The organism is Gemmobacter lutimaris (assembly GCF_003570715.1).
Classification (GTDB): domain Bacteria; phylum Pseudomonadota; class Alphaproteobacteria; order Rhodobacterales; family Rhodobacteraceae; genus Gemmobacter; species Gemmobacter lutimaris.
The window spans coordinates 1-54,095 of sequence record NZ_QXXQ01000007.1 but is presented as its reverse complement, the minus strand read 5'-3'; the positions used below and the strand labels follow the sequence as shown (position 1 = coordinate 54,095).

Below are 54,095 nucleotides of genomic sequence, written 5' to 3'. Positions count from 1 at the left end.
AGATAACTGCGGATGCGGGTCACGAAATCCGTCACATCCGCATCTTCAAAGGCGTTTTCAAGGCTCAGCATCCGCACTTCATGCCGGACTTTGCCAAAGCCTTCGGCCAGCGTCGCCCCGACCTGATCCGAGGGGCTGTCGGCACGCTTCAGCGTCGGGAACCGCGCCTCGATCTCAAGATTGCGGCGCTTCAGTGCATCGTAATCCGCATCGCTGATTTCCGGTGCGTCCTGACGGTGATAGGCGTCATTCGCGCGGGCAATCGCCTCGGCGAGGCGGGCCAGTTCTGCCTGTGCTTCCGCTTCGGTCATGCGATCGACGGGCTGATTTTCGGCCATGCTTTCCTCCGGCTTTGCGCCAGATTTAGGACGCCAGCCCCTCAAGGTAAAGCACGCGCCTCAGGCCCCCATCGCCAACCGCCGGTCCAGATCATCCGGCAGCGGATCGCGCAGCACATAGCCGCGGCCCCAGACGGTTTCGATATGGTTCTGCCCCCCCGTCGCCTCGGCCAGTTTCTTGCGCAGCTTGCAGATGAAGACGTCGATGATCTTCAGTTCCGGTTCATCCATGCCGCCATAAAGGTGATTGAGAAACATTTCCTTGGTCAGTGTCGTGCCCTTGCGCAGGCTCAGCAGTTCCAGCATCTGATATTCCTTGCCGGTCAGATGCACGGTCTTGCCATCCACATCCACGGTCTTGGCGTCCAGATTGACGCAGATCCGCCCCGTGCGGATCACCGATTGCGAATGGCCCTTGGAGCGTCGGATAATCGCATGGATGCGCGCCACCAGTTCCTCACGATGGAAAGGTTTGGTCATGTAGTCATCTGCACCGAAGCCAAAGCCCTTCAGCTTGCTTTCGGTATCGTCCGCACCGGAGAGAATCAGGATCGGCGTATCGACCCGCGCAAGACGCAACTGACGCAACACCTCGTGCCCGCTCATGTCCGGCAGATTGATGTCCAGCAGGATCAGATCATAGTCATAGAGCTTGGCCAGGTCGATGCCATCCTCACCCAGATCCGTGCAGTAGACGTTGAGATTCGCATGTGTCAGCATCAGTTCGATACTGCGCGACGTCGTCGGGTCATCCTCCACCAGCAAAATGCGCATCTCTGTCATCTCCGCTTCAGCGCCAAGGTTATTAACGATACTGGGGGGGCAATGGTTAACTAGCGGTTACTGTGACATAGGCCGCACGGAAAACAATCTAAAGTTGTCTACATTTCTGTATTGCCGTGACTTTCAGGGCTTTTTCGCCATGACGCTCCACCGCTTCGCGCCAAAGCGCGAATTCCTCTTCCGACAGGGCATAGCGTTCCAACGCCTCGGCCAGTGGCAAAAGCCCGTAAATCACGGCCTTGACCACGACAGCCTTGCGCGAGGCAACCCAGCGCCGCGTTTCGGCCGGGGGCAGATCGGCGCGGGTCAGGATCGAGCCGTCCGGCAGGGTAACCTGCCGCGGCCCATCGACACGTTTCAGATACATGGCACCTTCCTCTTCCATCACGGGAAGTTTCAGGCGGCAGGCTTAAGCCTTGGTGAAGCGACGGGTTGAGAGTGTCGCGCATTTTCCTATATTGCGCATAACTTTCCCCGATCCTGCCAGAGTTCCGTCATGCTGGACCATCCGCTGAATTCCCTGGGCTTCGCCAAGCCCCCTTCCGAAACCCGCGTCGTCGTCGCCATGTCCGGCGGCGTTGACAGTTCGGTGGTGGCCGCGCAGCTGAAGGAGGAGGGTTATGACGTGGTCGGCGTGACGCTGCAACTTTACGACCACGGGGCAGCGCTGGCAAAAAAGGGCGCCTGCTGTGCCGGACGTGACATCCATGATGCCCGCCGCGTGGCCGAGACCATGGGCTTTCCGCACTACGTTCTGGATTACGAGAACACCTTCCGCGAGGCGGTGATCGAGGAATTCGCCGATGCCTATCTGGCCGGCGCGACGCCTGTGCCCTGCATCCGCTGCAACGAGCGGGTGAAGTTCAAGGATCTGCTGGCCACAGCGAAGGATCTGGAGGCCGATTGCATGGCGACCGGCCATTACATCCAGCGCATGCAGGGCGCAGCGGGGCCGGAACTGCATTGCGCCGCCGATGCCAACCGCGACCAGAGCTATTTCCTGTTCTCCACCACGCCGGAACAGCTGGATTACCTGCGTTTCCCGCTGGGACATCTGGCATCAAAGGCGGAAACACGGGCACTGGCGGCGAAATACGGGCTGCCGGTGGCCGACAAGCCCGACAGTCAGGACATCTGCTTTGTCCCGAACGGCAATTATGCCGCCGTCATCGAAAAGCTGCGCCCCGGCGCGGCCGAGCCGGGCGAGATCGTCGATCTGGAGGGCCGTGTGCTGGGCACCCATCGCGGCGTGATCCATTACACCATCGGGCAGCGCAAGGGGCTGGGCATCGGTGGTCTGGGCGATCCGGTCTATGTCGTGCGGCTGGACCCTGACAGCCGCCGCGTGATCGTCGGCCCGAAAGAGGCGCTGTCCACCCGCATCATCCCGGTGCGCGACGTCAACTGGCTGGGCGATGCGCCCTTTGACAGCCGGGCGGAATGGCATGTGAACGTCAAGGTCCGCTCCACCCGCCAGCCGCGGCCTGCGGTGATCCGCCCGGTGTCCGCCACCGAAGCAGAGGTGGAACTGCTGAACCCCGAGGATGGCGTCAGCGCCGGACAAGCCTGCGTGTTCTATGCGCCGGAAGGCAGCCGCATCCTTGGCGGCGGCTGGATCTGGCGCGGGCGCTAAAGCACCGACAGCACAGACCGCGCCGCCCGCAGGCCCGGCGGCTCACCGCCCTTGCCCAGACGCTCCATCGTGAGGCGCATTGCGGCCTCCTGCGCTGCGCGCTCCGACCCTTGTACCAGAAGGGCCAGCACGGCGGGCGCAATATTTTCCGCCTGACAGGCGGGGCCGAGGAATTCCGGCACCGCCCGCGTGTCGGACACCAGATTGACCAGCGTCACCGTATCAATCAGCGCCGCGCGCTTCATCAGCCAGAAGCTGACGGGATGCAGGCGATAGGCAATGACCATGGGGCAGCCGTTGGCCGCCAGTTCCAGCGACACGGTGCCCGAGGCTGCCAGCGCCACATCTGCCGCCGCAAAAGCGCCGCGCTTGCGGGCCGGGTCCAGCACGATTTCCGGCGCGACCGGCCATTCGGCGGTGACCTCGCGCACCAGCGGTTCCAGCGTCGGCAGGGTTGGCAGCACCACGCGCAAACCCGGATGACGCGCCCGTAACAGGCCCAGCACCGCCCCCAGCACAGGGGCCAGCCGCCGCACCTCGCCCTGCCGCGAACCGGGCAAGGCCAGCAGCAGCGGGCCGCCACCTGCGAAGGCCGCGCGCTCGGCCTCACTTGCCAGCGGTTCGGCCACCACCGGATGCCCCACGAAGTCGCAGGTCATCCCCGCCGCCGTCATATAAGGCGGTTCGAAGGGCAGCAGCGCCAGAACGTGATCGACCGCCGTCGCCATCTTCGCCGCCCGGCCGGGCCGCCACGCCCAGACCGAGGGCGCGACATAGTGGATCGTCCGCAGATCGGGCCGGGCCGCCTTCACCAGCCGCGCCACGCGCAGGCAGAAATCGGGGCTGTCGATGGTGATCAACGCCCGCGCCCCGCTGGCCAGAACGGCCTCGGCGGTTTCGCGGATACGGCGCTTCAGGTGGCGGTATTTCGGCAGCACCTCGGCAATGCCCATCACCGAAAGCTCAGCCATCGGGAACAGGCTTTGCATCCCTTCGGCCTGCATCAGAGGGCCGCCCACACCGTCAAAAACGACATCCGGCGCCAGCTCCTTCAGCCCCGCCATCAACGCGGCCCCCAGACGGTCGCCGGAAGGCTCGCCCGCGACGAGGAACAGCTTCATGGCTCACGCGCCCAGAGGAACAGGCCAAGCCGATCCGCCTCGGCCACCATCGCGGCACGGTCAAGCAGGATCACCCCACCCGCCTCGAAGGCAATGCCCGCCAGCCCGGCGGCATGGGCGCGTTTCAGCGTCTCCAACCCCAGCGCCGGAAGGTCGATGCGCCGGTCCTGCGCCGGTTTCGGCGCCTTGTAAAACACGCCTTTCGCGCCATTCGGTTCAGGACGGCGGGCGGTTTGCGCCACCCAGTCCAGCATGGCATCGGTGCCCGGCAGCGCCTCGACCGCAAGGCACAGCCCCTGCGCCACCACCGCACCCTGCCCCACATCCACCGCGCCAAGTGCCGCGACAATCGCGGCGGCGCGGGCGGCATCGCGTTCATCGGCCGCCGTCGGCGCCCCGGCCAAAACCCCCGGCCCCGGCACCAGATCGGGCGCGACGTCCTGCGCGCCGACCACGGCGAAACCGGCTTCCTCGAAAATCGCAACCACATCGCGCAGCGTGGCATCGTCGCCCGCCTGCATCGCCGCCAGCAGCCGCGGCACCATCTGCGCGGTGGCCGGATCGAACAGCGAGGGGTCCAGCCGCGGCCGCTGCACCGCGCCGGCAAAGACCACGCGGCTCACGCCCGCATCCTCCAGCGCGCGCAAGAAGGGCATCAGCCGTTCCACCCGGAACACCAGATCCGCCGTCAGCCCCGAAGGCGCGAAACCGTCCAGCGCACAGACCAGAGGCGCCTGAAGCGCAGTGGCAAGGGTCGCGGGCAGATGCCCCGCACCCGCAATGATGGCAGTGCGGCTCATTTCGGGGTCAGGAAACTGCGGTCGGTCTGCGACAGGATGAAATCGGTCATCTCGCGCACATGCTGGCTGTCGGTTTCATCCGCCAGTCGGCGCGCGCGGTCGAGGAAAGACCCCTCGCCCTGCGCCAGCATCTGATAGGCGGCGCGCAGGGCAGTGATTTCCGACCGTTCGACCCCGCGCCGCTTCAGCCCCACGAGGTTCAGCCCGTCCAGCACACCACGCGGCCCTTGCACGAGACCATGCGGCAACACGTCATTCGTCACCATCGTCACCGCGCCGATGATGGCACCGCGCCCGACGCGCACCCATTGATGCACACCCGAAAGCCCGCCAATGATGACGTCATCCCCGATATGGCAATGCCCGGCGATGGCGGCCTGATTGGCCATGACAACGCGGTCACCGATGATGGCGTCGTGGCCGACATGGCTGCCGGTCATCATCAGAACATCATCGCCTACGCGCGTCACGCCGCCACCGCCCTCGGTGCCGGTATTCAATGTGGCGCCCTCGCGGATGCGGCAGCGCTTGCCGACGATCAGCCGCGTGCGCTCGCCCCGGTATTTCAGATCCTGTGGCACCTCGCCGACCACGGCGCCCGGAAAGATCACGGTGCCCTCGCCCACCTCGGTCCAGCCGGTGACCACGCCATGCGGCTTCACCACCACGCCGGGGCCAAGCGTGACCTCCGGCCCGATCACCGCGAAGGGACCGATGTCGCAGCCGGGGCCGATGACCGCGCCCGGTTCGACCACCGCCATGGGATGAATGCGCGCGTCAGCCATCCGCTCAGGCCTTCGGCACGTCGAACATGGCCATGAACTCGGCCTCGCAGGCCAGTTCGTCGCCGACCATCGCCCGGCCCTCGAATTTCCAGACCCGGCCGCCGCCGCGCACCGCCTTCACATGCAGTTCCAGCACGTCGCCGGGGCCAACCTTGCGGCGAAACTTCACCTTGTCGACGCCCATGAAGAACACCTTGGCATTCTTGTCGACCAGATCCATCGACAGACCGACGAGAATGCCCGAAGTCTGCGCCATCGCCTCGATGATCAGCACGCCCGGAAACACCGGCATCTCCGGGAAATGCCCGGTGAATTGCGGCTCGTTCATCGTGACATTCTTGATGCCGACGCAGCTTTCGTTGACATAGATGTCGCGCACCTTGTCCACCAGCAGGAACGGATAGCGGTGCGGCAGGATACGCTGGATCAGCGCAATATCGGCGGTCTGCGGCGCGGTCTCGGCGGTCATCAATCACTCCTCTCTGCGGCCGCCGTTCGGGCGGCGGCACATGTCATTGCTCGGGCTGTCCCGGAGCGGCGGGCGCCTCGGGGGCCGGGCTCTCCGCCGGGGCCTCGGTGGCAGAGCCATCCCCCAGCGCACTGTCAATCCGCGCCACCGCGCGGTCGGTCACATCGATCGCCTCAAGCGAGATGATGATATCGGATTTGTCCATCAAGGCCACCGCGCCGATCTCTGCCATCAGCCGCGCCAGCACCGGATAGGCGGTCTGGAAGAACCGCTGCCGGTCTTCCTCGGCCTGACGTGCCACCGCGCGGCCCTTGGCCTCCTGCGCCGTGCGAATCCCTTCGACCTTGCTGTCGAAGGCATCGGCCAGCTTGCGGAAATCGGCAGGCGTCATGGTCGGACGGCGCAGGGTCAGCGCGCGCTCCTCTTCCTCCAGCCCCGCCTCGATGCGCTGGTTTTCGGACTGAAGCGACTGGCGCGCGGCCTCGATGCGGGCCTGAACCGCCTTGCCGTAAAGCGTGCGGGCAAAAAGCTGATCCTGCTGGACCACCGCAATCTGGCTGCGGAAAGCTGGACCTTCCGGCGTGTCCTGCGCAAGCAGGGGCACCGCCACAGCGGGCGACAGGCCCACAATCAGCGCAGAAAGCGCCTGTCGCAGGCCCCGCTGCATGGTCAGAACTTCGTCGAGATCGTCAGGTCGAAGACCTGTTCCTTGTCGTAGCTCTGCTTCGACACGGCCTTGGCGAAGTTGAAGCGCAGCGGCCCGATCGGCGTGTTCCAGAACAACGACACCCCGATGGCCGAGCGCAGATGGAACCCGTCATCCACCGTGCCACTTGCCCCGGCCACATCGTCGAGGCTCCAGACCGAACCGAAATCGGCGAACAGGCCGCCGCTGATTCCGTATTCTTCCGGCAGGCCCAGCGGGAAATCGGCCTCGAACCGCGCCACGGCAAACAGGTTGCCCCCCAGCGCATCGTCAGTCGCAAGGTCACGCGGACCCAGACCGCCCCGTTCAAAGCCACGGATCTTGCCGCCACCGAAGTAACGGTCCGTCACCCGGCTGTCGCCGTCGATCATATGCAGCGCACCGCCCTCAAAGATGGCACGCAGGGTGACTTCCTCGTTCCAGACCTTCTGCTCTGCCACGGCCAGCGCACTGGCGGTCACGCTTTTCACGTCACCGCCCAGACCCGCGTAATCCAGCCCGAAGCGCAGCAACACGCCACCATTCGGGTTCAGGCCGCCGACGCGGCTGTCATAGCTGTAGCTCAGCCCGACCCCAGAGGACATCAGGTTGCCCCGTGCGGCATCGCGCTGGATGATCGGCGTGGTGGCCACGACGGTTTCGTCCACATCCGGGGTCGCCGGATCGTCAGCCACCGCCTGCCGCAGGTCCAGCAGCTTGGAATTCTTCAGCGTATAGCGCAGCTCCAGCCGTCCAAGCTCGCTGATCGGGAACTCGATGGCCGGGGAAATCCCGATCAGGCGCGTGTCGTAGGTTGCGTCCTGATTGTCCGTCTCGTTGTAGAAGGCGTTGAACTTCAGCTTCAGATCGCGGCCCAGGAAAGCCGGTTCCACGAAAGTAATGGAGCTGTTGGCGTTGTCGGTGCCAGTGCTGAGGTTCAGGCCCAGAGTCTGCCCGCGACCCAGAAAGTTGTTCTCGGTCAGACCGATGCTGAAACCCACGCCGGTCTGCACCCCGTAGGACACGCCGAAGGACAGAGAGCCGGTGGGCTGTTCTTCCACATCGACGTTCACCACGACCTGATCGGCCGCCGAACCGGGCTCGGCATTCACCTTGGCATCGGCAAAATAGCCAAGTGCACGGATACGCTCGGCCGATTGACGGATTTCGCGCGGATTGAAGGGGTCACCTTCGACCGTGCGGAACTGCCGGCGCACCACCTGGTCCAGTGTCGTCGTATTGCCCTCGATGTCGATGCGTTCGACGAACACCTTTTGACCGCGGACCAGCGTAAAGGCGATGTCCAGCGTGCCATCCCGGTCGTTGCGGGTGATGCGCGGCTCGATGGTGACGAAATTCAGCCCCTGCTTCAGCGCAAGGTTTTCCAGACGGGCGATATTGGTATCGACCACGCCGGGCGAATAGACCGAGCCGGATTTCACTTTCAGCGCGGCGTCATAGGGCGCCGCATCCAGCCCCTCGATCTCGCTGACCGTGGTGATCTTGCCGAACTTGAACTGCTGGCCCTCGCGCACCGAGAAAGTGACGAACACGCCATCGCGTTCGCGCGCCACCTCGGCCGATGCATCCAGCACCTCGAAATCGACGAACCCCCGCGACAGGTAGAAATCGCGCAGCAACTGCTTGTCCACGTCCAGCCGTTCCGGCTGTAGCGAATCGCGGCGGATGAAGGTGCGCAGCAGCCCCGCCTGTTTGGTTTCCAGCACCTGACGCAGGCGGCGGTCGCTATAGGCGCGGTTGCCGACAAAGGCCAGACGCTCGATCTCGACCGATTTGCCCTCGGTGATCTCGAACACCAGATCGACGCGATTGTCGGAGCGGCGGATGATCTTGGGTGTCACGGTCGCGGCCAGACGGCCCTGAACCTCGTAGCCTTCCGCGATCGAGGCGGCATCGGCTTCGGCCAGCGCGGGCGAATAGGCACGGCGGGCCTTGGATTGCACCGCCTCGGATAGCACCTCGTCCTTCAGGCGCTTGTTGCCTTCAAAGGAAATGGCGTTGATCATCGGGTATTCCTTGACCCGGATCACCAGCCGCGAGCCTTGCGGCGCGACAGAAACTTCCTCGAACAGGCCGGAATTTTGCAGACCCTGATAGGCATCATTCAACTGGGCTGCGGTCACCGGCCCGCGGCCGATTCCGGCCAGTTTCAGGATGGTAGTATTATCGACGCGCTGGTTCCCCTCGATCACCACCTGCGACAGGCTGACGCCCTGTGCAAAGGCGGGCGTCAAAACCGGCTGCGAAGCAATTGCGCCAACAAGGAAAACCGATACGGCGACACTGCGCATCAGAACAGACTTGCCCCGGTTCCGGGCTTTCGTTGCGCGCTGTGCCTGATCCATGTCCGGTCCCACACCTGAATGAAATTCCTGGACCTGACTAGCGGGATTGACGGGACTTGTCAAAAGACTCGGCGCTAACTCTAGGGGTAATCTGCCGGGTGGGCACCAGCCCTGTCGCACCGCCCCCTGTCGCACCCGCCATGGGCGCGACCGCGATGTCAGAAGGCAGGCAGAAGCTGGGTGCCCAGAAAGGCCCCCGCCAGAAGGCCCACCAGAATGGTTCCCAGCGTGAAGAGCCAGTCCCAGTTGAGACCGACAAGATAGGACAAGCCGCGATAGCCGTTCATGACAGTTTGCATGTCACACCTCACTTCAACACGAGGATGTGATAGCAAGGCATTGTGGCATGATTTGGGCAGGTCGCGGCCCGGAAATCAGCGACAAAGCAGATCGTTGGTCAGCCCGAAGACCATGGTGCCCAGCACGACGATCAGCCCCAGCGACATCAGGCGCTGCAACACCGCATCCGGCGGCGGACGACGCATGATGGCTTCCCACGCGTGAAACACCAGATGGCCGCCATCCAGAACCGGCACCGGCAGCAGGTTCATCAACCCCACCGCCGCCGAGAGCAGCGCCACCAGCCAGATGAAACTGTCGATTCCCTGCGAAGCGGCGGAGCCCGTCGCCTCGGCAATCCCCAGCGGGCCTTGCAGGTTGCACGAGGAAATCGCGCCGGTCACCATATGCCACAGACCCGAAAGGCTGGTGCGGGCGACAAAGCCCACCTGCTGCACCCCCATCCACAGCCCTTCCGTCACGCCGGGGGTGCGGGTTTCCGGTGCGAAGACCAGCCCGCCGTTCAGCCCGATCAGCCAGCGCGTCTCGAACCCGCCCTCGCGCAACGGCAGATCCACCCGGCGCGGCGTCAGCGACAGATCCAGGAGATCGCTGCCGCGTTGCACGGTCAGCACCATCGTCTGCCCGTCTGACGCCCCGACCATTTCGCGCATCTGACCGAAGCTTTGAACCGGCGTTCCGTCGATGGCGCGCACCAGATCGCCGGGCAGAATGCCGCTTTCTGCTGCCGCCGAGTTCGGCTGCACGCCATCCACCAGCGCGGGATAGGGATAGGGGCCCGTCAGATCCTGTTCCGCCCCGTCGCGCAGGATGCGGTAATCGGCATTGGGCGCAGGCGGCAGGGCATTGCCCTGTGTCATGAAGTCTTCCAGCGTCGTAACCGGCGTGCCTTCCAGCGCGACGATGCGGTCGCCCGGCAGAAGCGGCTGGCCATCATAGGGGAAACTTTTCGCCTCGCCGACCACCGGCGCATCGGTTGCGATCCCGCTGACCCAGAAGAACCCCGCGAACACCAGCGCCGAGAAAATGAAGTTGAACACCGGCCCCGCCGCCACGGTGGCGGCCCGCGCCCAAAGCGGTGCGCCGTGCATGGTATGGCGCCGCTCCGCAGGTGACAGCCTGCCGATCGCCTCTCCATCCTTGCCCGAAGCCGCATCGGCATCACCGAGGAATTTCACATAGCCGCCGAAGGGCAGCGCCGCCAGTTGCCAGCGCGTGCCGCGACGATCCACCCGGCTCAGCAGCACCGGACCGAAACCAAGGCTGAACACCTCGGCATGGATGCCCGACCAGCGGCCGACGATGTAATGGCCATATTCATGCACCGCCACAATGATCGACAACGCCAGCACGAAGGCCAGCACCGTCAGGGCCAGATTTCCGAAACCGGGAATCAGTGCAAGAATGTCCAAACCTTCGTCCTTTCCTTCAGTCGTCCGGCGCCGGAATCAGCCCGCGCGGCGGGCCGCGACGGCCGTCGCGATGCCAGTCGCAAGCGCACGGGCACGGGCATCCGCCGCCAGAACCTCCTGAAGGCTCTTCGGGGCATTTCCAAGGCCGGTCTCGCGCGAAAGCGCGGCAAGCGTGTCTTCCACGATTCCCGCCATATCGGCAAACCCCACCTCACCGCCAATGAAATGGTCGAGAGCGATCTCTTTCGCGGCATTGAACGTCGCGCCCGCCTGCCCGCGCACCGCCATTACCTCGCGCGCAAGCCGCAGCGCCGGATAGCGCGCCTCGTCCGGCGCGCGGAAACTAAGCCGGCCGAGGGCTGCGAAATCCAGCCGCGCCACCGGCAGTTCGCCACGCTCGGGCCAGTTCAGCGCGTAACCGATGGCATGGCGCATGTCAGCCACGCCCAGATGCGCCATGATGGCACCGTCGCGGTAGCCCACCATGGAATGAATGATGCTTTCGGGGTGGATGATGACCTCGATCTGTTCCGGCGCAACACCGAAATATTCACGGGTCTCGATCACCTCCAGCGCCTTGTTGAACATCGAGGCGCTGTCGATGGTGATGCGCGGCCCCATTGACCAGTTGGGATGCGCCAGCGCCTCGGCCACTGTGGCTTTCGCAAGCTTGTCCAGCGGCCAGTCGCGCAGCGCGCCCCCCGAGGCAGTCAGCACGATGCGTTCCACCGCCGCCATGTCCTCGCCCACCAGCGCCTGAAAGATGGCGCTGTGCTCGCTGTCCACCGGCAGGATACGCGCACCATGACGCGCCGCCTCGGCCATCAGCAGCGGCCCGGCGGTGACAAGGCTTTCCTTGTTCGCAAGCGCCAGCGTCGTGCCATGGCGCAGCGCCCGGAAGCCCGGCGCCAGCCCTGCCGCACCGACGATGGCCGACATCACCCAGTCCGCCGGGCGGTCTGCGGCTTCCAGCAGCGCCTCAGGCCCCGCTGCCGCGGTAATGCCACTGCCGTCCAGCGCCGCGCGCAAGGCGGGCAGGCAATCGTCATGCGCGGTGACCGCCACCTCGGCCCGCAGCGTGCGCGCCATCTCCGCCAACCGCGAGACATTGCGCCCGCCAGTCAGTGCGACGGTATGAAAGGCTTCGGCCCCGCCCGCCCGCATCATCAGATCGAAGGTGGACTCACCGATCGAGCCGGTCGCGCCGAAAACCGAAACGCGCCGCATGTCAGTGCCCCGCACCGAAAAGGAAAAGCCCTGCCGCACCGACGACAATCGCCGCGAAGATCAGCGCATCGAACCGATCCAGCACACCGCCATGGCCGGGGATGAGGTGAGAGCTGTCCTTGACACCCGCCCGCCGCTTGATCGCGCTTTCCGCGATGTCGCCCATCTGCCCGGCGAAGGCCACAACCGGCGACAGCAGAACAAGGCCACTGCCCGTCCCCCGGTCCAGTGCGGCAAAAATTGCACCGACCAGCGCCGCGCCGATCCAGCCCGCGACGGTGCCGCTCCATGTCTTTTTCGGGCTGATGCGTGGCCAGAACTTCGGCCCGCCCAAAGCACGGCCCGCGAAATAGCCCATCACATCGGACGCGATAACCACCGCCAGCAGCCAGCAGATCAGCAGAAAGCCATTCGGCAGGCCGCGCAACCAGATCAGCGCCGCGCCAGCCAGCAGGATGACCAGCCCGTAACCAGCCCAAAGTGCGGCATCCCGGCCCTGCCCCAGCGTCATCCGCCACAGCTCCCACTGCATCGCACCGACGGTGGCGAGGACAAGCAGCAGATAGACCGGCCCGCCCAGCCAGATCGCCACGGCGCCCACCGCCAGCATCACCAATGCCGACAGCGTGCGCGCCCGCAGGTCCGACCAGTTCGCCCCGCTCATGCCCCGACGACCCCGCCGAAGCGGCGCTCGCGCACCCCGAAGCGGCCAAGGATGCGCGCCAGTTCCTCGGGCGAAAAATCGGGCCAGAGCGTCTGGGTGAACTCATATTCCGCATAGGCCGCCTGCCAGGGCAGGAAATTCGAGGTCCGCGTCTCGCCGCTGGTGCGGATCACCAGATCGGGGTCGGGCAGATCGGCGGTATCCAGATGCTGCGTCAGATGCGCCTCGGTGATCTGCGCCGGATCGACCAGCCCCGCCGCCACCGCCTTTGCAAGATCGCGGGCGGCACGGGTGATCTCGTCCCGGCCGCCATAATTGATGGCAACCGTCAGGTTCAGCCGGTCATAGACCGCAGTCCGCGCCTCGATCCCCGCCATCAGCTTTTGCAGCTTCGGGTCCAGCCGTGACCGATCGCCGATGAACCGCATGCGCACCGATTCCGCCGCCAGCCGGTCGGCCTCGCGCTCGATATAGCGCGCGAAGATCGACATCAGGCCCAGCACCTCTTCGGTCGAACGCTTCCAGTTCTCGGTGGAAAAGGCGTAGATCGTCAGCCACTTGATGCCCAGATCCGGGGCGCAGCGCACGATTTCCTTCACCCGTTCGGCGCCCTTGCGATGGCCCACCAGACGCGGCCAGCCGCGATTGGTGGCCCAGCGGCCGTTGCCGTCCATGATGATGGCCACATGACGCGGGCCCGAAGCAGATGCGGATGTGTCGCTGGCGGCCAAGAGCAGCCCCTTCGCTGGCGCGGATGCAGGTCGTCAGACCTGCATGATTTCCTGTTGCTTCGACTCGAGCGCCTTGTCCACCTGCGCGATGGCCTTGTCGGTCAGCTCCTGCACCTCGTCGGCATACATCTTCTGGTCATCCTCGGACATGCCCGAGCCCTTGGCCTTCTTGATCTGGTCCATGCCGTCGCGGCGCACGTTGCGGATGGCCACCTTGGCGCTTTCGGCATATTGCGCGGCGACGCGGGTCAGTTCGCGGCGGCGCTCTTCGTTCAGTTCGGGGATCGGCAGGCGGATCAGCGGCCCGTCGGTCACCGGGTTGATGCCCAGACCGGATTCGCGGATCGCCTTTTCCACCTTGTTGATCATGCCCTTGTCCCAGACATTGATCACGACCATGCGCGGCTCGGGCACGTTCACGGTGCCAAGCTGGTTGATCGGCGTCATCTGGCCATAGGCCTCCACCTGGATCGGGTCGAGGATCTGGGCCGAGGCGCGGCCGGTGCGCAGCGAGGCGAATTCCATCTTCAGGGCGGTCATGGCACCGTCCATGCGGCGGCTCAGGTCGTCGAGGTCGATTTCGATTTCGTCGTGCGACATGGGGTCCTCATCTTTCGGCTCGGGCGCCGTTTCGCGCCTCTATAGCAGCAGGCGGCGCCGTTGGATATAGGGGGATGCGCCCCGTCGGGGCGCGATGGGCGACGCCTTGCCGCCCGGAAGCCGGATCAGCCCTGCACCGTCGTATAGGTGCCCTGCCCGGCCAGAATGCCGCGGAAGCCGCCCGGTTCATCCAGCGAGAATACGATGATCGGCAGGTTGTTGTCGCGGGCCAGCGCAATCGCCGAGGCATCCATGACGCCCAGATGTTTCGCCAGGCATTCGTCATAGCTGACATGCTCGTAGCGTTTCGCATCGGCGTGTTTCTTGGGGTCCTTATCGTAAACCCCGTCAACCTTGGTGCCCTTGAAGATCGCCTGACAGGCCATTTCATTGGCGCGCAGCGTGGCAGCCGTGTCAGTGGTGAAATAGGGGTTGCCGGTGCCTGCGGCGAAGATGCAGACCCGCTTCTTTTCAAGGTGCCGCACGGCACGGCGGCGGATATAGGGCTCGCAGACCTGATCCATCGGAATGGCGCTGATGACGCGGGTAAAGACGCCCATTTGCTCCAGCGCCGATTGCATGGCCAGCGCGTTCATCACGGTGGCCAGCATCCCCATGTAATCGGCGGTGGTGCGTTCCATCCCCTGCGCCGAGCCGGCAAGTCCGCGGAAGATATTGCCGCCGCCGATCACCATGCAGACCTCGACCCCCAGATCGCGCACCGATTTCACCTCGGCCGCAATGCGCGCCACGGTCGGCGGATGCAGGCCGAAGCCCTGATCGCCCATCAGCGCCTCCCCCGAGATCTTCAGCATGACGCGGCTGTATTTCACGGGCGGATGGGCGGTGTCGGCGGTCATCGGGTTGATCCCTGTCGTTGTTTCGGGTGGCGGCGAAATTGTCGTGGCGCAAAATGTCGGAAAACGCGGGCAGGTTCAACCGGGCAGAGCCGGGCGAAGCGCCGGGCGACCGCGACAGATCGCCGGAGGCTATCAGCCCGCCATGCGGCCGATGCGGCCGCCACGTCGGCGCGGCGCCTCAGGCGCAGTCCGCGCGGCCTCAAGGATCGCCGTCATCGGATGACCCGCCGCGCCATAGCGCGCCAGCAGCACGGTCAGCGCCTCGGGCGTTTCGGTGCCGGCGCGCAGGCTCAGCGCCCAATCGATGAAGATCGACCGGCATTCGCCATCGGTGATCCCCTCGATGTTATAGCTTTCGCGTATCAGCCCCTTGGGGTCCGCTTCTTCAAGCTGCATCTGTCGTCTCTCCCAGCCGCGCGTCGATCACTGCCGTCGCCGCGGCAACCGCCGCCTCCAGCCGCGCCGACAGATCCGCGCCGTCTGCCGCCCCGGTCTCGCGCACCAGAAAGGCGCGCCCGCCTTCGCCCACGGTGTCGAGGTCCAGCGTCCGGTCGGTCAGAAGCCGCGTTCCCGCCTGCAACCGCCACAGAAGCCTGTAGGCATCCAGCAAGACCTGCTCGTCGGAAACCGACAGGAAACCGCGCTTTACGCCCGCACGCAGTTGCTGTTCCACGCGCCGCGCCGGATCGGCCACGCGCAGGCAGGCGGTCTGGGCCAGCAGTTCGATATCCATCAACCGGCCCGCGCCGTTCTTCGCCTCCCACGAGCCGGAGGGCGGTTTGGCGCTTTGCAGGCGCTTGCGCATCTCGGCCACGTCGGCCAGCACACCGTCGCCGCCCGCCTTGGCCGCCAGCACCTCGCGCCGCACGGCCTCAAGATCGGCGGCGAGGTTCGGATCACCCGCAAGCACCCGCGCGCGGGTCAGGGCCAGATGCTCCCATGTCCAGGCCTCGTCCATCTGGTAGTTGCGGAAACTGGTGAGCGACGTGGCCACCGGCCCCTGCCGCCCCGAGGGGCGCAGCCGCATATCGACTTCGTAAAGCCGCCCTTCCGGCATCTGGGCGGTCAGCGCCGTCACCATGGCCTGCGTCAGCCGCGCAAAGTAGGGCCGGGTTGCCAGCGGCTTCGGCCCCTCGCTGGTCTCGGCCCCCTGCGCATCATAGATGACGATCAGGTCAAGGTCTGACCCCGCATTCAGCCGCCCGGCCCCAAGGCTGCCCATGCCCAGCACTACCGCGCCGCGCCCCGGCGCAGGCCCGTGCTTGCGGGTGAACTCGGCGCTGACCACCGGCCAAATCGCACCGACGATGGCATCCGCCAGATCGGCATAGCTTTTCCCGGCCTCGAAAGCGTCGATCAGCCCGCGCAGATGATGCACGCCGATGCGGAAGTGCCATTCCTTCATCCAGCGCCGTGCGGTATCCAGCTTCGCCTCGTAATCCGCGACCTCGGCCAGCGTTGCGGTCAGGTTGGCGCGCAATTCCGCCGTGCCGGGCCAAGGCGCCCAGAAGCTGCCGCCGATCACAGCATCCAGCACCCCGGCGTTGCGGCTGAGGTAACGCGCCAGCGCGGGCGTCGTGCCCGCAATGTCCACGATCAGATCGACCAGCACCGGATTGGCGTCAAACAGCGCGAAAAGCTGCACCCCTGCGGGCAGCCCCTTCAGGAACCCGTCAAAGGCCAGCAGCGCCTCGTCCGGGTTTGCCGCCTTTTGCAGCGCCCGCAGCAGCGTGGGGCGCAGGCGCTTGAAGATGCGCACCGCGCGTTCCGACCGCAGCGCCGGATAGGCCCGCCAGCCATCGACGATCTCGCGCGCGCTGTCCGAAAGCTCAGGCCCTTCCTCGGCGGCGCCGGGGGCGAAGAAGCCCTCGGTCAGCGCCTCGGTCCGCTCCAGCCGCGCCTTCAGCGCCGCCCGGAAGGCCGCCACATCACCCTCGCCGCAGAAGGCCGCGATGCGCGCGACGCCCTCGGCGCTGTTCGGCATGTCATGGGTCTGGGCATCGGCGACCATCTGCAAGCGGTGCTCGATTTCCCGATGCGCGCGGTAAAGCGCGGTCAGCTCCTCCGTAACCGCGCCCGGCACCCAGCCCGCCGCCGCCAGTGCGGCAAGCCCGCCCACCGTGGTCCGGTCGCGCAAGGACGGGTCGCGCCCCCCTGCGATCAATTGCCGGGTCTGAGTGAAGAACTCGATCTCGCGGATGCCGCCGGGGCCGAGCTTCATGTTATGCCCCTCGATCGAGATGGGGCCGTGAAGCCCGCGATGATCGCGGATGCGCAGCCGCATGTCATGTGCATCCTGAATTGCCGCAAAATCCAGATGCTTGCGCCAGACGAAGGGCACCAAGGCCTTGAGGAACCGCTCCCCCGCCGCCAGATCACCGCCCGCGGGCCGCGCCTTGATATAGGCCGCGCGTTCCCAGGTGCGGCCCTGCGCCTCGTAATAGGCTTCGGCCGCTGCCATCGAAATACAAACCGGCGTCACCGCTGCGTCGGGCCGCAGCCGCAGGTCGGTGCGGAAGACATAGCCCTCGGCCGTGATGTCGGACAGCAGTGCCGCCATTTTGCGGGTCACGCGGATGAAACCCATCCGCGCCTCCTGCCAGTCTTCGCCATAGCGGTCCTGATCGAACAGACACACGAGGTCGATGTCGGACGAGTAATTCAGCTCGCCCGCGCCGCCCTTGCCCATGGCCAGCACCACCATCCCGGCGGCGGTTTCAGCATCCTCGGGACGCTGACCGGGCAGTTTGCCGCGACGGATTTCATCCGCGACCAGCCGCCTGAGGCTGAGGTCCACCGCCCGGTCGGCCAGCGCCGAAAGCGCGCCGGTCACCGTCTCCAGCGGCCAGACGCCGCCCAGATCGGCCAACCCGGTCAGCAGCGCCACCCGCCGCTTGGCCTGCCGCAAGGCGCTGCCCAGACCGTCCAGCGGCACCTCGTCCAGCCCCTCCAGCACTGCCTCGATGGCAGCTTCCGGCGCCCCGGCAAGCGCGGCGCGCAGCCACTCGGCCTCGCGCCCCATCAGCCCTTTCAGATAGGGCGAGCAGCCCGCCGTTCCGGCCAGCAACCCGCGCAGTTCGGGCGCAAGATCGGCGAAATTCGCGGCGGCATCCGCCCCGGCCTCGGGGTCGAAAGCGATGGGAGAGCGGGTCAGGCGGGCGGCGAAATGCGTCTGTGTCATGCCGCGACCATGGCGCCCGGCCACGCCCGCGTCAACGGGCGGAACCGACCCTGCGCCCCCTTGACCCGCCGCGCCGGGAATGGCCGTATTCCGCCCCGTGCCCTGCGAAGGATGTGCCGATGTCGAAAAGCCTTGCCCGTGTCACCGCCGCGCTGGAGGCCGCCGGGGTCGCTGCCCGCCCGGTCGAGATGCCCGCAGAAACCCGCACCGCCGAACAGGCGGCCGCGGCGGCGGGCTGCGCGCTGGACCAGATCGTGAAATCCATCCTGTTCCGGGGCGAAGGTTCGGGGCGGCTTTACCTGTTCCTGACGGCGGGCGGCAACCGGATCGACGCGGTTAAGGCGTCGGCCCTCGCCGGGGAGCCCCTGGGTCGGGCCGATGCGCAGCAAGTGCGCGCGGTGACGGGCTTTGCCATCGGCGGGGTCAGCCCGGTCGGGCATCTGACGCCCAGCCCCGAATTCCTTGATCCACGCCTGATGGATTTCGCGCAGGTCTGGGCGGCGGCGGGCACCCCGCGCCACATCTTCCCCATCGCGCCGGGCGATCTGCTACGCATCACCGGCGCCGATCTGGCCGATTTCACGGCTTGACGAAAACATACCCTTCGGTATCTTTCCGGGAAATTCCCCGGATGCCCCGCCATGTCAGACGCCCATCGCCGCCCGAAAACGCCCGAGGCCACAAGGCAGGCCCTGCTGGACGCAGGCGTGCGGCTGGCGCTGGCCGAGGGGCTAGCGACGCTGGCCCTGCCTGCGGTTTCGGCTGAAGCCGCCGTCACCAAGGGCGCGGTTTTTCACCATTTCGGCAACCGTCAGGGGCTGGTCGAGGCGGTGGCGGCAGAAATCCTTGCCCGGATCGACGCCGAGTTTCAGGCAGCGCTGGGGGCGGGTGCGGGCGGCTTCGGCGCGCTGACCCGCGCCTATCTGCACTGCATCTTCCACCCGGCGAACTCGCACAGCCCCTGGGCCACGCCCTCGCTGCGCAGCCTTGCCGATACGGCACTGGCCGGGCTGTGGCGCGATTGGATTGCCGCGCAAATGGCGGTTCATGCCGACACGGACAGCGACACCGCGCTGGTAGCGGTGCGGCTGGCGGCCGACGGCTACTGGATGTCACGCGTCTTCGGGTCGGTCCCCGTGCCGCCGGGACCGGAGGCGCTGTTTGCCCATCTTCTTGCCCGCACCCGGAAGGACGCGCCATGACCCTGCCCGCCACCTATGCCATCCTCGGCTTTGCCATCGCGCTGGAGGTCATCGGCACCTCGCTTCTGAATGCGACACAGCAATTCACCCGGCCCCTGCCGACCATCATCATGGCGCTGTGCTATGGCGTGTCATTCTATTGCCTGTCACTGGCGGTGCGCGTTCTGCCCGTCGGCATCGTCTATGCGATCTGGAGCGGCATGGGCATCGTGCTGATCGCTGCCGTTTCGGTGGTTTTCCTTCGCCAGAGCCTCGATTTCTGGGCCCTGACCGGGCTCGGACTGATCATCGCCGGGGTCGCGGTCATCAATCTGATGTCGAAAAGCCTGCCGCATTAAGCACTTGGCGACCCAGCCTCCCCTGCGTCAGAGAAAAATGTGAAAATCTTTCACATCAGCCCTTGAAGCGGGGGCATCCCATGCGCATCTCGGATCATGTGAAAGCAATTCACATCCAACGCAACCGGGAGACCGCCATGTCCTACGCCACCTCCACCGCCGTGCCGAGCGGCCCCACCAACATCTTCCGCCGCGCCGAAGGCTGGCTGGACCAGCGCGGCAAGCTCGCCTGGATCGCCGCCATGGTGCTGGGCTTCATCTTCGTCTGGCCCGTGGGCCTCGCGCTGCTGGCCTACATGATCTTCGCCGGCAAGTTCAAATCCTCCAGCTACTCCGACCGAAAGGATGACACCATGTTCTGCCGCCACCGCCGCCATCACCATGACCATGCCGCCTTCCGCAGCTCGGGCAATACCGCCTTCGACGCCTACAAGGCCGAGACGCTGAAACGGCTGGAAACCGAGCAAGAGGCTTTCGAAAGCTTCCTGCAACGCCTGCGCGAAGCCAAGGACAAGCAGGAATTCGACAGCTTCATGGATGAACGCGCCCGCCGTGCCGCCGAACCGAAAGCCGAGGAACCGGCAGCGCCCGGCGCCTATTGATCCACAGGACGGGGGCTTCGGCCCCCGCCCCTTCCCCGAACCGAGGCCCGAACCAAGGACCGACGCCGATGTATGCCAACAGCGAAGATCACTTCCTGCCCGACCCCGAACGCCACGCCGAATTTTATGAGGGCGTGACGATGAAGCGAGGCTTTGCCTGGGTGGTGGATGTGATCCTGACTGCGATCATCACCGCGATGATCGTGCCCTTCACCGCCTTCACGGCGCTGTTCTTCCTGCCGCTGCTGTATCTTTGTGTCAGCTTTGCCTATCGGGTGCTGACGCTGGCCTCGGCTTCGGCCACGCCGGGCATGCGGCTGATGAACATCACCTTCCTGACCCGCAACGGCGAGAAATTCGATTTCGCCCATGCCTTCCTGCATACGCTGGGCTATACGCTGTCCATCGGCACGCTGCTGGTTCAGGTGCTGTCAGTCTTCTTGATGGCGACCTCCTCCCGCGGTCAGGGGCTGAGCGATCATGTGCTGGGCACAGTGGCGATCAACCGCCCGCGCTGATTGGCGCGCATCCCTGACAAAGCCGGGCCTCCGCCCGGCTTTTCCCATGTCGCAATCCGGTCTTGGCGAGCGGGCGCGGGCTTGCTAGGCTTCGGCGCGAGACACCTCTTCCCACCCCGCAACCGGACACCCCACCCGCAAAGATGCGCCACACGGTCCCCATCGCGCCGCAGTTCTATGTGACGGCTCCGCAGGCCTGTCCCTATCTGGACGGGCGGATGGAGCGCAAGCTGTTCACCGCCCTTCAGGGCGAACACGCGCAGCGGCTGAACGATGCGCTGTCCAAGCAGGGGTTCCGGCGCAGCCAGAACGTGCTTTACCGCCCCTCCTGCGCCGAATGTTCGGCCTGCCTCTCGGCCCGGATCCGTGTCGCGGATTTCGAACCGAACCGCACGCAACGCAAGATCCTGCGCCGCAACCTGCATCTGCGCCGCAACGCCACAAGCCCATGGGCGACCGAGGATCAGTTCACGCTGTTCCGCCGTTACCTGGATCATCGCCACGCCGATGGCGGCATGGCCGACATGGACATCTTCGAATTCGCCGCGATGATCGAGGAAACCCCGATCCGGTCGCGTGTCATCGAATATACCCGCCCCGCCGGGGATGGCAGCCGCGCCCGGCCGCTGGCGGCTGTCTGTCTGACCGATGTGTTCGATGACGGGCTGAGCATGGTCTACAGCTTCTACGACCCCGCGCTGACGGCGCAGAGCCTTGGCACCTATCTCATCCTTGACCATATCGAGATCGCACGCGAGGCCGGGTTGCCTTACGTCTACCTTGGCTATTGGGTGCCGGGCAGCCGAAAGATGGGCTACAAGGCCAATTTTGCCGCGCTGGAGCTTTACAAAGCTGGCCAGTGGCAGGACATCGGCAGCCCCGAGGATCACACGGCGGAACTGCACCCGCTGTCCGTCGACCCGATCGCCGAACAGGTGGCGCGCATCGCCCTGCCCGAAGCCCGCCCCCACCACGAATGAGCGCACCGCTTTCGGATGCGCGCATCGCCGCGCTGGCGCTGATCGTGCCGGATTACGCGGCGGGGCTGGAATTCTATGTCCACAGGCTCGGCTTCCGGCTGATCGAGGATGTCGATCAGGGCCGCAAACGCTGGATCACCGTCGCGCCGCCCGGCGGCGGCCCGGTATTGGTGCTGGCCCGCGCCGACACGGAGGAACAGCGCGCCGCGATCGGCAGGCAGGGCGCCGGACGGGTCTGGCTGTTTCTGGAGACTGGCGATTTTGCCCGCGACCACGCCGCCCTTCTGGCCGCAGGCGCCATCTTCGAGGACGCCCCGCGCGCCGAACCTTACGGCACTGTTGCGGTCTGGCGCGATCCTTTCGGCAACCGCTGGGATCTGCTGGAGCGGCGATGAGATCGGCTGCAAAGGCAAGGCCAGCCCGTCGCGGTAAATGGTGCAGGCGCGAACTGTAAAGCGCGACACAGCATGTCCGCCCGGAGCCCATATTGCAATTCTTCTGCAAGGCAGCCAAAGTCGGCTTCAGAGTTGTTATTAAGGAAAATTCATGACTTACGGAGAAGTATTGCCCATATGGTGGAGTATGATTTGGCGAGGAGTTCTGGGTGCAGCGGTAGCTGGTTTTATTGCCGGCTTTATCGTTGGGTTTATCGGGGCAATGCTAGGACAAGCTGACGCTGTAGCTTTCTGGGCAGGAATCGTCGGGCTGGTAGTGGCAATGCCCGTAAGTCTCTGGTCTATGAGAGCGGCTATCAACAAGCATCACCTGCGACCCGCTCAATCATCAACATAGATACTCGGAGCCGTCGTTCGGCTCCGCAGCCCGAACGGCAGCAAATTCCCGCGCAGAACTGACATTCTTTCGCTTGCTGCTGTTTGCGCAGCCCTCTCCTCACAGCCGCTCAGCGCGACGCCCCCCTACACGGCAAAAGGGACCGCAGGATGCGGCCCTTTTCGTCTCATGCGTTAAAGCTCAAAGCATTGTCGGTGCGGCGGATGGCGATCAAAGGCGCGCGGGACGGGTCGCCACCCTGTCGGGAAATCGCCGCCCGCATATGTGGACCGTGTGACGATCCCGGGGGCAAAGGCGCGAAGACCGGGCGAATCGGCTCGCACTTCGGCATGCATTTTCCGTTTATTGCAGCCCGGCACAAACCACCGCAACAAAAGTTCAAGTTTCTACATCTCTGCGACATAATTCATGACTTTTTGCCATTGACGCTCCCCGCCGACGCCCATAAGGTCCGGCCTACTGAATCAAGCCACTGGGGATTACGACATGAAGTCGCTTCTCGTCATCGTAGGGATCGGGCGCATGGGCCGGTAACGGCAGACCATCACGGTTCCCCATGCGCCCCCCGAGGAAACTCCGGGGGCTTTTTCATACCCGTGCCCGCCGCGGTTTAGCGGCAAGAAGTGCCCGCCGCGATATCGCGGCAAGAACGTGCCAGCCGCCGTGCAGGCGGCAAGAAGGAAGAGAACATGACTCAGGCGAATGCGAGCGCCATGACGGGCGCAAAGATGATCGTGAAGGCGCTGAAGGATCAGGGGGTCGAGGTCGTATTCGGCTACCCCGGCGGCGCCGTGCTTCCGATCTATGACGAACTCTTCCTGCAAAACGACATTCGCCACGTCCTTGTCCGCCACGAACAGGGCGCCGTGCATATGGCCGAGGGCTATGCCCGTTCCACCGGGAAACCGGGGGTGGTGCTGGTGACCTCGGGCCCCGGCGCCACCAATGCGGTGACCGGGCTGACCGATGCACTGCTGGATTCGATCCCGCTGGTGGTGCTTTCGGGTCAGGTGCCGACCTTCATGATCGGCACCGATGGCTTTCAGGAAGCCGATACCGTGGGCATCACCCGCCCCTGCACCAAGATGAACTGGCTGGTGAAGGATACCGCGAAACTGGCGGAGACCATTCATACAGCCTTCCATGTGGCGACCTCGGGCCGCCCCGGTCCGGTGCTGGTGGACATTCCGAAGGATGTGCAATTCGCCCAGGCCGAATATGTGGCGCGCGAAAAGATCAAGACCTCGCATTACCAGCCGCGCGTGAAGGGCGACATCGAGGCCATCACCCGGCTGGTGGAACTGATCGAAAAGGCCGAGCGCCCGGTGTTCTATACCGGTGGCGGCGTCATCAACTCGGGCACCGCCGCGAGCCAGCTCTTGCGCGAACTGGTGGATGCGACAGGCTTTCCCATCACCTCGACCCTGATGGGTCTGGGCGCCTATCCGGCCAGCGGCAAGAACTGGCTGGGCATGCTGGGGATGCACGGGCTTTACGAGGCCAATCTGGCGATGCACGGCTGCGACCTGATGATCAACATCGGCGCCCGTTTCGACGACCGCATCACCGGCCGCGTCGCCGATTTCAGCCCGCATTCGGTGAAGGCGCATATCGACATCGACCCCTCGTCGATCAACAAGGTGATCCGCGTCGATCTGCCCATCGTCGGCGACGTGGGGCATGTGCTGGAGGATATGCTGCGGATCTGGAAATCGCGCGGCCGCAAGGTGAACAAGGAGGGCCTTGCGAAGTGGTGGGCACAGATCACGGAATGGAAGGCCGTGAACTGTCTCGACTACAAGAACAGTGAAAAGACCATCAAGCCGCAATACGCGCTGCAACGGCTGGAGGCGCTGACCAAGGGGATGGATCGCTACATCACCACCGAGGTCGGCCAGCACCAGATGTGGGCGGCGCAGTTCCTGGGCTTCGAGGCGCCGAACCGCTGGATGACCTCGGGCGGTCTGGGGACCATGGGTTACGGCCTGCCCGCCTCGATCGGGGTGCAGATGGCCCACCCGGAAGCGCTGGTCATCAACGTGGCGGGCGAGGCGTCCTGGCTGATGAACATGCAGGAAATGGGCACCGCAATGCAGTTCCGCGCGCCTGTGAAGCAGTTCATCCTGAACAACGAACGCCTCGGCATGGTGCGGCAGTGGCAGGAATTGCTGCATGGTGAACGCTACAGCCATTCCTGGTCGGAAAGCCTGCCCGATTTCGTGAAACTGGCCGAGGCCTTCGGCTGCAAGGGCATCAAATGTTCGGACCCGCAGGATCTGGACGACGCGATCATGGAAATGATCCGCTACGATGGGCCGGTGATCTTCGACTGTATGGTCGAAAAGCACGAGAACTGTTTCCCGATGATCCCGTCGGGCAAGCCGCATAACGAGATGCTGCTGGGCGAAGCCGAGACGCAGGGCGTGATCAAGGCTGGCGGCGCGGTGCTGGTGTGACAGGTCGCGCGGGGGGCTGTCTGCCCCCCGACAGGGGCGCGCAAGCGCGCCCCTTCCCCCCGAGGATATTTTCAGACAGAAAATGAAAGGGAGCCCCCATGTCGGCGCTCAATATCACCAAGGGCTCGTCGAGCCATTCCGCCTATGACCTGCGCGATCCCTATGCCGAGGTGATCGAAAGCCATACGCTGGCCGTGCTTGTCGATAACGAAAGCGGGGTTCTAGCCCGCGTCATCGGGTTGTTTTCGGGCCGTGGCTACAACATCGACAGCCTGACCGTGGCGGAGGTGGATCATACCGGCCACCGCAGCCGCATTACCATCGTCACGCGCGGCACGCCGCAGGTTATCGAACAGATCAAGGCGCAGCTGGGCCGTCTGGTGCCGGTGCATGCGGTGAACGATCTGACGGTCGAAGGCCCGGCGGTGCAACGCGAGCTGGCACTGCTGAAGGTTGCCGGAAAAGGAGATGCACGGATCGAGGCGCTGCGTCTGGCCGAGATCTTCCGCGCAAATGTGGTTGATTCGACGCTGGAAAGCTTTGTGTTCGAGATGACCGGCACGCCGGAGAAGATTGACGCTTTCGCCGAGCTGATGCGGCCTCTGGGTCTGCGGGAAGTGGCGCGGACCGGCGTTGCAGCGCTGTCGCGCGGCGCCTAAGCGATTGGCGGCTGCCCCTTACCGGGGCAGCCGTTTCTTCATGCCCCGGTAAAGCGTGGCGGGCGCTTTTCAAGGAAGGCGGCCACGCCTTCACGGAAATCGGCGGTCTTGCCGGCGGCCTCTTGCAGTTTGGCCTCCAGCGCCAGTTGCGCTTGCAGATCATTCGAAAGCGACCCGCGCAGCGCCTGTTTCAGCGCGCGATAGGCCGCCGTCGGACCATTGGCCAGATGGGCCGCGCGTTCCGCGACGCGGGCTGCGAAGGCGTCATCCGCGACACATTCATAGATCATGCCCCAGGCCTCAGCCTGCCGCGCCGTCACCTTGTCGGCGAAGAGGCAGGCACCCATGGCCCGCGCGGCGCCAATCTGGCGCGGCAGCCACCAGGTGCCACCCGCATCCGGGATCAGGCCGATCCGGGTGAAAGCCTGCACGAAGCTCGCGCTTTCCGCCGCGATCACCACATCCGCCGCCAGCGCCAGATTGGCCCCCGCCCCCGCCGCCGCGCCATTGACGGCAGCGATGGTCGGCACCGGGCAATCATAGATGGCGTTGAGGAGCGGCACATATTCCTCGTTCAGGATCTTCTCGAACGGGACATCGGTGCCCATGCCTTGTGCATCGGCCAAGTCCTGACCGGAACAGAAGGCCCGCCCGGCGCCGGTAAAGACAATGACGCGGGCGCTGGATTCGGCCTGCCGGATTGCGGCAAGCATCTGCCTGCGCAGGTCCGACGACAGGGCATTCATCACCTGCGGCCGGTTCAGCGTGATCGTGGCGATGCCGCCCTGTTCTTCCAGAATGATCGGGTCCAATTCTGCCTCCCTTTCCTTTGCCCGGCAGATTAGCCGCCGGGCACCGCGGGAAAAGCGGAACGGCGCGTCACTCTTTCAGAATCTCTTTCAGGCGAGCCTCTTCCTCGGCGCTCAGCGCTTCGGTCGGCAGTTTCGAGCGGCGGCGCAGGAAGGCGAAAGCGGCAATCCCACCCAAGAGCAGCATCCCCGGCCCGGCCAGCCAGAGCACGAGGTTCGAGCCGGTGGCGCGCGGTTCGAACAGCACGAATTCGCCGTAGCGATCCACCACGAAGTCGATCACCGCATCGTCGCTGTCGCCCGCTACCAGCCGTTCCCGCACCAGAAGGCGCAGGTCGCGGCTGATGTCGGCGTTGGAATCGTCGATATTCTCGCCCTGACAGACCGGACAGCGCAGCAGTTGCGAGACAGCGCGCGCGCGCGCCTCCAGCGCCGGATCGGGCAGCACCTCGTCCGGCTGGACCGCCAGCGCGGGGAAGGCCAGAAGCGACAGGCACAGGGCAAGGATCAGGCGCATCGCGTTACTCCGCCGCGACCGGGTTTGCCGCGCGCCGGGCGGCCCCCGCCGCCACGCGGTAACGGCGGTCCGAAAGGGACAGAAGCCCCCCCAGCGCCATCAGCGCGGCGCCAATCCACAGCCAGTTCGCCAGTGGCTTCCAGTAGCCCCGGATCGCCCAGCCGCCGTTATCCTGCGGATCGCCGATCACCAGATAGATGTCACGGAAAAAGCCGTAATCCAGCGCGGCTTCTGTGGTCGGCATGGCCTGCACCGGATAGACGCGCTTTTCGGGATAAAGCACCGCCACTTCGCGCCCCTCGCGGCGCACCGCCATCTCGGCCATGGTGGACAGGTAGTTCGGACCCTCGACCTGTTCAACCTTGTTCAGCGTCACCTCATAACCATGCAGCGGGAAGCTTTCGCCCACCTGCACGACCTTGATGATCTCGGTCGCCCAGGCGTTCATCGCACCGACCGCAATCATGGTAACGCCCAGCCCGGCATGGGCGGTCACACGGCCCCAGTCGGCGCGCGGCAGACGGCCAAGCCGTTGCAGACGGCCGCCAACCGCACCACGCCCGGTGCGCGCCCAAAGGTCGGTCAGCGCGCCGAACACCAGCCAGGCGCCAAGCGCCGCCGCTACTGGCCCCACCGCCGAACGCCCCGTCTCCAGTGCCCAGGCCAGCAAGCCACAGGCCACGGCAAGGATCAGCGCGGGGATCAGTTGCCGGATGACCCGCCCGACCTCGGCCCGCTTCCACGGCATCATCGCGCCGATGGGCAAAAGCACCGCCAGACCGATCATGAAGGGCGAGAAGGCGGCGTCAAAGAACGGGGCGCCGACGCTCAGCTTGCGGTCCCACAGCATCTCGGCCACCAAGGGCCAGATCGTGCCGACAAAGACCACGAAAGCCGCCACCGCCAGCAGCAGGTTGTTCACCACCAACGCGCTTTCGCGGCTGACCATGGCGAAGATGCCCTTCGCCTCCATCGCGCCGGCACGGGCGGCGAACAGCGTCAGCGCGCCACCCATGAAGACACCAAGGATCATGAGGATGAACACGCCACGTTCTGGGTCATTGGCAAAGGCATGGACCGAGGTGATGACACCCGAGCGCACGATGAAAGTGCCAATCAGCGAGAAGCCGAAGGCGAGGATGGACAGCAGGATCGTCCATGCCTTCAGGCTTTCGCGTTTTTCCACAACGATGGCGGAATGCAGCAGGGCCGCGGCAAACAGCCAAGGCATGAAACTGGCGTTCTCCACCGGATCCCAGAACCAGAATCCGCCCCAGCCAAGCTCGTAATAGGCCCACCACGACCCCAGCGCGATGCCAATGGTCAGGAAGATCCAGGCCGCCAGCGTCCAGGGCCGGACCCAGCGCGCCCAGGCGGCATCAACCCGCCCCTCGATCAGCGCCGCGACGGCAAAGCTGAACGCCATGCTGAGCCCGACATAGCCGAGGTAAAGGAAGGGCGGATGGAAGGCGAGACCGGGGTCTTGCAGCAGCGGGTTCAGGTCGTCGCCGTTCAGCGGCGGTTCGGCCATCCGCAGGAAGGGGTTGGAGGTGAACAGAAGGAACGCGAGGAAGGCCACCCCGATCATCCCCTGCACCGACAGAACCCGCGCTTTCAGCGTCGCGGGAAGGTTGCCGCCAAACAGTGCTGCGGCACTGCCATAGGCCGCGAGGATCAGCACCCACAGCAGCAGCGACCCCTCATGGTTGCCCCAGACGCCCGAGACTTTGTAAAGCATCGGCTTGTCGGTATGGCTGTTCAGCACCACAAGACGCAGCGAAAAATCCGAGGTCACGAAGGCCCAGGTCAGTGCCCCGAAGGCCACCGCGATCAGAACGAACTGCACCACCGCCGCCGGATCGGCCACCGCCATCCAGCCGGACCAGCGCCTCTGCGCCCCGATCAGCGGCACCACGGCCTGCACCACGGCAACTGCCAGTGCCAGCACCAGCGCAAAATGCCCAAGTTCTGTAATCATGCGCGTCTCCCTTGTGGCGGGATCATAGGACAAGAGTGCCCGCACCGCCATGGGGCTGCGCCGAACCGCCGCAACCGGCGCGCCCAAATTTCTTTGAAGAAATTTGTAAATCTTTTCGTTGAAAAGATTTGGGGGCCAGCCCCCATCGCGCGTGCCGCGCGATTCCCCCGGGATATTTGTGGACAGAAAATAATCAGCGTCGGCCCGCCTTGCGGGTGGAGAGGAGAAGGTTGGTCTCGGATGTGGTGACGCCTTCGATATTGCGGATGCGGTGGATCACCTCGTCGAGTTCCAGCAAGGTCTGGGTCGAAAGCTCCACGATCAGATCCCATTTGCCGTTTGTCGAATGCACCGCCATGACGGCGGGCAGGCCCGCGAGGCGCGCCATGATCTTTTCGCCGCCGCGCCCCTCGATCCCGATCATCATAAGTCCACGCACAGGGGCGGCGGTGACATCGGCGCGGGTCAACACGGTGAAGCCCGCGATCTCGCCGCGTGCTGTCAGCCGCTCCATCCGGGCGCGCACCGTGGCGCGGCTGAGGGCGAGCCGATCCGCAAGATCGGAAAGCGCCGCACGGCCGTCCCGGCGCAGTTCGGCGATCAGGCGCTGGTCGATTTCGTCCATTTCGACGGTTTTCCTTTTCATCCCGCTGAATTCTGCGCGCATAATGCTCATAATGCCGCTGGAAGCCGCCGCAAAGTGAAAACATGTTTGTCGGAACAGGAGATTTGCCATGACACGGACCATTCTGATCGGCGCGCCCGTCGATTCCGGCCAGCGCCGCCCCGGTTGTCTGATGGGCCCCGCCGCCTATCGCGTGGCAGGGATCGCTGCGGCGATCCGTGATCTCGGTCACGGGGTCGAAGACTGGGGCGACGTTGCGCTGCCCGATCTGCGCGCCGTGACCTGCGCCAATCCGGCGGTGGATCAACTGCCCGAGACGCTGGGCTGGACCGAAGTTCTGGCAGATCGGGTGGATGACGCGCTGTCCGAAGGCGCGATGCCGGTGATTCTGGGTGGCGATCATTCGCTGGCGCTGGGGTCGGTATCCGGCGCAGCGGCCCATGCGCGCCGGTCCGGGCGGCCGCTGTTCCTTTTGTGGCTGGATGCGCATTCGGATTTCCACACGCCGATGACCACCACCAGCGGCAATCTGCATGGCACGCCCGTCGCCTATATCGCGGGGCGCGACGGGTTCGAGGCTTTTCCACCCTTCCCGGCCCCGATCCCGGCGGACCGCATCTGTCTTTACGGCATCCGCTCGGTCGATCCGGCGGAACATGCGGCGCTGCTGGAGCATGACATCGCGATCAATGATATGCGGGTGCTGGATGAGCATGGCATCGTGGCCCCGTTGCGCAGTTTCCTGACCAAAGTGCGCGAGGCGGGCGGGATGCTGCATGTAAGCCTGGATGTCGATTTCCTCGACCCGTCCATCGCGCCTGCGGTCGGCACCACCGTTCCGGGCGGCACCACCTTCCGCGAGGCGCATCTGGTGATGGAGCTTCTGCACGAATCCGGGCTGGTGACCTCGCTCGACCTCGTGGAACTGAACCCCTTCCTTGATGACCGGGGCCGCACTGCCAAGCTGATGGTCGATCTGGTGGGCAGCCTGATGGGCCGCAAGGTGTTCGACCGTCCGACCCGCAGCTTTACCTGAGAGAGATGACATGACCGCCCCCTCCCGCCACGCCCTTGTGCCTTTTGTCAGCGTTGACAATATGATGAAGCTTGTTCTTCACATCGGCGTCGAACGCATGATGACCGAGCTTGCGGCCGAGATCGAGGCTGATTTCCTGCGCTGGCCGCTGTTCGACAAGACCCCGCGCGTGGCCAGCCATTCCGAAGTGGGCGTGATCGAGTTGATGCCGACCTCGGATGGCGAGACCTATGGGTTCAAATATGTGAACGGCCATCCGTCGAACATGAAGAAAGGCCTTCAAACCGTTACGGCATTTGGGCTTTTGGCGGATGTGGCGACGGGCTATCCATTGATGCTCAGCGAAATGACGTTGCTGACGGCGCTGCGCACGGCCGCGACCAGCGCGATGGCGGCGAAATGGCTGGCGCCAAAGGGTACGCGGGTCATGGCGATGATCGGCAATGGCGCGCAGGCCGAGTTTCAGGCGCTGGCCTTCAAGGCGGTCTGCGGCATTGCCGAGGTGCGGCTTTACGACATCGACCCGGCCGCCACCGCGAAATGCGCGCGCAATCTCGCCGGGCGCGGGCTGAACGTCGTGTCCTGCAACAGCGCCGAGCAGGCGATGGAGGGCGCGCAGATCGTGACCACCTGCACCGCCGACAAGCAATATGCCACCATTCTGACCGACAATATGGTGGGCAGCGGTGTGCATATCAATGCGGTCGGCGGCGATTGCCCCGGCAAGACCGAATTGCACCGTGACATCCTGCTGCGGTCGGGCATCTTTGTCGAATACCCGCCGCAGACCCGTATCGAGGGCGAGATCCAGCAGCTTGAGGCCGATCACCCGGTGACCGAGCTCTGGCAGGTCATCGCCGGGCAAGCCGAGGGGCGCAGCGACGCGCGGCAGATCACGCTGTTCGACAGCGTGGGCTTCGCCATCGAGGATTTCAGCGCGCTGCGCTATGTGCATTCACGGCTGAAGGATTCCGGCCTTTATCAGAACCTCGACATGATTGCCGACCCGGATGATCCGCGCGACCTGTTCGGGATGCTGCTGCGGGCCGGGGCAGCGCAGGCCGCCTGAGCTTCAGGCGTTGTCGGCCAGCGCTTCGCGCACCTGCTCCACCCCTTGCGTCAGGTCGAGGCGGATCGCCTCGGCCAGCGCCTGCGCATCGCCCGCCTTCATCGCGGCAAGGGCATCCGCATGGCGGTCCGGCAGGCCATTCTCGATATACCGGCCCAGCACTGCCCGCAGCGACGGCCCGAAGCGCAGCCACAGCGAACGGGCGATGTCTTCCAGCACCGTCGCATCCGCCGCTTCATACAGGGTGAAGTGGAAAGCGTGGTTCTGGCGCAGATATTCCTGCACGTCGCCGGCGCGGATCGCCGGTTCGATCAGCGCGTCGATGGCCTCCAGCCGGGCGATGCGTTCGGGCGTCAGCCGGGGCGCGGCCAGTTCGGCCAGTTTCGGCTCGATCGCCAGACGAGCGTGGACAAGCTGTCCGAACAGATCAGGCGTCATCCGCGGCACGGTGACGCGGCGGTTGTCCTGAAGCGCCAGCGCCCCTTCGGCGGTCAGGCGGCGGATCGCTTCGCGCACAGGGGTCATGCCCGCGTCCAGATCGCGGATCAGACCCTGAATCGTTACCGGCTGACCGGGCAGCAGCACGCCATACAGCACCATGTCGCGCAGCCGCAGATAGGTGAGCTCATGCGTCGGAATTTTCCGCGCCTCGCCCCGGCCCTGCGTCGTGTCTTCCATGGCTGCACCCTCCGTCATCTGGCGGAACATGGGCCAGAGCCGCGATTTGATCAATAGCCCATCGGGCGAGAAACCGACCTCACCCCGCACGATCCGCCAGCGGATGCGCGGTGCGGATCACCCTTTCGCAATAGGCCGCAAGCTGCTTGCGATCTGCAAAGGCATCGACCGGCACGGGGGGGTGAAAGATCACCTGCACCCTGCCTTGGTGCGGGGTCGCCAGCACGTCGATCAGGTGGCCCGCGAAACTCATGTCGCCCCACCAGCCGTAATAGCGCGGGTCGCGGCCCTTGGGCGCGTGATAAACCACGGTGACCGGCTGGATATGCAGCACGCGGTCCATCCCATGCGTGAAAAAAGCCTGAAACAGCGGCGTCTTGAAGGGCAGAACCCGGATCGCATCGGTCGAGGTGCCTTCGGGGAAGAACAACAGCCGGTGCCCCGCGCGCAGCCGTGCCTCCATCATCGCCTGCTGGGTCTTGGCTTCGGCCGGTCGACGGTTGATGAACATGGTGCCGGTGGCGCGGGCAAGAATGCCGATGCCCGGCCAGTTCGCCACATCGTCCTTGGAGACGAAATACACCCGGTCGGCGGCGTTGAGGGTGAAGATGTCCAGCCAGCCGACATGATTGGCGACGATGGCACCCTGCCCCTGCATCGGTTTCCCGGTAACGCGGTAGCCGAAGCCCATGATCGCCAACCCCGCGCGGCAGACGAACTGCGTGATCCAGGGTGTGACGGGCCGGTGCAGGCCGAACAGAGGTTTCTCCACCAGCCGCAGCAACAGGAACACCCCGAGACTGCCGTAAGTCACCGCCCCCAGCATCAGCCCCCGCAACCCGACCAGAAGCCAGCCGAAAGGCCCGATGCGCCGGACGGGCAGTCGCGCCTCCTGCCAGTCACTCATGTCTCGTCCCCGCGACGACGGGTATAGTAATCGCGGTGACGCGACGACATCTGTGTGGTGTCCATCACAAGAAGAACGTCGATGGTGTTGAATTCATGGTCGATCCATGCGCCATCCCCGACGCAGCCGCCCAGCCGCAGATAGGCTTTGATCAGCGCGGGCGTCGCCTGCATGGCGCGGCGGCGGTCCACCGCCTCGGCTGGCAGACGGTCCATCTCCAGCCGGTGCGGCGCCCGCGCGACCGGCCGCAGACTTTCGGGCGCGAGGTGGTTGCGGTGCAGATAGGCCAGCGGCTCGGCGATGGCGGCCGGATCGGTGCCCGGAAAGCTCGCCGTGCCGAACATCAGCTCGATACCGCGATCCAGCACATATTCGGCCAGCTTGTTCCACATAAGCATCATTGCTGGCCCGCCGCGATACTCGGGATGAACACAGGACCGGCCCAGTTCCAGAAGCTTCCGCCCGCAGCCCAGCAAGGGGCCAAGATCGTATTCCTGTTCGGAATAGAAATGCTGGCCCTGCGGCAGCCGGTCGCCGGGCAGAAGGCGATACACCCCCACCACATCCTCCAGCAAGGCGGGGTCGCGGCTGCGGTCGATCAGCAGAAGATGATCGCAGAGACCGTCAAAATCGTCACGCTCCAGCCGGTTCGCATGATCGACCAGCGGGCCATCGCTGCCCATCTCGCCGACAAAAACCTCGTAGCGCAGGCGTTGGGCCGCGCGCAGGTCACGATCATCCGCGGCAAGACGCAGCTCGAACAGGCTTTCGTCGGTCTTCAATCCGGCGCCCTCCCTCGGCCGTCCTGCGCGATCCGGCTTTAGGGGCTGGGGCGCGACTTTGCAAGCGACAGTCAGGCACGCATCAATCAATGGTTGCGGGAACTCATCCGCAAGGATAAATCATATCAATCGAATACACGCTGAAGGCTGATCCGGCTGCCGTCGATCACGACCTTGCCGCGATGTTCGAAGTTCACGGTGATCCGGGTTCCGATATTCGACTGGACCTGCCCCAAACCCCAGTCGGGTTCCTGCGGGTGGCGCACCAGCATACCGGGTTCCAGCAGTGCATTCAGTCCCAGTTGCATTTAGATTACCTGCCCTCCATCCGTTTCAGGAGCATCCATGCCAGACCGCCCCGATCTGAGCGCCCTGCTGGGCTCTCGAATCTGCCACGATCTTATCAGCCCGATTGGTGCGATCGGCAACGGGGTGGAGCTTCTGATGCTGGATGGCGGCACACCGGGGCCGGAAATCGCGCTGATTGCCGAAAGCGTGGGCCATGCCAATGCCCGTATCCGCTTTTTCCGCATCGCCTTTGGCGCCTCGACCGGCGACCAGCGCATCGGCCGCCCCGAGGTGCAATCCCTCCTGGCCGATCTGGCGAACGGCGGGCGGCTGGCCTTCGACTGGGACGGGCCGCAGGATCTGCCCCGCCGCGAGGTGAAGCTGGCTTTTCTGCTGATCATGTGCCTTGAAACCGCCATGACACACGGCGGGCGTATCGTGATCGAACGTGGCGATAGCCGATGGCTGATCCGGGGGATCGGCCCAAAACTGCGCATCGAGCCCGACCTTTGGGAAGTGCTGTCAAATACCGCGGCCCGCCATCAGGTCACCGCCGCACAGGTGCATTTCGCCCTCGTGCCAGACGCGCTGTCCTGTCTTGGCCGCAACCTTGGGGTCGAAATGCGCGACGGCGAAATCCGGCTGACATTCTGACATCGGAGATTCCGCTTTTCACACCTCTGACGCCGTGGCTAGATGCCCTGATGACGCGCATGGGAGGTGCAAATGGGTATCATATCCGGGAATATATCGTTGACACTGAACGGCTCATCGCCGTTCAACATCGGCGAGGATGATCATGTCTGGTCGGACGACCGGCATGTCCGGGCGCTTGAACTGTGGAAGCCGGACGGCAGCGGTATCGCCAATGTGAAAATCGGCCTCAGCAGCAGCAACTGGGGCACCAATCTCATTCAGGCGGGCGGTGATCTGGCAGTCACGATCAACGACTCGGCCACGGGCACCGGCCGTTTCATCGCGACACTCCGTCTCGACTCAGCAGGGAACAATGTGGTGAAGCTGTCGCAAACCACCGTGCAGGTCATCACGACCGGCATCGGTAATGACAGCGTGACCGTAGGCAACAACTGGACCGGATTTATCGCCACCGGCGAAGGTGACGACCGTGTGAACACCGGCGCTGGCGGCGTGATGTATGTCGATCTGGGTGAAGGCAACAACCTTGCCAGCATCGGCGCGGGCGGTGCGGGCTATGTGAATGCAGGCTCCGGCAATGACACGATCAGTGCCAGCGGCGAGGTGACAGCCATCTACAGCGGGCGCGGCAATGACCAGATCACCACCGGCGTGAATTATGCCGATGTGATCAATGCCGGGCGCGGCAGCGACAAGGTTGTGCTGGGCAGCGGCGGCGCCTCTTTCGTGGCCCTGGGCCGTGATGCCGATGTGGTGGTGGTGAAACAGCAGGCCGATCCGACGTCCCTTGTGGTGATCGGCGGCGGCGGCAACATCTCTACCCCCGAGGATGAAGACCGCGATCTGGTCAATTTCTCGGCCTTCACCAAGGCACTGACCGTCGATTTGGCCAAGGGTGAGGCAAGTTCGGCTCAAGGCACCTTCCTGTTGCGCGACATCGAGGATGTGACCGGCGGTCGCGGTGCCGACCGGCTGACCGGCGATGCCGAGGACAATGCGCTGACCGGCGGTGGCGGGCGTGACACGCTGACCGGCGGGGAAGGCGCCGACATGCTGCGCGGCAATGCCGGGGCCGACCGTTTCGTCTTTACCAGCTTCGCCGACAGCACCGAGGAATTCGCCGATACGATCCTCGATTTCAGCCGCAAGCAGGGCGACCGCATCGACCTGAGCGCGATCGACGCAAACGAGGCTGCCAGCGGCAACCAACCCTTCACCTTTATCGGCACGAAGGATTTTGGCGAAAAGGCGGGGCAGCTACGCTTTGAAACCTCCGGCGGCAAGACCGAGATCCAGGGCGATGTCGATGGCGACGGCGCTGCGGATCTCGTGATCCTGCTCAACAGCGCGCTTTCCCTGCGCGCCGGTGATTTCATCCTCGGCTGAAGCCTTCTGCCGCGCCGTTCAGGCGCGGCAGGTGCCATCCCCGGTGACCAGATATTTGAAACTGGTCAGTTGCTCGGCCCCCACCGGGCCGCGCGCATGCATCTTGCCGGTGGCGATGCCGATTTCCGCCCCCATGCCGAACTCGCCGCCATCCGCGAACTGGGTGGAGGCGTTGCGCATCAGGATCGCACTGTCGAGCCGCTGGAAGAACCGCGCCGCCGCCGCATCATCCTCGGTCAGGATGCTTTCAGTATGGCTCGATCCATAGCGGCGGATATGGGCAATCGCGCCATCCACGCCATCGACCAGTTTCGCCGCGATGATCATGTCCAGAAACTCGCGCCCGAAATCCTCGGGCACCGCCTGAACCGTGCCCGGCACCGCCAGCAATTCGCCCTCTGTCCGCACCTCGACGCCGGCCTTCACCAGATCCTCGATCAGCACCGCGCCGTGACGGGCATAGAAGGCCCGGTCGATCAGCAGACATTCCGCAGCACCACAGATGCCGGTGCGCCGGGTCTTGGCGTTCAGCACCACGCGCCGCGCCTTTTCCAGATCGGCGGCCCCATCGGCATAGATGTGGCAGATGCCCTCCAGATGCGCAAAAACGGGCACCCGCGCCTCACGCTGCACCAGACCCACCAGCCCCTTGCCGCCGCGCGGCACGATCACGTCGATGAACGCCACGGCCTGCAACATGGCCGAAACCATCGCCCGGTCGCGCGTCGGCACCAGTTGGATAGCGGCTTCCGGCAGACCGGCGGCGCGCAGCCCTTCCACCATGCAGGCATGGATCGCCCGCGAGGAATGAAAGCTTTCCGAGCCGCCGCGCAGGATCACCGCATTGCCGGCCTTGAGGCACAGCGCGCCCGCGTCGGCAGTCACGTTGGGCCGGCTTTCATAGATCACGCCGATCACACCCAGAGGCGTCGCGACCCGCTGGATATGCAAGCCGGTCGGCCGGTCCCATTCCGCCAGCACCCGCCCCACCGGATCGGGCTGTTCGGCAATGGCCCGCAGCCCTGCGACGATGCCGTTGATCCGGCCGTCGTCCAGCGTCAGCCGGTCCATCATCGCGGGCGTCAGCCCCTTCTCGGCGCCAAATGCCAGATCCTCGGCATTGGCCGCGATGATCGCGGGCACAGCCGCCGCCACCGCATCGGCGGCAGCCAGCAGCGCCGCGCGCTTGGCCTCGGCTGGCGCGAAGGCAAGCTCCGCCGCAGCTTCGCGGGCCTTCGCCCCGATCTCCTGCATCAGCTTGCCTGCGTCTTCCATCCTCTGCCCCTTTGCTTCTTGCAGAAATACTCCACGGGGGTCGCCAATCGGCGCCATCGGTTCAAGCCCGATTGGCGACGGGGCGTGAAGCCCCCGGCGGTCTCCCTCCGCGCCTAGATCACCATATCGTCGCGGTGAACAAGCGCCGCCCGCCCCTCATACCCCAGGATACCGGCAATATCGCCGGACCGATGCCCTGCAATCGCCCGCGCCTCGTCGGAGGTATAGCGGATCAGCCCCCGCCCCAGCGCCGCGCCATCCGGGCCGATGATCCCCACCGGCTCGCCCCGGCCAAAGACGCCCTCGACCGCCGTCACCCCCGCCGGAAGCAGGCTCTTGCCCGACCGTAGCGCGATGACAGCCCCGGCATCGACCCGGATCCTGCCCTTTTCCTTCATCGCATTGATCCAGCGCTTGCGCGCCACCTGCGGATCGGCCTGCGCCACGAACCATGTCCGGTTCGCCCCTTCCGCCAGCGCCTTCAGCGGCCGGGGGACCGAGCCCTCCATGATCGCCATGGCACAGCCGCCCGCCACGGCGGTCTTGGCCGCCATCAGCTTGGTCTTCATCCCGCCTTTCGACAGGCCGGAAATCGGATCGCCCGCCATGGCCTCGATCTCCGGCGTGATGGTCTCCACCAGATCGAAGCGCTGGGCGGTCGGGTCTTCCTTCGGATTGGCGGAATAGAAACCGTCTACATCCGACAGCAGGATCAACTGATCCGCCCCCGCCGTCACCGCGATCTGCGCCGCCAGCCGGTCGTTGTCGCCGAAGCGGATCTCGTCGGTCGCCACCGTGTCGTTTTCATTCACGATGGGCACCACGCCCAGCCCCAGCAGCGTCTCCATCGTGGCGCGGCTGTTCAGATAGCGGCGACGGTCCTCGGTATCTTCCAGCGTGACCAGAACCTGACCCGTGGTAATGCCATGCGGCGCCAGCACCTCCTCATAGGCGCGGGCGAGCCGGATCTGCCCCACCGCGGCGGCGGCCTGCGACTGTTCCAGCGTCAGTGCACCGGCGGGCAGGCCAAGGATCATCCGCCCCAGCGCGATGGAGCCGGAGGACACCAGCACCACTTGCGTGCCCCGCAGCTTGGCCTCGGCCACATCCAGCGCCAGCGCCGAAAGCCAGCCCTGCCGCAAGCCCTTCTGCCGGTCCACCAGCAGGGCCGAACCGATCTTGATCACCAGCCGCCGCGCCGCGCGCACATCAGGCGCGGCGATCTGCATCAGGGCTGCCACGGCTTCACCTCCACCGGCATGCGGGATTTGCGGTCCTCCATGATCTCGGCATGGATCGCGCGCAACACATCCTTGATCCCGTCGCCCGTGGCGCCGGAAATCAGATGCACTTGCCCGCCGCTGGCCTTTTCCAGCGCCCGCTTGCGGGTGCCGATGGTCTTCTTGTCCAGCGCGTCGATCTTGTTCATCGCAAGGATGCGCGGCTTGTCGGCAAGCTCGTCAGCATAGGCTTCCAGTTCGCCCACGATGGTGCGGTAATCCTTGGTGATGGTGGAAGAGGTGCCATCCACCAGATGCAGCAGCACCGAGCAGCGTTCGACATGGGCAAGGAACTGATCGCCCAGACCGCGCCCCTCGGACGCGCCCTCGATCAGCCCCGGAATGTCGGCCATCACGAATTCCTGCCCGTCAACGCCGACGACGCCAAGGTTCGGCACCAGCGTGGTGAACGGATAATCCGCGATCTTCGGCCGGGCGTTCGACACGGCAGCAAGGAAAGTCGATTTGCCCGCATTGGGCAGGCCCACCAGCCCCGCGTCGGCAATCAGCTTCAGGCGCAGCCAGATCGTGCGCTCCACCCCTTCCTGACCCGGATTGGCGCGGGCGGGGGCGCGGTTGGTCGAGGTCTTGAAATGCAGGTTGCCGAAGCCGCCATTGCCGCCCTTGGCCAGAAGCACCTTCTGCCCGACCTCCACCAGATCGGCCAGCACGGTTTCCTCGTCCTCGTCGATGATCTCGGTTCCGACTGGGACTCTCAGCACGATGTCATCGCCGGTCTTGCCGGTTTTCTGGTTACCCATGCCGGGCTGGCCCGACTTGGCGAAGAAATGCTGCTGATAACGAAAGTCGATCAGCGTGTTCAGCCCCTCGACCGCCTCGGCCCAGACCGAGCCGCCGTTGCCGCCGTCGCCGCCATCCGGGCCACCGAATTCGATGAACTTTTCGCGCCGGAACGAGACGCAGCCCGATCCGCCGCCGCCCGAGCGGATATAGACTTTGCACAGATCGAGGAATTTCATGGGCGAGCCCCTTCGGGATTGGATGATTGGCGATAGCCGCGATGCCGCGCGGGCGCAAGCAGGGCTTGCGTTTCAGGGCGCTGGCGGAGGTGCGGCGCGGTCGTCAAGACGGCGCTGCATGAACACAAGGTCCAGCCAGCGGCCGAATTTCTGCCCGACTTCGGGCATACGGCCGGTTTCCACGAAACCGGCGCGGGCATGCAGGCGCAGCGAGGCGGTGTTTTCCGAGGTGATGGCGGCGACCATCTCGTGTTTGCCGCAGGCGCGGGCGCGATCGGCGAGCGCCTCAAGCAACGCAAGTGCCACCCCGCGCCCCCGCGCCTCGGGTGCGACATAGACCGAGTTTTCCACCGTGGCGCGGAAGCCGTCGAACGGGCGCCAGTCGCCGAAGCTGGCATAGCCCAGCACCGCCGCGCCTTCGGCCGCCACCAGCACCGGATAGCCCAACTGCCCGCGCATCTGCATCCATGCGATGCGGTTCGCGGCATCGACCTCGCCCTCCATCAGGATGGCGGTCGTGTTGCGCACGGCATCGTTATAGATGGCGGCGATACCAGCGGCATCGTCGGGCGTGGCGTCACGGAGGGTGAAAGCTGCGGTCATGGTGCCGCATCCTGCCCGTTTCCGGCCGTGCGGTCCAGCCGCAGCAGAACCGTCGGATGCAACCCGATGCGTGCCGGGCTTTCCCCCTCGCTCCGGCCGGTCTCAACGAAACCAAGCCCCCGCATCAACCGCAGGGAGGCCGCGTTGTCGGCAAATACGGTGGCACTCAGCGACGGCAGACCGAAACGGGAAAAGGCACTGGCGATCAGCGCCTGCAAAGCCTCGCGGGCATAGCCCTTGCCCCATTCGGCGGGGTCCAGAAACAGGCCGATTTCCGCCGCCTTGCGCTGAAGCTGCACGACGCCGATCATCCGCCCATTGCGCCAGACACCCAGCCGGAAGCCGGGACAACCGCGCCACGGCAGCGCCTCGACCCAGGCGCGCACCACATCCTCGGGCCAGGGCGACAAGAGGCTGCCCGTATTGCGCGCCACCACCGCCTGCCCGCCGATCCGGGCCAGCGCCGCGATGTCGCGCGGCACCTCCAGGGGGGCCAGCCGCAGATGCGGCGTCTCGATCACCAGCGGATTGCGCACGGCCCATGTGTAGCGGTCCAGCATGAACACCCGTTGTTCGACCTCCGCCCCCCGCGCAAGGGCGAATTTCATTGCCCGGCCGCGTTCACGGAAGCCAGCCTTTTCAAGCACATGTGCCGAAGCGGTGTTGTCGGCGAAACACCGCGCAGGCAGGTCGCCCGCCTCCGGGTCGGCGAAATGGGCGGCCAGAACAGCCGCCAGCGCGACCGAGGCATGGCCTTGGCCCTGCGCTTCGGGCGCGATCCAGTAACCGGGGCCATCAGATGCCAGCGCAATCACGCCGACGAAGGCCCCCGCATCCTCGATGGCCCAGACCCTGCCGGGCATGGCCATGGCCAGCCAGTCGCGGAAATCACCCGCGCCATAGGGATGCGGCACCGAGGTCAGCCAGCCTGCGACCTCGATCCGCGACAGCGAGGCCACCACGGCGGCCTCGTCCTGTTCATTAAGGGGGCGGAGCAACCTCCGCCCCGCGTTCAGCCGGGCGGAGAGGGACATGCGATCCTCTCAGTCCAGCTTGCGCAGGTAGGTCCAGGTTGGAACCCTGGAATTGCGGGCGACCGAAAAGGTTTCCGCATCGCCAAGATACTGGAACCCCGCATTGGTCAGGACACGGGCCGAGCCGGGATTGTCCTGAAACACCTCGGCAAAGATGGTGCGGTTCTTCTGTGGATTGGCCATGACCAACGCACGCACGGCCTCGGATGCAAAGCCCGTGTTCCAGAAGGCGGGGGCGACCCAGTAACCGATCTCGCTTTGATCGCGGTTGAACTGCGCTTCATCCATACGCTTCAGGCTGATGACGCCAAGCACCTCGGCCAGACCATGTGCCGACCCGTCCAGCACCCAGACCTCTTCCCGCCCGTCATGCGCCATGGCACGGGTGACAAAGTTCTCGGCCGCGCCCGGCGGCAGCGGATGCGGGATGGAGCGGGTCGCCTCGGCCACGCGGCGGTCGCCCGCATACATGGCGAAAAGGCCGGCATCGGATTTTCGGACAGGGCGCAGCACGAAACGGCCCGCGCCGATCACGCCGTCAACGACATGGCCAAAGCCCGCGATCCCGGTGAAATCCTGATCCTTCGCAATCACATCCAGCTTCATCGCTTCCCTCCTTCGAAGCGCCTGAGGCGCGGCAAGGCGCCCACTGCACGAATAACTTCCACTCTCCCCCTTCCCGCGACTTGGGGCCGGGGTCTTTCCGGCACAAGGGCAGCCAAAGCCGCCATGGCCGATTTTTCCGCATCCTTGCCCGCAAGCCGGGCGAAAATGAGGAAAGGGGCCGGCCTTTCGGCCGACCCCCTTGTTACAAGCCACTTGTAACGGTTCGGCTTACTCGGCCGCCTCCGCAACCGGGAGGACCGAAATGAAGGTGCGGCCCTTGAGGCCCTTCTTGAAGGTCACACGGCCTTCGACAGTGGCGAAGATCGTATGATCGGTGCCCATGCCGACGCCTTCACCGGGGAACCAGGTGGTGCCACGCTGACGGACGATGATGTTGCCCGGAATGGCAGCCTGGCCGCCATAGAGCTTCACGCCAAGGCGACGACCGGCCGAATCACGACCGTTGCGCGAGGAGCCGCCTGCTTTCTTGTGTGCCATGGGGTGTTACTCCTTATTTCGCGGGCGCGTTATGCGCGGCGCGGCGGGCATCGGCGGTGCCGGTGGCAGCCATCACGCCCGAGGCATCGGCGCCCGTGGCCAGAACGTCGGTCACGCGCAGCAGGGTCAGTTGCTGACGGTGGCCCTTGGTGCGCTGCGAGCTGTGCTTGCGGCGACGCTTGACGTAGTGGATGGTTTTCTCGCCCTTGATTTGGGCGATCACCTCGGCCTGCACGGCCGCACCGGCGACGGTGGGTGCGCCGAGGGTGACGGTTTCACCGCCGACCATCAGGATTTCATTGAACTGGACTTTATCGCCAGCATTGGCCGCGAGCTTTTCAACGCGCAGGATGTCACCAGCCTGCACCTTGTATTGCTTGCCGCCCGTCTTGAGGACCGCGAACATGGGTCTTTCCTTTTCGAACTTCCGCATCCTGTGGCCCCGCCCCGTTGCCGGTTTGGTGTTACCGGGTTTCCCCGCCTCGGACAGCGCGCCCCCCAGGGGCGAAGATGACAATGCGCCCGCAGACTCAGGGTGAGCCTTCGGGATGCGCGCTTATCAGGGATCGGGGATACGAAGTCAACACCCGTGCGGGCGGGGTTTGTCTGGCGCGGTCTTCGGGCTATTATCCTGCCATGACCCGCGCCGATGCCTGCCCCTGCCTGATCCGATCCGCTGCCGCCGTCAACTGCCGGGGGCCGCAATGACACAGCTTCCCGGACAAATCATCCGGCAGGCCCGCAAGGCGCGGATGCACAGCCTCGTGTCCCCCGTTCCGGCGTTGATCGAGGTGCGGCGCGGTGTCAAAGAAGTGATCGCAGGCGGCACACGGCTTTCTGTGCCTGCGGGCGGGCTGGTCCTGTTGCCCGAGGCGCTGGCCATGACGATCTGCAACATTCCCGATGCGAAAGGTGGCTACGAGGCGCGCGCGCTGCCGCTGCCGCGCGTGGCGATCGAGGCCGCAATGTCCCGCCTGCCCGCGCTGCCGCGTCCTGGCGCCGCGCGGCCCATGGCGCTGGCCGCCCTGCCCGACTCTGCCGCCGCCCTGATGGCCGGGTTCTTCGCGCCTTCGCCTTTCGCGGGCCTGCCAAACGACGTGCTGAACCTGCGGCTGGAAGAACTGGCCCTGTGGCTGGCGCTTGGCGGTGCGGTGCTGCCGCCACCCGCCCCGCCCCGCCTGTCTGACCGGCTGCGCGCCCTCATCGCTGCCGATCCGGCGGCGGACTGGACTGCAACCCGTGCTGCCAGCCAGATGGCGCGCAGCCCCGCTACCCTGCGTCGCCACTTGGCGGCCGAAGGCACCAGCTTTGCCGTGATCCTGCGTGACACGCGGCTGACGCAGGCGCTTGGGATGCTGCAATGCACCGCCTTCCCCGTGGCACGGATCGCCGCCGAAGTGGGCTATGCCTCGCCCCAGCAATTCGCCGCCCGCTTCCGCGCCCGCTTTGGCCTCGCCCCGCATGAAATCCGGCTGCCATCGCCCGAGGATGAGCGGCACGGGGCAGAGCCTGCGCGGAACGGGGCCATGCCGGGCGTGACAAGCAGCTAGAAAGACGCATCCCCAGCAACAGGAGATTGCGATGCGTTCCCTCTATCCCGCCCTTCTGGCCGCCAGCCTGATCACCAGCACCGCCGAGGCCGGCATGGTGCTGACCTCAGATGCCATGGCCTCTGGCACCCTGGGCATGGATCAGGTGTTCAACGGTTTTGGTTGCACCGGCGGCAATATTTCGCCCGATCTGGCATGGCACGGCGCGCCCGAAGGCACCGGCGCCTTCGTTCTGCTGATGCACGACCCCGACGCGCCGACCGGCTCGGGCTGGTGGCACTGGTCCGTCGTCAACCTGCCTGCCGAAACCACCGCCCTGCCCGCGGGCGCCAGCGGTCATATGCCCGCAGGGGCCATCGAAACCGCCACCGATTTCGGCACGAAAGGATTCGGCGGCGCCTGCCCGCCGGAAGGCGACGCGCCACATCATTATACGGTCACGCTTTACGCCCTGCCCGCACCTCTGCCCGAAGGTGCAACGGCCAGCCCCGCGATGATCAGCTTCATGGCCCGCGCGCAGGCGCTGGACAGCGCCAGCCTGACCGCGACTTACAGCCGTTGAACTGTCAGATGTCCTCGCCCTGCATCTGACGCGCCGCAGCAGCCCCCAGCTCACCGCTGATCCGGTTGAACATGCCATCGAAGGCGGCGAACATCGCCGCGTTCAGACGCTGCCCCTCGGGCGTTTCGGAAAAGCGCTGATAGGCTTGCAGTTCCTCGTCCGACAGCGGCTGATAGGCCAGCGAAAGATAGGGCCAGAGCCAGTCCTCCGTCTCGGTCCGCACCTGCGCCTCCTGTCCCCAGACCTCGGCCAGCATGTCGGATTCGGACATGGCATCGCCAAAGGCGCCACCCGCGTTCAGCCCGCGATAGAAAGCCAGACTGGCGTTCATGGCGCCCATCACATTCATCTCGATCAGGTCATTGGCCTCGGCGAAACGGTGCAGCGCCTCCAGCCGGGGGGCACCCTCGGCTTCCATCCGGGCAACGGCGGCCTGCGCGGCCTCCTCAACCTTGTCATCCAGCAGCGCGTGACGCGCCTCGATCTCCAGCGACAGGATCTTCTGGCCGCGCGCATCGCCGAAGAAAGCCTGCGCGGCCGCGATGACCTCGGGCGCGCCCGACAGTTCACGCGCCAGCGCGGTCTCGAACTCGCGCCGCATCCTGCCGGTGTCATAGATGTGGCCGACAACCGCCATCCAGGCGGCGGGCGTCTTGTCGGGCAGCATTTCCTCGCGCAGCGCCATGCCATAATCCAGCCCCTCGGCCTGCATCACGCCGATCAGCCCGTCGATATGCAGCGTCTGGAGCAGCGCGCCGATTTCAGCCGGAACCGCCTGTTCCACGGCCGCGCCCGCGCCTTCGGCAAGCGCCTGCGGCGTCTGCCCCAGCGCCAGCATCAGGGCCAGAAGTCCTGCGGGGCCGCCGCATTTCGTCACGGGCCATAGCTTCAGCATGCGCACCCCTTTCACCGGAACCGATACCAGAGCTAACCCTTGGCCACGCCTTTGCCAACTGGCACGGCCACATCTTCGCGTGATCGCGCGCAGCCACCTGCCCACGCCAAAGGATTTCGCCCCCATTCCAGAGACTTGACGCAATTTTCAACTTTTCTGTGAAAGGGGTCTTGCAAGCCCCCGAATGCTCCGTTAAATCCCCGCTCCACGACGACCCCTGATGCGGAGAGGTGGCAGAGTGGTCGAATGCGGCGGTCTCGAAAACCGTTGTCGGTTTGCGCCGACCCAGGGTTCGAATCCCTGTCTCTCCGCCATTTACCACGTCATTAAGTCGTTGTTTTAACTGGGAAACAGTAGTGAAGCGCTGTGCTACTACACTCTTCTCGGCACAGTTTGACGCACAAAACGATACACAAAATGCCTCGCGTGCCAGCTTGCAATCGCTAGGCGCTTCGCTCATCAAAAGCATATGAGCATTGTCAAACGGGGAACAACCTATCATCTGCGCAAGCGTGTCCCCCGGAGATACCAGCCGGTCGAGGACCGCGAATTTATCCTGCTCTCCCTCCATACCGACTCCGAGTCCGCAGCAAAGCTGAAGGCAGATACCATCTGGCGCGCCATGATCGACGGATGGGAAGCCATGATGGACGGTGACACCCAAGATGCCGAAGCGCGGATGGCGGCGGCAAAAGAACTTGCGGCAAAACGCGGGTATCGTTGGATGCCGGGTGGAAAAGTGGCAGCCCTACCCTTGCAGGATGTGCTGGAACGCATCGAAGCCGTCGGCATGGGGAAAGACAAGCGTCCCAAGCAGATCGAGGGCGAAGCACTTCTGGGAGGGGCCGCAGAAGACAAGCTGACGGTTACCACCGCCCTCGCTGCATACTGGAGCATCGAGGCAATCAAGACCGCCGGAATGAGCGATGACCAGATCCGCCGGTGGGAGAACCCACGCAAGAAGGCGGTGGCGAACTTCGTCAAGGTCGTCGGTGACAAGAAGCTGGAATCCATCAGGACCGAGGATCTGTTCCGCTTCCGCGAATGGTGGGTGCAGCGGATCATCAAGGGTGAGGCGAAAAAGAGTTCCGCCAACAAGGACTTCATCCATCTGGTCGCAATGCTGAAGGCTGTCGCCCGGGCGCGCGACATCGAGTTGAAGTTCAACACCGAGAAGCTGAACTTCAAGCAGGATGAGGATGGCAGCCGCCCGCCCTTCTCTGTCGCATAGATCAAGGAGAAGCTGCTGGCCCCCGGCGCGCTGGATGGGCTGAACACCGAGGCGCGCGGCATCATGCTTGCGATGATCAACACCGGCGCACGCCCCAGCGAAATCGCCATGCTCACGGCTACTCAGATCAAACTGGCCGGGTCCATACCGCACATCAAGATCGAGCCCGTCGGACGCACCCTGAAAAGCCCCTATGCAAAGCGCATGATCCCACTCACCGGCGTCAGCCTGGAAGCCTTCAAGGCCAATCCGAACGGCTTTCCCCGCTATGCCGACAACCCTGCCCTGTCCGACACCGTGAACAAGTTCCTGCGGGAGAACAAGCTTCTCGAAACCCCGGAACACAGCCTCTACAGCCTGCGTCACGCCTTTGAAGACAGGCTTCTCGCTGCGGGCGTGGATAACCGGATCAGGGCTGACCTCATGGGTCACAGGATCGACCGGGAAAGATATGGGGCCGGGGCAACATTGGAACACGTTCATGGCCTTCTTCTTCCGATTGCCATCTAGGCGGCGATGAAATCGTCGGGTTCAAAACTGGCGTTGATCATTTCCTGAATGCGACGCTGCGCGGCGATGCGGTCACGGATGCTTTTCGCCGCGCGGGCCTCGATCTCCAGCTCCAGCCGGTCGATGATCGGCAGATAGCTTTCGGAACCGGAGTCCTCGTAAAGCATCCCGACCTTCTCAAGTGCGCGTTCAAGGCGCGCCACCATGATCCTGTCAGCCGCTTTTGACATCTCGGCCTCCTGCCCTCGCCAGCCCTCTCGCCACAGCCAGCACATCTCCGCGCTCTCGGGCTTCGGCAATCTCGACCTCATTCTCCAACCGGATGAAGATCGGAAGATAGATCGGATCAACTGCGACCAACTCCGCGACGAAATCACGGGCTGCTGCGAGACGGGCACTGTTGAAAGTGGGTTTCGATTTCTTATTAATGAGGAAGCTCCTGCTCATCGGTCCAAGAAGCCTCACCCGGTAGCATGGTGGCCTTGACGCGGACATCAGAGACGCCGCGCCAATGCTCCATGATTTGCAGGGCATGACCCACATGCACGGGCGGCACATCGGCCTGATGTGGTTTTCGCCCGACTGCAAGCACTTCTCGAAAGCCAAAGGCGGCGCCCCGGTCAAGCGGAACATCCGCGATCTGGCGTGGATCATCCCCGGCTGGATCGAGCGCATCCAGAAATCAGGCGGGCGCGTGGATGTGGTGCTGCTGGAAAACGTCGAGGAATTCCGCACCTGGGGGCCACTGATCGAAACCGACAAGGGGTTGATGCCCTGCCCCGACCGGCGCGGCGAAACCTTCGCGGCATGGTGCAAGGCGCTGCGCCGTCTTGGCGGGCGCATCCAGTGGCGCGAACTGCGCGCCTGCGACTATGGCACCCCGACTATCCGCAAGCGCCTGTTCGTCGTGGTGCGGTTCGACCGCGAAAAGATCGTCTGGCCCGCACCAACCCACGGCGACCCGGAATCGGATGAGGTCCGCAAGGGCAAGCTGAAGCCGTGGCGCACCGCGGCGGAATGCATCGACTGGTCTCTGCCCTGTCCGTCGATCTTTGACACCTCTGCCGACATCATGGCCAAGCACGGCCTGCGCGCCGTCCGGCCCCTGAAACCCAACACCCTCACCCGCGTGGCGCGCGGCATCCATCGCTATGTGCTGGAGGCGGCCCAGCCCTATCTGGTCAACCTGACCCATGGCACGCGGCTGGAGGATCTGGCAGCGCCGATCCGCACCATCACCGGCGCGCATCGGGGCGAAAAGGCTCTGGTGGTGCCGTCCATCACCCGCTTCAACGGCGGCGCCACCGGGCAGGATTTGCGCGCGCCCATGGTAACCGTGACCGCGAATAGTTGGATCAAAAAACCGGGTGGTGCAGCGCCGTATGGTCTGCTGGCGCCTTGCCTCGCCAGCATCGCCCACGGCTATTCTGGCGGGCGCCGGGAATACCCGCTGACCGATCCGCTGGGCACCATCACTGTGGGCGGCGTGCAGCATGCCGTGATCGCGCCGATCCTGTCGCAGATGTATGGCTCAGGCGGGGGCCATGGTGATCTGCGGCGTCCGCACCCGGCGGTCACCGCCGAAGGGCAACATTCGAGCTTTGTTGCAGCGACGATGATCCAGACCGGCTACGGCGAACGGGCGGGTCAAGCGCCGCGCGCCCTAGACATCCAGCGCCCGTTGGGCACTGTGGTCGCGGGCGGGCAGAAACACGCGCCCGTCGCTGCTTTCCTTGCACAGCAGAACAACGACAGCCGCCGCGTGGGCGGCGTCAATCCGGGCCGACCGGCCGATGCCCCCATGGCGACGATCTGCCAGAGCGGCAGCCATCAAACCCCGGTCGCGGCGTTCTTCGCAAAATACTATGGCACGGGCGACGGGGCCCGCACCGATGAACCCCTGCATACGATCACAACCAAAGACCGCATGGCACACTGCGAGGCATCGCTGGCCGCGCCGCCCTTCGGCCCCGAACATCACGCCAAGGCCCGCGCCGTCGCCCAGCTGCTGCGTGATCACGGGTTATGGGATGACCGGGAGTTCGTGACGCTGACCGTGGACGGTGCCGAGTTCGTCATCGTCGACATCGGCATGCGCATGCTGACCCCGCGCGAGTTGTTCACCGCGCAGGGCTTCCCGCCGGATTACGTCATCGAGGGCGTGTGGGAGAATCAGGACATAGGCAGCCCGACTTTCCGGGCCTTCCCGAAGGACGTGCAGGTCAGCTGCTGCGGCAATTCTGTCTGCCCGCCGTTGGCCGAGGCCTTGGTGCGGGCAAACTGTGGGCACCTGGCGGTGCAGATGGAGGATGCGGCATGAACGTGCCCGCCCCTGTCACGCTCATCCCCGGCGACGCCAAGGCGGTTCAGGATGTCCGCCCCTATGGTGGCTTTCAGATCGTGCTTGCCGATCCGCCATGGAACTTCTCGGGCAATTCGAAGGCGAAGCCCGGCAAGAATGCCCGCCAGCACTACGACTGCATGCCGCTCGACGAAATCGCCGCGCTGCCGGTCAAAGACGTTGTGGCTCTTGATGCGCTCTTGCTGATGTGGGTGACGGTGCCCTTCGCCGAACTGGCCTTTCGCGTCCTCAAGGGCTGGGGCTTCAAATACAAGTCCCAGCTCGTCTGGCCCAAATCCCGCATCGGCACCGGCTATTGGGCGCGCAACAAGCACGAGTTGCTCTACATCGCCCGGCGCGGTCGTTTCCCCTGTCCAGGCAACGCGCTGTTCCCGACCTCGATCATCCCCGGCCGCAGCCGCGAACACAGCCGGAAGCCGGATTGGGTGCATGAGGTGATCGACGCCCAATACCCCGAAACCCAGCGGGTCGAGATCTTCGCGCGCCAGCCCCGCCCCGGCTGGGTGGTGCTCGGTAATCAGGTCAATCGGTTTGAGGGAGTTGCGGCATGACAGCACTCGTCCGGTATCATGGCGGCAAAGTCAGGATGGCGCCAAAGCTCATCAGCCTGTTCCCTGCACACGATGCCTATATCGAACCGTTCGGCGGCGGCGCCGCGGTGCTAATGGCCAAGGCTAGGGCACGCCTTGAGGTCTACAATGACCTTGATGGCGACATGGTGACGCTCTTTCGTATGCTGCGTGATCACGCTGAGGATCTTGCCTCAGCTATCGCCCTGACGCCCTTCGCCCGCGCGGAGCATGTCGAGAGCTATCAGGACGCGGCAACTGACCTTGAGCGTGCGCGCCGTGTGCTGATCCGCAGCCACTTTGGCCACGGATCATCTGGCATCCATCGCTCTACAGGGTTCCGTTCGGCTGGCATGCGAGCCGGGACTCTGCCGGTTCATGGGTGGATGTCGTTGCCAGACACAATAACCCGAGCGGCCGAGAGGATGCGCGGTGTTGTGATCGAGCAGCGCCCAGCAATTCAGGTGATGCATGCCCACGATACACCCGGCGTGCTGCACTATGTCGATCCGCCATATCTGCCAGAGACTCGCGACAAAGGGCGCGATTATCGGCACGAAATGACGCGATCAGAACATGCGGAGTTGTTGGATTGCGTGCGCAGCTTGCGCGGCAACGTGGTGCTGTCTGGATATGCCTCATCGCTCTATGACGACGCATTGGCTGGATGGCGCCGTATCGAGGTCACTGCGATGGCTGACCGGGCCGCGCGGCGCACCGAGGTGATTTGGTGCAACTTTTCTGATGTTGCGCCCCTGTTTTCGAGGGCGCATCCATGAGCAGAATGCGCATCCTCGCCAAAGTCCGCACCAACCCGGATTACAAGGTGCTGGCGGCCTATCTCGAAAAGATCGGCCTCAGCTTCGAGGTCTGTCCTCCCACTGGCAAGGGCCACCCATTCCTGCGGATCGACCTGCCGAACAGTGCGGCACCCCTGCTGTTCCACATCTCCTGCACGCCCATGGGGCGGGTGAACGGTGACACCCGCGTTTGCAAGCTCAAGCGCGCCCTCGCCGGTGCTGGTTACAGGCTCGATCAAGCATGATGCGGGATTACGATTTACAATGCGGAATATCCGCACTACAAATCTTGCAGACGGCGCAGATGCGCAGGCCGCATGTCACAGGAGACATCACGTCATGAGCAACCTTGCCACTCACCTTGCCGAACAGGCTGCCCTTACCGCCGCCTATGAGGCCGAGTGTGACGCCGCCGCGCGAGGCGCCATGGAGGCCAGCCGGGACTTCGCCCAGCTTCAGGATGCCCGCGACCACGCCACCATTCTCGCGGCCCTGCGCTTCTGGCAGCGCGAAGCCGTGGGGCTGATGGACAATCTGCCGGAAGACGACATCGCCTCTGACGAGGGCACGCTCACTCCGCTGACGCGGGAGGAAATTGACGCCCTGTGTGACAGGCTGAACGAAAACCCCGACCCGCTGCACCAGCCAGTGCTTTCGTGGAACTGCCTGCCCGAGGCAGAGGCCCCGCGCGACGTGGTGACGGGCTATCCGCTGATCGGCCTCGACCTGCGCTTCACCGCCAGTGTTGCCATCGACGAAAACGACCGCGACACCATTGTCACCGCCCCGCATGACGCCACCGCCACTAGCCTTTACGCCATGGCCGAAAATGGCGAAGCCATCGCCCTGCATGACTCTGACCTGACCCATGACGGCGCCGCCGAGATCGCGGAGCGTGTCAGGTTGATGCTTTGCGCCATCATCGACGCCCGCGCCGAGGCTCCCAATGAGGGATGACGCGCGTTTCTCACCGCCCATTGCGCCACCCGGCTGCCCCGGCTGCGGCAGGGCCATGCACCCCGGCGCAGATCCTGATTACGACTGGTGCAATGACTGCAAAGCCATTTCCGCGACCCTCGACCGCTGCGCCGACAAGGCTAAGGCCCTCCATCGCCAGATCGAGGCCGCCGCCCGGAACGCCGGATACCCCGACAACAAGCAGCGTGACATCTATCTGAGGATCGCACACAACTGTCTTTCCGAACTCAAACAGATGTTGCCGTCCTATGACTGACCCTGCCGTCCCCCTCGCCCGCGCCATGCTTTACCGGAGCCGGATGTGGGACGGAAATGCAGCGCCTGGCACCCACCAGATCGCACTTCGGGAGGAGGTCATGGATATGGCCTCGCTTCCCGAGACCCTGATGGATCAGGCGAGAGCTGAACGCGCCCGCCTGCTCGCCCTGACAATTGCCGACATGCCACCGCCGCCCGACGATCTGTCCCTGCTCATCGACACCATCTGCATGCGCAACAGGTTCACCGCCCGCGCCGAGGCATGGCGTCACATCGGTATCAACCCCAACCGGGGCCGCGACCTCATCGCACGGTCCGCCCGTGCCATTGACTGGCCGATCTGGTTCACGACTCTGGCCTATGCGATAAGGTAAGTCTTACGACCATTTGCTCAATCCGAGCAGACGACCCTCACCGCAGGCTTACGCCGCAAGATGCTTGGTAACGGTATTGCGCGACACGTCAGTCAGCCGTGTGATCTCGAGGATCGACAGCTTCTGATGCTTACTCATCCGACGAATGGCGTTCAAAATTCCCATGTGGATTAATCCGCTGACCCCGCCACTCACGGGCTTCAGGGAAAGGGTCACATGGCTCAGTTCTGGACGCAATCAACACCCACGGGGAGACTTTCCGTTAAGGCTCCTGTTTTTTGGCATTGCCGATAATGGGTATGTCGATGGTTACGTCGATGGTTGGGATGCCTGATCCTTCGAACGATTCACCATCAAGCAGCATGTATGGATCGATGTGGATGGTAGAAATCTGCGACCACCATGACGCGGGCTTGGCCACCACCACAGGTCCTTCCCTGTGCGTAGTTTCCGCTGAGACATGAAAGAACCGAACTGTTTCCAATCGCTCCCCATCTTTCGAAACGTACGTCGCATTCAGGCCAAGCCGAAATGCTTCATGAGAGTTAGGGAACTTCTTCACCCCATTGGTGAAATCAGCGTACCATCTAACACGAATAGTATCGACACTTGGGTCCGGCGCATCGATAAGATGACCTTCTTCATCGATCAATTCACAGAAAAGGTACCAATAGACCTTTTCCTCGTATTTCCCTGCCTGCAGCAATCGGTTCTCGCGCTGACCGGTAAAGACAAACGGGACGGGCCAAGTTGGAAGTTTCGCAACACCGGGTGGAACGTCATAAACAGGTGCCATTTAAGTCCTCCTCGTTACAGAAGTGATAGAATCAACCGATATTCCCCAAGTAGTATGATATTCCCCAAGTAGTATGCTGTGTGACGCCATAATCGACTGAATCTGTCCGTTTGCCAATCTGTATTCGGCGTGAGCAGTGTCTGCAGTCGGGCGGACCGCGCGAGTAGGACGGTCGAGGCCTCGAAGTGATCGCGTTGCAGCCTGACAGCGGCGATTCCCAGCGCATCCGACACACCTATCTCGACGCTTTCCTTCAATTTGGATTTTGACCGTAGTCACGCGCACAGTTGCAGCACTTCCCGATGCTGCGTTTCCGCTTTTTCATGCTCGATTCCTGCGGGCTTGCTCAAGTCAGCCATTTTGATACACAATCCGTAGCACACAGCTTACCAGCGGGCGCGGACAAATGGCAGGAGCCAAGAGACCTCTCAACGACAAGCAGCGTGCGTTCGCCAAGGAATACCTCATTGACCTGAACGCCACGCAGGCAGCAATCCGCGCCGGGTATTCCGAGAGGACTGCCGGTCAGATCGGCTACGAACTCCTCAAAAAACCTGAGATTCAGGCCGAGATTGTATCGACCCAGTGAAGATCTGCTCATGCTACAAGGGAGAACGTAGCAATGAGTGTGACCATGGACGACAGCATCAAGCGCTGGATGGCGAAGCGTAAAACCGCGCTGGTGATCGAGATCATGCAG

Annotated in this window: 63 protein-coding genes and 1 tRNA gene (1 of these 64 running past the window's edge); 27 read left to right on the top strand and 37 right to left on the bottom strand. The window is 64.6% G+C overall.

The features are described from left to right. From ligA to sciP, 3 genes are all read right to left on the bottom strand, one after another. A protein-coding gene (gene ligA, locus D2N39_RS13425) for an NAD-dependent DNA ligase LigA (RefSeq protein ID WP_233557154.1) crosses the window boundary here: on the bottom strand, positions 1-338 show its 5' portion. The gene continues 1,912 nt to the left of window position 1, outside the view; only the first 338 of its 2,250 coding nucleotides appear in the window; it begins with the start codon at positions 336-338; its stop codon lies off the left edge, out of view. A 60-nt stretch (positions 339-398) separates the two neighbouring features. Continuing rightward, positions 399-1,112 carry a response regulator transcription factor CtrA gene (ctrA, locus tag D2N39_RS13420; protein ID WP_119135294.1) on the bottom strand — a complete coding sequence of 238 codons (714 nt, stop codon included), beginning with the start codon at positions 1,110-1,112 and terminating at the stop codon, positions 399-401. Between the two features lie 97 nt (positions 1,113-1,209). After that, positions 1,210-1,488, bottom strand: coding sequence for a CtrA inhibitor SciP (gene sciP, locus D2N39_RS13415; RefSeq protein WP_119135293.1), 279 nt, complete (start codon positions 1,486-1,488; stop codon positions 1,210-1,212). 129 nt (positions 1,489-1,617) lie between these two features. Here sciP and mnmA point away from each other — a divergent pair, with 129 nt between their 5' ends. Further along, a complete protein-coding gene (gene mnmA / locus D2N39_RS13410) occupies positions 1,618-2,754 on the top strand; it encodes a tRNA 2-thiouridine(34) synthase MnmA (protein WP_119135292.1) in 1,137 nt (378 codons plus the stop codon). Here the strand turns inward: mnmA and lpxB are convergent. From lpxB to D2N39_RS13340, 15 genes are all read right to left on the bottom strand, one after another. Then, the gene (gene lpxB, locus D2N39_RS13405) at positions 2,751-3,875 is read right to left on the bottom strand and encodes a lipid-A-disaccharide synthase (RefSeq protein ID WP_119135291.1); all 1,125 of its coding nucleotides are present in this window, start codon (positions 3,873-3,875) and stop codon (positions 2,751-2,753) included. The two genes, mnmA and lpxB, sit on opposite strands and share 4 nt — an antisense overlap. Beyond that, a complete protein-coding gene (locus D2N39_RS13400) occupies positions 3,872-4,675 on the bottom strand; it encodes an LpxI family protein (RefSeq protein WP_119135290.1) in 804 nt (267 codons plus the stop codon). The genes lpxB and D2N39_RS13400 overlap by 4 nt, the downstream gene beginning before the upstream one ends. After that, entirely contained in the window at positions 4,672-5,460 is a 789-nt protein-coding gene (lpxA, locus tag D2N39_RS13395; RefSeq protein ID WP_119135289.1) for an acyl-ACP--UDP-N-acetylglucosamine O-acyltransferase, read from the bottom strand. Before lpxA ends, D2N39_RS13400 begins: the two co-directional genes overlap by 4 nt. Positions 5,461-5,464: 4 nt before the next feature. Further along, positions 5,465-5,929 carry a 3-hydroxyacyl-ACP dehydratase FabZ gene (gene fabZ, locus D2N39_RS13390; RefSeq protein WP_119135288.1) on the bottom strand — a complete coding sequence of 155 codons (465 nt, stop codon included), beginning with the start codon at positions 5,927-5,929 and terminating at the stop codon, positions 5,465-5,467. 43 nt (positions 5,930-5,972) lie between these two features. Further along, positions 5,973-6,596 (bottom strand): OmpH family outer membrane protein, encoded by a 624-nt coding sequence (locus D2N39_RS13385; RefSeq protein ID WP_119135287.1) that lies wholly within the window; start codon positions 6,594-6,596, stop codon positions 5,973-5,975. A 2-nt stretch (positions 6,597-6,598) separates the two neighbouring features. After that, positions 6,599-8,980 (bottom strand): outer membrane protein assembly factor BamA, encoded by a 2,382-nt coding sequence (gene bamA / locus D2N39_RS13380; protein WP_119135286.1) that lies wholly within the window; start codon positions 8,978-8,980, stop codon positions 6,599-6,601. A gap of 158 nt (positions 8,981-9,138) precedes the next feature. Beyond that, entirely contained in the window at positions 9,139-9,279 is a 141-nt protein-coding gene (locus D2N39_RS23120; protein ID WP_199725249.1) for a hypothetical protein, read from the bottom strand. A gap of 75 nt (positions 9,280-9,354) precedes the next feature. After that, positions 9,355-10,692 (bottom strand): RIP metalloprotease RseP, encoded by a 1,338-nt coding sequence (rseP, locus tag D2N39_RS13375; RefSeq protein ID WP_119135285.1) that lies wholly within the window; start codon positions 10,690-10,692, stop codon positions 9,355-9,357. A 36-nt stretch (positions 10,693-10,728) separates the two neighbouring features. Then, positions 10,729-11,919, bottom strand: a complete 1,191-nt coding sequence (gene dxr / locus D2N39_RS13370; protein ID WP_119135284.1) for a 1-deoxy-D-xylulose-5-phosphate reductoisomerase — start codon at positions 11,917-11,919, stop codon at positions 10,729-10,731. A 1-nt stretch (position 11,920) separates the two neighbouring features. Beyond that, on the bottom strand, positions 11,921-12,583 hold the full coding sequence (locus D2N39_RS13365) for a phosphatidate cytidylyltransferase (protein WP_119135283.1): 663 nt from the start codon (positions 12,581-12,583) through the stop codon (positions 11,921-11,923). Beyond that, on the bottom strand, positions 12,580-13,257 hold the full coding sequence (gene uppS, locus D2N39_RS13360; protein ID WP_119135411.1) for a polyprenyl diphosphate synthase: 678 nt from the start codon (positions 13,255-13,257) through the stop codon (positions 12,580-12,582). The genes D2N39_RS13365 and uppS overlap by 4 nt, the downstream gene beginning before the upstream one ends. A 90-nt stretch (positions 13,258-13,347) precedes the next feature. Next, on the bottom strand, positions 13,348-13,914 hold the full coding sequence (gene frr, locus D2N39_RS13355; RefSeq protein ID WP_054304443.1) for a ribosome recycling factor: 567 nt from the start codon (positions 13,912-13,914) through the stop codon (positions 13,348-13,350). Positions 13,915-14,039: 125 nt separating this feature from the next. Beyond that, on the bottom strand, positions 14,040-14,774 hold the full coding sequence (gene pyrH / locus D2N39_RS13350) for a UMP kinase (protein ID WP_054304444.1): 735 nt from the start codon (positions 14,772-14,774) through the stop codon (positions 14,040-14,042). 132 nt (positions 14,775-14,906) lie between these two features. Continuing rightward, complete coding sequence (locus D2N39_RS13345) at positions 14,907-15,170, bottom strand: hypothetical protein (protein ID WP_119135282.1); 264 nt, start codon at positions 15,168-15,170, stop codon at positions 14,907-14,909. Beyond that, positions 15,160-17,955: a [protein-PII] uridylyltransferase family protein gene (locus D2N39_RS13340; protein WP_119135281.1), complete on the bottom strand. Its 2,796-nt coding sequence runs from the start codon at positions 17,953-17,955 to the stop codon at positions 15,160-15,162. The genes D2N39_RS13345 and D2N39_RS13340 overlap by 11 nt, the downstream gene beginning before the upstream one ends. A 119-nt stretch (positions 17,956-18,074) precedes the next feature. Here D2N39_RS13340 and D2N39_RS13335 point away from each other — a divergent pair, with 119 nt between their 5' ends. The 9 genes from D2N39_RS13335 (at position 18,075) to ilvN (ending at position 25,502) form a co-directional block, all read left to right on the top strand. After that, positions 18,075-18,545 (top strand): YbaK/EbsC family protein, encoded by a 471-nt coding sequence (locus D2N39_RS13335; RefSeq protein WP_119135280.1) that lies wholly within the window; start codon positions 18,075-18,077, stop codon positions 18,543-18,545. Positions 18,546-18,596: 51 nt separating this feature from the next. Then, positions 18,597-19,157, top strand: a complete 561-nt coding sequence (locus D2N39_RS13330) for a TetR/AcrR family transcriptional regulator (RefSeq protein ID WP_119135279.1) — start codon at positions 18,597-18,599, stop codon at positions 19,155-19,157. Further along, the gene (locus tag D2N39_RS13325) at positions 19,154-19,495 is read left to right on the top strand and encodes a DMT family transporter (protein ID WP_119135278.1); all 342 of its coding nucleotides are present in this window, start codon (positions 19,154-19,156) and stop codon (positions 19,493-19,495) included. Before D2N39_RS13330 ends, D2N39_RS13325 begins: the two co-directional genes overlap by 4 nt. 137 nt (positions 19,496-19,632) lie before the next feature. Continuing rightward, positions 19,633-20,097 carry a DUF2852 domain-containing protein gene (locus D2N39_RS13320; RefSeq protein WP_119135410.1) on the top strand — a complete coding sequence of 155 codons (465 nt, stop codon included), beginning with the start codon at positions 19,633-19,635 and terminating at the stop codon, positions 20,095-20,097. Positions 20,098-20,165: 68 nt separating this feature from the next. Next, the gene (locus tag D2N39_RS13315) at positions 20,166-20,615 is read left to right on the top strand and encodes an RDD family protein (protein ID WP_119135277.1); all 450 of its coding nucleotides are present in this window, start codon (positions 20,166-20,168) and stop codon (positions 20,613-20,615) included. 143 nt (positions 20,616-20,758) lie between these two features. Next, complete coding sequence (locus D2N39_RS13310; protein WP_119135276.1) at positions 20,759-21,595, top strand: arginyltransferase; 837 nt, start codon at positions 20,759-20,761, stop codon at positions 21,593-21,595. Beyond that, positions 21,592-21,990 carry a VOC family protein gene (locus D2N39_RS13305; protein ID WP_119135275.1) on the top strand — a complete coding sequence of 133 codons (399 nt, stop codon included), beginning with the start codon at positions 21,592-21,594 and terminating at the stop codon, positions 21,988-21,990. Before D2N39_RS13310 ends, D2N39_RS13305 begins: the two co-directional genes overlap by 4 nt. Before the next feature lie 1,020 nt (positions 21,991-23,010). Continuing rightward, positions 23,011-24,843, top strand: coding sequence for an acetolactate synthase 3 large subunit (locus D2N39_RS13300; RefSeq protein WP_267899579.1), 1,833 nt, complete (start codon positions 23,011-23,013; stop codon positions 24,841-24,843). 98 nt (positions 24,844-24,941) lie between these two features. Continuing rightward, on the top strand, positions 24,942-25,502 hold the full coding sequence (ilvN, locus tag D2N39_RS13295) for an acetolactate synthase small subunit (RefSeq protein ID WP_054304456.1): 561 nt from the start codon (positions 24,942-24,944) through the stop codon (positions 25,500-25,502). A 38-nt stretch (positions 25,503-25,540) separates the two neighbouring features. On the opposite strand, the gene D2N39_RS13290 is transcribed toward ilvN, so the two are convergent. The 4 genes from D2N39_RS13290 to D2N39_RS13275 form a co-directional block, all read right to left on the bottom strand. Next, complete coding sequence (locus D2N39_RS13290; RefSeq protein ID WP_119135274.1) at positions 25,541-26,314, bottom strand: enoyl-CoA hydratase-related protein; 774 nt, start codon at positions 26,312-26,314, stop codon at positions 25,541-25,543. A 67-nt stretch (positions 26,315-26,381) separates the two neighbouring features. Next, entirely contained in the window at positions 26,382-26,828 is a 447-nt protein-coding gene (locus D2N39_RS13285; RefSeq protein ID WP_119135273.1) for a cytochrome c-type biogenesis protein, read from the bottom strand. Positions 26,829-26,832: 4 nt separating this feature from the next. Then, entirely contained in the window at positions 26,833-28,806 is a 1,974-nt protein-coding gene (locus D2N39_RS13280; RefSeq protein WP_119135272.1) for a heme lyase CcmF/NrfE family subunit, read from the bottom strand. 193 nt (positions 28,807-28,999) lie between these two features. Beyond that, positions 29,000-29,431, bottom strand: a complete 432-nt coding sequence (locus D2N39_RS13275; RefSeq protein WP_119135408.1) for an Lrp/AsnC family transcriptional regulator — start codon at positions 29,429-29,431, stop codon at positions 29,000-29,002. A 109-nt stretch (positions 29,432-29,540) separates the two neighbouring features. Between D2N39_RS13275 and rocF the strand changes: the two genes are divergently transcribed. Together rocF and D2N39_RS13265 are read left to right on the top strand one after the other, a co-directional pair. Continuing rightward, positions 29,541-30,467 carry an arginase gene (gene rocF, locus D2N39_RS13270; protein WP_119135271.1) on the top strand — a complete coding sequence of 309 codons (927 nt, stop codon included), beginning with the start codon at positions 29,541-29,543 and terminating at the stop codon, positions 30,465-30,467. A 10-nt stretch (positions 30,468-30,477) separates the two neighbouring features. Then, the gene (locus D2N39_RS13265; RefSeq protein ID WP_119135270.1) at positions 30,478-31,536 is read left to right on the top strand and encodes an ornithine cyclodeaminase; all 1,059 of its coding nucleotides are present in this window, start codon (positions 30,478-30,480) and stop codon (positions 31,534-31,536) included. Between the two features lie 3 nt (positions 31,537-31,539). On the opposite strand, the gene D2N39_RS13260 is transcribed toward D2N39_RS13265, so the two are convergent. From D2N39_RS13260 to D2N39_RS13245, 4 genes are all read right to left on the bottom strand, one after another. Further along, positions 31,540-32,214, bottom strand: a complete 675-nt coding sequence (locus D2N39_RS13260) for a GntR family transcriptional regulator (RefSeq protein ID WP_233557151.1) — start codon at positions 32,212-32,214, stop codon at positions 31,540-31,542. A gap of 79 nt (positions 32,215-32,293) precedes the next feature. After that, positions 32,294-33,121 (bottom strand): lysophospholipid acyltransferase family protein, encoded by an 828-nt coding sequence (locus D2N39_RS13255; RefSeq protein ID WP_119135269.1) that lies wholly within the window; start codon positions 33,119-33,121, stop codon positions 32,294-32,296. Beyond that, entirely contained in the window at positions 33,118-33,903 is a 786-nt protein-coding gene (locus tag D2N39_RS13250) for a GNAT family N-acetyltransferase (protein WP_119135268.1), read from the bottom strand. The genes D2N39_RS13255 and D2N39_RS13250 overlap by 4 nt, the downstream gene beginning before the upstream one ends. Before the next feature lie 125 nt (positions 33,904-34,028). Continuing rightward, positions 34,029-34,211 (bottom strand): DUF3553 domain-containing protein, encoded by a 183-nt coding sequence (locus D2N39_RS13245; RefSeq protein ID WP_119135267.1) that lies wholly within the window; start codon positions 34,209-34,211, stop codon positions 34,029-34,031. 37 nt (positions 34,212-34,248) lie between these two features. Here D2N39_RS13245 and D2N39_RS13240 point away from each other — a divergent pair, with 37 nt between their 5' ends. Next, positions 34,249-34,845, top strand: a complete 597-nt coding sequence (locus D2N39_RS13240; RefSeq protein ID WP_119135266.1) for a histidine phosphotransferase family protein — start codon at positions 34,249-34,251, stop codon at positions 34,843-34,845. A gap of 72 nt (positions 34,846-34,917) precedes the next feature. Continuing rightward, positions 34,918-36,234: a calcium-binding protein gene (locus D2N39_RS13235; RefSeq protein WP_147373491.1), complete on the top strand. Its 1,317-nt coding sequence runs from the start codon at positions 34,918-34,920 to the stop codon at positions 36,232-36,234. 18 nt (positions 36,235-36,252) lie between these two features. Here the strand turns inward: D2N39_RS13235 and D2N39_RS13230 are convergent, their stop codons facing one another. From D2N39_RS13230 to rplU, 8 genes are all read right to left on the bottom strand, one after another. After that, a complete protein-coding gene (locus D2N39_RS13230; RefSeq protein WP_119135264.1) occupies positions 36,253-37,509 on the bottom strand; it encodes a glutamate-5-semialdehyde dehydrogenase in 1,257 nt (418 codons plus the stop codon). Between the two features lie 113 nt (positions 37,510-37,622). Next, positions 37,623-38,738 carry a glutamate 5-kinase gene (gene proB / locus D2N39_RS13225; RefSeq protein ID WP_119135406.1) on the bottom strand — a complete coding sequence of 372 codons (1,116 nt, stop codon included), beginning with the start codon at positions 38,736-38,738 and terminating at the stop codon, positions 37,623-37,625. After that, positions 38,738-39,769, bottom strand: coding sequence for a GTPase ObgE (gene obgE, locus D2N39_RS13220; protein ID WP_119135263.1), 1,032 nt, complete (start codon positions 39,767-39,769; stop codon positions 38,738-38,740). The genes proB and obgE overlap by 1 nt, the downstream gene beginning before the upstream one ends. A gap of 72 nt (positions 39,770-39,841) precedes the next feature. After that, positions 39,842-40,372: a GNAT family N-acetyltransferase gene (locus tag D2N39_RS13215; RefSeq protein WP_119135262.1), complete on the bottom strand. Its 531-nt coding sequence runs from the start codon at positions 40,370-40,372 to the stop codon at positions 39,842-39,844. After that, on the bottom strand, positions 40,369-41,370 hold the full coding sequence (locus tag D2N39_RS13210) for a GNAT family N-acetyltransferase (RefSeq protein WP_233557143.1): 1,002 nt from the start codon (positions 41,368-41,370) through the stop codon (positions 40,369-40,371). Before D2N39_RS13210 ends, D2N39_RS13215 begins: the two co-directional genes overlap by 4 nt. Positions 41,371-41,415: 45 nt before the next feature. Further along, complete coding sequence (locus D2N39_RS13205; RefSeq protein ID WP_119135260.1) at positions 41,416-42,012, bottom strand: GNAT family N-acetyltransferase; 597 nt, start codon at positions 42,010-42,012, stop codon at positions 41,416-41,418. A 228-nt stretch (positions 42,013-42,240) separates the two neighbouring features. Next, complete coding sequence (gene rpmA / locus D2N39_RS13200; protein ID WP_054304472.1) at positions 42,241-42,510, bottom strand: 50S ribosomal protein L27; 270 nt, start codon at positions 42,508-42,510, stop codon at positions 42,241-42,243. Positions 42,511-42,523: 13 nt separating this feature from the next. Beyond that, positions 42,524-42,916: a 50S ribosomal protein L21 gene (gene rplU, locus D2N39_RS13195; RefSeq protein ID WP_119135405.1), complete on the bottom strand. Its 393-nt coding sequence runs from the start codon at positions 42,914-42,916 to the stop codon at positions 42,524-42,526. Positions 42,917-43,214: 298 nt separating this feature from the next. Here rplU and D2N39_RS13190 point away from each other — a divergent pair, with 298 nt between their 5' ends. Together D2N39_RS13190 and D2N39_RS13185 are read left to right on the top strand one after the other, a co-directional pair. Then, positions 43,215-44,060 (top strand): helix-turn-helix transcriptional regulator, encoded by an 846-nt coding sequence (locus D2N39_RS13190; RefSeq protein WP_158589832.1) that lies wholly within the window; start codon positions 43,215-43,217, stop codon positions 44,058-44,060. A 31-nt stretch (positions 44,061-44,091) separates the two neighbouring features. Further along, on the top strand, positions 44,092-44,622 hold the full coding sequence (locus D2N39_RS13185) for a YbhB/YbcL family Raf kinase inhibitor-like protein (RefSeq protein WP_119135258.1): 531 nt from the start codon (positions 44,092-44,094) through the stop codon (positions 44,620-44,622). A 4-nt stretch (positions 44,623-44,626) separates the two neighbouring features. Here the strand turns inward: D2N39_RS13185 and D2N39_RS13180 are convergent, their stop codons facing one another. Further along, entirely contained in the window at positions 44,627-45,517 is an 891-nt protein-coding gene (locus D2N39_RS13180) for a DUF2059 domain-containing protein (protein ID WP_158589831.1), read from the bottom strand. Between the two features lie 224 nt (positions 45,518-45,741). Between D2N39_RS13180 and D2N39_RS13175 the strand changes: the two genes are divergently transcribed. The 3 genes from D2N39_RS13175 (at position 45,742) to D2N39_RS23645 (ending at position 47,258) form a co-directional block, all read left to right on the top strand. Beyond that, positions 45,742-45,831, top strand: a tRNA-Ser gene (locus D2N39_RS13175). Between the two features lie 155 nt (positions 45,832-45,986). Next, positions 45,987-46,748, top strand: a complete 762-nt coding sequence (locus tag D2N39_RS23650; RefSeq protein ID WP_325048512.1) for a DUF6538 domain-containing protein — start codon at positions 45,987-45,989, stop codon at positions 46,746-46,748. After that, complete coding sequence (locus tag D2N39_RS23645) at positions 46,749-47,258, top strand: tyrosine-type recombinase/integrase (protein ID WP_325048513.1); 510 nt, start codon at positions 46,749-46,751, stop codon at positions 47,256-47,258. It begins immediately after the preceding gene. Here the strand turns inward: D2N39_RS23645 and D2N39_RS13165 are convergent. Beyond that, positions 47,255-47,488, bottom strand: a complete 234-nt coding sequence (locus D2N39_RS13165) for a hypothetical protein (RefSeq protein WP_147373490.1) — start codon at positions 47,486-47,488, stop codon at positions 47,255-47,257. The two genes, D2N39_RS23645 and D2N39_RS13165, sit on opposite strands and share 4 nt — an antisense overlap. Positions 47,489-47,790: 302 nt before the next feature. On the opposite strand from D2N39_RS13165, the gene D2N39_RS13155 reads away from it, so the two are divergent. The 7 genes from D2N39_RS13155 (at position 47,791) to D2N39_RS13125 (ending at position 52,599) form a co-directional block, all read left to right on the top strand. Further along, a complete protein-coding gene (locus D2N39_RS13155; protein WP_233557142.1) occupies positions 47,791-49,578 on the top strand; it encodes a DNA cytosine methyltransferase in 1,788 nt (595 codons plus the stop codon). Then, on the top strand, positions 49,575-50,171 hold the full coding sequence (locus D2N39_RS13150; protein WP_119135253.1) for an MT-A70 family methyltransferase: 597 nt from the start codon (positions 49,575-49,577) through the stop codon (positions 50,169-50,171). Before D2N39_RS13155 ends, D2N39_RS13150 begins: the two co-directional genes overlap by 4 nt. After that, on the top strand, positions 50,168-50,968 hold the full coding sequence (locus tag D2N39_RS13145; protein ID WP_119135252.1) for a DNA adenine methylase: 801 nt from the start codon (positions 50,168-50,170) through the stop codon (positions 50,966-50,968). Before D2N39_RS13150 ends, D2N39_RS13145 begins: the two co-directional genes overlap by 4 nt. After that, positions 50,965-51,234, top strand: a complete 270-nt coding sequence (locus tag D2N39_RS13140) for a hypothetical protein (RefSeq protein WP_147373489.1) — start codon at positions 50,965-50,967, stop codon at positions 51,232-51,234. The genes D2N39_RS13145 and D2N39_RS13140 overlap by 4 nt, the downstream gene beginning before the upstream one ends. A 94-nt stretch (positions 51,235-51,328) precedes the next feature. Then, on the top strand, positions 51,329-51,946 hold the full coding sequence (locus D2N39_RS13135) for a hypothetical protein (protein WP_119135250.1): 618 nt from the start codon (positions 51,329-51,331) through the stop codon (positions 51,944-51,946). After that, positions 51,936-52,223 carry a hypothetical protein gene (locus D2N39_RS13130; protein WP_147373488.1) on the top strand — a complete coding sequence of 96 codons (288 nt, stop codon included), beginning with the start codon at positions 51,936-51,938 and terminating at the stop codon, positions 52,221-52,223. Before D2N39_RS13135 ends, D2N39_RS13130 begins: the two co-directional genes overlap by 11 nt. Before the next feature lie 100 nt (positions 52,224-52,323). Next, positions 52,324-52,599 carry a hypothetical protein gene (locus D2N39_RS13125; RefSeq protein WP_119135248.1) on the top strand — a complete coding sequence of 92 codons (276 nt, stop codon included), beginning with the start codon at positions 52,324-52,326 and terminating at the stop codon, positions 52,597-52,599. Between the two features lie 262 nt (positions 52,600-52,861). On the opposite strand, the gene D2N39_RS13120 is transcribed toward D2N39_RS13125, so the two are convergent. After that, on the bottom strand, positions 52,862-53,395 hold the full coding sequence (locus tag D2N39_RS13120; protein ID WP_119135247.1) for a hypothetical protein: 534 nt from the start codon (positions 53,393-53,395) through the stop codon (positions 52,862-52,864). 406 nt (positions 53,396-53,801) lie between these two features. Here D2N39_RS13120 and D2N39_RS13115 point away from each other — a divergent pair, with 406 nt between their 5' ends. Further along, positions 53,802-53,984: a terminase small subunit gene (locus D2N39_RS13115; RefSeq protein WP_119135246.1), complete on the top strand. Its 183-nt coding sequence runs from the start codon at positions 53,802-53,804 to the stop codon at positions 53,982-53,984. Positions 53,985-54,095 lie beyond the last annotated feature (111 nt).

Excerpts from the sequence above, each read along its gene's own strand:
- ctrA (WP_119135294.1), bottom strand. The coding sequence starts at position 1,112 with ATGCGCATTTTGCTGGTGGAGGATGACCCGACGACGTCGCGCAGTATC.
- sciP (WP_119135293.1), bottom strand. The coding sequence starts at position 1,488 with ATGTATCTGAAACGTGTCGATGGGCCGCGGCAGGTTACCCTGCCGGAC.
- mnmA (WP_119135292.1), top strand. The coding sequence starts at position 1,618 with ATGCTGGACCATCCGCTGAATTCCCTGGGCTTCGCCAAGCCCCCTTCC.
- lpxB (WP_119135291.1), bottom strand. The coding sequence starts at position 3,875 with ATGAAGCTGTTCCTCGTCGCGGGCGAGCCTTCCGGCGACCGTCTGGGG.
- D2N39_RS13400 (WP_119135290.1), bottom strand. The coding sequence starts at position 4,675 with ATGAGCCGCACTGCCATCATTGCGGGTGCGGGGCATCTGCCCGCGACC.
- lpxA (WP_119135289.1), bottom strand. The coding sequence starts at position 5,460 with ATGGCTGACGCGCGCATTCATCCCATGGCGGTGGTCGAACCGGGCGCG.
- fabZ (WP_119135288.1), bottom strand. The coding sequence starts at position 5,929 with ATGACCGCCGAGACCGCGCCGCAGACCGCCGATATTGCGCTGATCCAG.
- D2N39_RS13385 (WP_119135287.1), bottom strand. The coding sequence starts at position 6,596 with ATGCAGCGGGGCCTGCGACAGGCGCTTTCTGCGCTGATTGTGGGCCTG.
- bamA (WP_119135286.1), bottom strand. The coding sequence starts at position 8,980 with ATGGATCAGGCACAGCGCGCAACGAAAGCCCGGAACCGGGGCAAGTCT.
- D2N39_RS23120 (WP_199725249.1), bottom strand. The coding sequence starts at position 9,279 with ATGCAAACTGTCATGAACGGCTATCGCGGCTTGTCCTATCTTGTCGGT.
- dxr (WP_119135284.1), bottom strand. The coding sequence starts at position 11,919 with ATGCGGCGCGTTTCGGTTTTCGGCGCGACCGGCTCGATCGGTGAGTCC.
- D2N39_RS13365 (WP_119135283.1), bottom strand. The coding sequence starts at position 12,583 with ATGAGCGGGGCGAACTGGTCGGACCTGCGGGCGCGCACGCTGTCGGCA.
- uppS (WP_119135411.1), bottom strand. The coding sequence starts at position 13,257 with ATGGACGGCAACGGCCGCTGGGCCACCAATCGCGGCTGGCCGCGTCTG.
- frr (WP_054304443.1), bottom strand. The coding sequence starts at position 13,914 with ATGTCGCACGACGAAATCGAAATCGACCTCGACGACCTGAGCCGCCGC.
- pyrH (WP_054304444.1), bottom strand. The coding sequence starts at position 14,774 with ATGACCGCCGACACCGCCCATCCGCCCGTGAAATACAGCCGCGTCATG.
- D2N39_RS13345 (WP_119135282.1), bottom strand. The coding sequence starts at position 15,170 with ATGCAGCTTGAAGAAGCGGACCCCAAGGGGCTGATACGCGAAAGCTAT.
- D2N39_RS13340 (WP_119135281.1), bottom strand. The coding sequence starts at position 17,955 with ATGACACAGACGCATTTCGCCGCCCGCCTGACCCGCTCTCCCATCGCT.
- D2N39_RS13335 (WP_119135280.1), top strand. The coding sequence starts at position 18,075 with ATGTCGAAAAGCCTTGCCCGTGTCACCGCCGCGCTGGAGGCCGCCGGG.
- D2N39_RS13330 (WP_119135279.1), top strand. The coding sequence starts at position 18,597 with ATGTCAGACGCCCATCGCCGCCCGAAAACGCCCGAGGCCACAAGGCAG.
- D2N39_RS13325 (WP_119135278.1), top strand. The coding sequence starts at position 19,154 with ATGACCCTGCCCGCCACCTATGCCATCCTCGGCTTTGCCATCGCGCTG.
- D2N39_RS13320 (WP_119135410.1), top strand. The coding sequence starts at position 19,633 with ATGTCCTACGCCACCTCCACCGCCGTGCCGAGCGGCCCCACCAACATC.
- D2N39_RS13315 (WP_119135277.1), top strand. The coding sequence starts at position 20,166 with ATGTATGCCAACAGCGAAGATCACTTCCTGCCCGACCCCGAACGCCAC.
- D2N39_RS13310 (WP_119135276.1), top strand. The coding sequence starts at position 20,759 with ATGCGCCACACGGTCCCCATCGCGCCGCAGTTCTATGTGACGGCTCCG.
- D2N39_RS13305 (WP_119135275.1), top strand. The coding sequence starts at position 21,592 with ATGAGCGCACCGCTTTCGGATGCGCGCATCGCCGCGCTGGCGCTGATC.
- ilvN (WP_054304456.1), top strand. The coding sequence starts at position 24,942 with ATGTCGGCGCTCAATATCACCAAGGGCTCGTCGAGCCATTCCGCCTAT.
- D2N39_RS13285 (WP_119135273.1), bottom strand. The coding sequence starts at position 26,828 with ATGCGCCTGATCCTTGCCCTGTGCCTGTCGCTTCTGGCCTTCCCCGCG.
- D2N39_RS13280 (WP_119135272.1), bottom strand. The coding sequence starts at position 28,806 with ATGATTACAGAACTTGGGCATTTTGCGCTGGTGCTGGCACTGGCAGTT.
- D2N39_RS13275 (WP_119135408.1), bottom strand. The coding sequence starts at position 29,431 with ATGGACGAAATCGACCAGCGCCTGATCGCCGAACTGCGCCGGGACGGC.
- rocF (WP_119135271.1), top strand. The coding sequence starts at position 29,541 with ATGACACGGACCATTCTGATCGGCGCGCCCGTCGATTCCGGCCAGCGC.
- D2N39_RS13265 (WP_119135270.1), top strand. The coding sequence starts at position 30,478 with ATGACCGCCCCCTCCCGCCACGCCCTTGTGCCTTTTGTCAGCGTTGAC.
- D2N39_RS13260 (WP_233557151.1), bottom strand. The coding sequence starts at position 32,214 with ATGGAAGACACGACGCAGGGCCGGGGCGAGGCGCGGAAAATTCCGACG.
- D2N39_RS13255 (WP_119135269.1), bottom strand. The coding sequence starts at position 33,121 with ATGAGTGACTGGCAGGAGGCGCGACTGCCCGTCCGGCGCATCGGGCCT.
- D2N39_RS13245 (WP_119135267.1), bottom strand. The coding sequence starts at position 34,211 with ATGCAACTGGGACTGAATGCACTGCTGGAACCCGGTATGCTGGTGCGC.
- D2N39_RS13240 (WP_119135266.1), top strand. The coding sequence starts at position 34,249 with ATGCCAGACCGCCCCGATCTGAGCGCCCTGCTGGGCTCTCGAATCTGC.
- D2N39_RS13235 (WP_147373491.1), top strand. The coding sequence starts at position 34,918 with ATGGGTATCATATCCGGGAATATATCGTTGACACTGAACGGCTCATCG.
- D2N39_RS13230 (WP_119135264.1), bottom strand. The coding sequence starts at position 37,509 with ATGGAAGACGCAGGCAAGCTGATGCAGGAGATCGGGGCGAAGGCCCGC.
- proB (WP_119135406.1), bottom strand. The coding sequence starts at position 38,738 with ATGCAGATCGCCGCGCCTGATGTGCGCGCGGCGCGGCGGCTGGTGATC.
- obgE (WP_119135263.1), bottom strand. The coding sequence starts at position 39,769 with ATGAAATTCCTCGATCTGTGCAAAGTCTATATCCGCTCGGGCGGCGGC.
- D2N39_RS13215 (WP_119135262.1), bottom strand. The coding sequence starts at position 40,372 with ATGACCGCAGCTTTCACCCTCCGTGACGCCACGCCCGACGATGCCGCT.
- D2N39_RS13205 (WP_119135260.1), bottom strand. The coding sequence starts at position 42,012 with ATGAAGCTGGATGTGATTGCGAAGGATCAGGATTTCACCGGGATCGCG.
- rpmA (WP_054304472.1), bottom strand. The coding sequence starts at position 42,510 with ATGGCACACAAGAAAGCAGGCGGCTCCTCGCGCAACGGTCGTGATTCG.
- rplU (WP_119135405.1), bottom strand. The coding sequence starts at position 42,916 with ATGTTCGCGGTCCTCAAGACGGGCGGCAAGCAATACAAGGTGCAGGCT.
- D2N39_RS13190 (WP_158589832.1), top strand. The coding sequence starts at position 43,215 with ATGACACAGCTTCCCGGACAAATCATCCGGCAGGCCCGCAAGGCGCGG.
- D2N39_RS13185 (WP_119135258.1), top strand. The coding sequence starts at position 44,092 with ATGCGTTCCCTCTATCCCGCCCTTCTGGCCGCCAGCCTGATCACCAGC.
- D2N39_RS13180 (WP_158589831.1), bottom strand. The coding sequence starts at position 45,517 with ATGCTGAAGCTATGGCCCGTGACGAAATGCGGCGGCCCCGCAGGACTT.
- D2N39_RS23650 (WP_325048512.1), top strand. The coding sequence starts at position 45,987 with ATGAGCATTGTCAAACGGGGAACAACCTATCATCTGCGCAAGCGTGTC.
- D2N39_RS13165 (WP_147373490.1), bottom strand. The coding sequence starts at position 47,488 with ATGTCAAAAGCGGCTGACAGGATCATGGTGGCGCGCCTTGAACGCGCA.
- D2N39_RS13155 (WP_233557142.1), top strand. The coding sequence starts at position 47,791 with ATGACCCACATGCACGGGCGGCACATCGGCCTGATGTGGTTTTCGCCC.
- D2N39_RS13150 (WP_119135253.1), top strand. The coding sequence starts at position 49,575 with ATGAACGTGCCCGCCCCTGTCACGCTCATCCCCGGCGACGCCAAGGCG.
- D2N39_RS13145 (WP_119135252.1), top strand. The coding sequence starts at position 50,168 with ATGACAGCACTCGTCCGGTATCATGGCGGCAAAGTCAGGATGGCGCCA.
- D2N39_RS13140 (WP_147373489.1), top strand. The coding sequence starts at position 50,965 with ATGAGCAGAATGCGCATCCTCGCCAAAGTCCGCACCAACCCGGATTAC.
- D2N39_RS13135 (WP_119135250.1), top strand. The coding sequence starts at position 51,329 with ATGAGCAACCTTGCCACTCACCTTGCCGAACAGGCTGCCCTTACCGCC.
- D2N39_RS13130 (WP_147373488.1), top strand. The coding sequence starts at position 51,936 with ATGAGGGATGACGCGCGTTTCTCACCGCCCATTGCGCCACCCGGCTGC.
- D2N39_RS13125 (WP_119135248.1), top strand. The coding sequence starts at position 52,324 with ATGGATATGGCCTCGCTTCCCGAGACCCTGATGGATCAGGCGAGAGCT.
- D2N39_RS13120 (WP_119135247.1), bottom strand. The coding sequence starts at position 53,395 with ATGGCACCTGTTTATGACGTTCCACCCGGTGTTGCGAAACTTCCAACT.
- D2N39_RS13115 (WP_119135246.1), top strand. The coding sequence starts at position 53,802 with ATGGCAGGAGCCAAGAGACCTCTCAACGACAAGCAGCGTGCGTTCGCC.